We start from the raw sequence: 49,845 nt of genomic DNA on the forward strand, positions 1-49,845 counted from the left end.
CGCCAGCTGCCTTGCGCCGGTGCTCCGGAAAATTTCGCTTTCCGCAGGCTTTCACCCCCACGCCCGAGCGGGCACACGGATTGGGGGCAACGGCACGTGACCGCCGGGCAAACAAGGCCCGGGAGACCTTGGACAGACGCCGAGAGGGCAGAAAGCGCCCTGCCGGGTTCAGGCGGCGGCTTCGGGGCTGGCGATGTAGCCGCCCTGGCGCCAGAGGGTTTGGCCGCCGCTGGCTTTGTCGATGCCGGCGAGCATGTTGGCGTGGGCGGCGCGTTCGCTTTCGGTGGCGGCGATGACGGGCAGTTCGATGGCGGAGAGGTCTTCGCCGTCCAGCTCCAGGGTTTGGGCGGCGGCGCTTTCGTGGGCGTCGTCGGCCTGCATGAGCAGGGTTTCCTGGCCGCGCGTGAGGTTGATGTAGACGCTGGCGAGCAGTTCGGCGTCAAGCAGGGCGCCGTGCAGGGTGCGGCTGGAGCGGTCCACGTCGAGGCGGTCGCACAGGGCGTCGAGGCTGTTGCGCTTGCCGGGGTAGATCTGCTTGGCCAGAGCGAGGGTGTCGGTGATGTCGCCGGTGTGTTCGGACAAGGGCGGCAGGCCCAGGCGTTCGAGTTCCTTGTTGAGAAAGCCGACGTCAAAGGGCGCGTTGTGGATGATGATTTCCGCGCCTTGCACGTAGTCGAGGAACTGGCGGGCGATTTCGGCAAATTTGGGTTTGTCGCTCAAAAAGGCGGTGCTCAGGCCGTGCACGCGTTCGGCGTCGGGGTGGCTGTCGCGCTCGGGGTTGATGTACAGGTGCAGGTTGTGGCCGGTGAGTTTGCGGTCGATGAGTTCGACGCAGCCGATTTCCACGATGCGGTCGCCGCCGGCGGCGTCCAGCCCGGTGGTTTCAGTGTCCAGAACGATTTGACGGGCCATCAGTGGTTTTCGCGGGCGTGGTTGATGGAGTAGCGCGGGATTTCGACGGTGAGGTCTTCCTGCCCGACGATGGCCTGGCATGACAGGCGCGATTGCGGGGTGAGGCCCCAGGCGCGGTCGAGCAGGTCTTCTTCGGTGTCGTCGGGTTCGTTGAGGCTGTCCAGCCCTTTGCGCACGATGCAGTGGCAGGTGGTGCAGGCGGCGCTCATTTCGCAGGCGTGTTCGATTTCCACGCCGTGGTCCAGCAGTTCTTCGCAGATGGATTTGCCGGGGGTGGCGTCAAATTCGGTGCCGTTGGGCGCGAGTTCGGGGTGGGGCAGGACGGTGATTTTGGGCATCGTGGGCTTGGTGTGTTTGTGTCAGATGGAGTCAAGCGATTGGCCCGCCAGCGCTTTCTGGATGCCCGCGTTCATGCGGGCGGCGGCAAAGGCTTCGGTGCCCTGGGAGAGGGCGTGGGCGGCGGCGTCGATGGCGGCGGCGTCTTCGCTGTTGGCGGCGATGGCGCGCAGCGAGAGGATGAGGGCGTCGATGTCGGCGCGCTCCTGGGGCCCCAGCAGGTGGCCGTCGGCTTGCAGGGCGCTTTCGGTGGCGAGGATGAGGCGGTCGGCTTCCAGCCGGGCTTCGGCCAGGGCGCGGGCCTGTTTGTCGGCCTGGGCGGTGGCGAAGCTGTCTTGCAGCATGCGGGCAATTTGCTCGTCAGAAAGGCCGTAGCTGGGCTTGACGTTGATTTGCGCCTGCACGCCGCTGGTTTGCTCGCGCGCGCTGACGGTGAGCAGCCCGTCGGCATCCACGGTGAAGGTGACGCGGATGCGGGCCGCGCCCGCGCTCATGGGCGGTATGCCGCGCAGCTCGAAGCGGGCCAGGCTGCGGCAGTCTTGCACCAGGTCGCGCTCGCCTTGCACCACGTGCAGGGCCAGGGCTGTCTGGCCGTCTTTGTAGGTGGTGAAGTCTTGCGCCATGGCCGTGGGAATGGTCTGGTTGCGCGGGACGATGCGCTCGACCAGCCCGCCCATCGTTTCGATGCCCAGCGAGAGGGGGATGACGTCGAGCAGCAGCAAGTCTTGCCCGCCTTCGGCGCTGTGGTTGCCCACGAGCTGGTTGGCCTGCACGGCCGCGCCCAGGGCCACAACTTCGTCGGGGTTGAGGTTGGTGAGCGGCTCGCGGCCAAACAGGGCGGCCACGGCCTGGCGCACTTGCGGCATGCGCGTGGAGCCGCCGACCATGACGATGCCTTGCACGTCTTGCGGGGCCAGGTGCGCGTCGGCCAGCGCGCGGCGCACGGCGGCCAGGCTGAGGGCGGTGAGATCGGCGGTGGCGGCTTCAAAGTCGCTGCGGCGCACGGTGACTTCTGCCTTGGCATGGGCGGTGGCGAGCTTGATGGAGACGCTGTCTGCGCCAGAGAGTTTTTCTTTCACGGCGCGGGCGGCGTGCAGCACTTGCGCCTTGTCGGCGGGGCCGTCCAGCGTCAGGCCGGTTTGCGCGAGGATCCAATCGGCCAGGGCGCGGTCGTAGTCGTCGCCGCCCAGGGCCGAATCGCCGCCGGTGGCGATGACTTCAAACACGCCCTGCGCCAGACGCAATATGGAGATGTCGAATGTGCCGCCGCCCAGGTCATAGACGGCGTAGATGCCTTCGGCGGCGTTGTCCAGCCCGTAGGCGATGGCGGCGGCCGTGGGTTCGTTGATGAGGCGCAGCACGTGCAGGCCTGCCAGCTGGGCGGCGTCTTTGGTGGCCTGGCGCTGGGCGTCGTCAAAGTAGGCGGGCACGGTGATGACGGCGCCGTCCAGCGCGCCGCCGAGCGTGTCTTCCGCGCGCTGGCGCAAGGTGGCAAGGATTTCGGCGCTGACTTCCACGGGCGATTTGTCGCCTTGCGCCGTGGCCACGGCCACCATGCCGGGCTGCTGCTTAAGGGCGTAGGGCAGTTTGTCCTGGTGGTCAATGTCGGCCAGGCCCCGGCCCATGAGGCGCTTGGCGGAGGCCACGGTGTTGGCCGCATCCAGCACCGCGCCTTCTTGCGCGGCCCAGCCAATGCGGCGCCCGCCTTGCGCGGGGTAGTGCACCACGGAGGGCAGCAGCACGCGGCCTTGCGCGTCGGGCAGGCATTCCGGCACGCCGTGGCGCACGGCGGCCACGAGGGAGTGGGTGGTGCCCAGATCAATGCCCACGGCCAGGCGGCGCTGGTGGGGGTTGGGCGATTGGCCGGGTTCCGAAATTTGCATCAAAGCCATGGGGTGGACGTGGGAGAAGGAGGATGGAAGAAATGGGGAACGGGCCGGCAAAAGCGGGCGGGCGTTCAGGCCGAGAGGGCTTCGCGCTTGCGGGCCAAATCAAGGTTGAAGCGGTCAAAGAACATGAGCGCGCGCACGGACTGCACGGCGGCGGGCCAGTCCTGCTGCTGGTCAATCTGGCGGGCCAGATCGGCCAGGATGCCCTGGCGCATCTGCGCGGCCTGCTGTTCCACGCTTTGCAGGCTGGCCAGGCTGCCGGCATCGTCGATTTGCTCGCGCAGCTCCATTTGCAGCATCAAGAAGGCGGGCGGCATGGCCGTGTTGTCTTCGGCGCGGATGGGCGCGCCGTGCAGCTCGCACAGGTAGGCGGCGCGCCGGTGCGGGTCTTTCAGGCGGCGGTAGGCCTCATTGACGCGGGCTGACCACTGCGCCGCCACGCGCTGGGCGGCTGCGCCCTGGGCGGCAAAGCGGTCGGGGTGAACTTGCCGCTGCAACTCTTTCCAGCGATCTTCCAGCGCGGCGGCGTTTTGCTCAAAGCGCGCGGGCAGGCCAAACAGTTCAAAGTCGGTGGATTGCAGGTCCATGAAAAGCTCGACAAACAAGGCTTGACAAAGGACAACGGCCCGGATGCGGGCCGCTGCCAGAAGAAAGAGGCGTGAGAAGCGAGCGGGAAAGCAGAAGACAGAACAGGTGCGCGGCGCCCGCACAGCCCGGATGTCTCAAAAATGATAGCTGCCCGCGCTGATTCCACTAGGACAAACGGCCGATTTGCCCCTGAAATCCGGCCTTGTATCCGGCCCCGGAGCCGGAAGCCGCAAACAGGGCGCGCAGGCCGCGCCTTGCCTTCTTCACACCCGGAAGCTTTCGCCGCAGCCGCAGCGGTCGCGTTCGTTGGGGTTCTTGAAGCGAAAGCCTTCGTTCAGCCCTTCGCGCACGTAGTCCAGCTCGGTGCCGTCCATGTAGGCCAGGCTTTTCGGATCGATCATGAGCTTGATGCCGTGGGCTTCGAACAAGGTGTCGCCGGGGGCGATTTCATCCACGTATTCAAGCTTGTAGGCCATGCCTGAGCAGCCCGTGGTTTTCACGCCCAGGCGCACGCCCACGCCCTTGCCGCGCCGGGCGAGGTAGCGCGCCACGTGCTGCGCGGCGGCTTCGGTGATGGTGATGGACATGAGTGTTTCCTTTTGGTGCCGGTCAATAACGAACCGCTTAACGAACCGCTGCCGGGCGGCTTACTGCGCTGCCGCAGCCTGTTTTTGGCGATAGTCGTTCACGGCGGCCTTGATGGCGTCTTCAGCCAGGATGGAGCAGTGAATCTTCACGGGCGGCAGGGCAAGCTCTTCGGCGATCTGGCTGTTTTTGAGCGCGGCGGCTTCGTCCAGCGTTTTGCCCTTGACCCATTCGGTCACGAGCGAGGAGGAGGCGATGGCCGAGCCGCAACCGTAGGTTTTGAAGCGCGCGTCTTCAATCACGCCGGTGGCGGGATTGACCTTGATTTGCAGCTTCATCACGTCGCCGCAGGCGGGCGCGCCCACCATGCCGGTGCCCACGCTGGCGTCGCCTTTGTCGAAGCTGCCAACGTTGCGGGGGTTTTCGTAGTGGTCGATGACCTTGTCGCTGTATGCCATGTTTGTGGCTCCTGAAAAAAATGTGGGATGAAAAAAGCGGGCGTTTTCAGAACCCCGGACAGGTTCTCAGTGCGCGGCCCACTGCACGCTTTGCAGATCAATGCCTTCCTTGTGCATTTCCCACAGCGGGGAAAGCTCGCGCAGCTTGGCCACGTTTTCACGGATGGCCTCGATGGCGTAGTCCACCTCGGCCTCGGTGGTGAAGCGTCCGACGGTCAGGCGCAGCGAAGAGTGCGCCAGCTCGTCACTGCGGCCCAGAGCGCGCAGCACGTAGCTGGGCTCCAGCGTGGCGGAGGTGCAGGCCGAGCCGCTGGAGACGGCCACGCCCTTGATGCCCATCATGAGCGACTCGCCTTCCACGTAGTTGAAGCTGATGTTCAGGTTCTGCGGCACGCGGTGCTCCAGGCTGCCATTGACGAAAGATTCGTCGATGCTGGTCAGCCCGTCCAGCAGGCGTTTTTGCAGGCGCGCGGCGTGCTCGTTGTCTTTTTGCATTTCAGCCTTGGCGATGCGGTAGGCCTCGCCCATGCCCACGATCTGGTGCGTGGGCAGCGTGCCCGAGCGCAGGCCGCGCTCATGACCGCCGCCGTGCATTTGCGCTTCCAGTCGCACGCGGGGCTTGCGGCGCACATAGAGCGCGCCGATGCCTTTGGGGCCATAGGTTTTGTGCGCGGTCAGGCTCATCAGGTCGATGGGGAGCTTTTTCACGTCGATTTCCACGCGGCCCGTGGCCTGCGCGGCATCCACATGCAGCAGCACGCCGTGCTCGCGGCAGATGGCGCCAATGGCGGCGATGTCCTGAATCACGCCGATTTCGTTGTTCACGAACAGGATGCTGGCCAGGATGGTGTCGGGCCGGATGGCGGCCTTGAAGGCTTCCAGGTCGAGCAGGCCGTCGGGTTTGACGTCCATGTAGGTCACTTCAAAGCCCTGGCGCTCCAGCTCGCGCATGGTGTCCAGCGTGGCCTTGTGCTCGGTTTTCAGGGTGATGAGGTGCTTGCCCTTGCTCTGGTAGAAGTGCGCCGCGCCTTTGAGGGCGAGGTTGGTGGACTCGGTGGCGCCGGAAGTCCAGATGATTTCGCGCGGATCGGCGCCAATGAGGTCGGCCACATGGCCGCGCGCCTTTTCAATGGCGGCCTCGGCTTCCCAGCCCCAGGCGTGGCTGCGGCTGGCGGCGTTGCCAAAGTGTTCGTAGAGCCAGGGCACCATGGCGTCCACCACGCGCGGGTCGCAAGGCGTGGTGGCGCCGTAGTCAAGGTAAATGGGGTTTTTCTGTGGGGTGTTGCTCATGGTGTTTCTGGCTTGTCGTTCGGAATGGAAATCAATGTCTCGATGATCGCGGGTTTGCCTGACATTGTGGGCGTTATGGATTTGGCTTTTGCCAATGATGCTGATTGACGCACTCTATTTGGCGGCCGCTCCGCCCAGTGCAAAGACGGAATTGGGTGCTGTCACGCGGATGGGTTTGACAACCGGCATGGCGGAAATGGGCCGCTTGACGGCCTGCCGGTCATCAATGGCAATGCCGTTGGCATGCTGGTCTTCCACCAGCTTTTGCAAGGTGACGGAAGCCAGAAATTCAAGCACATGGGCGTTCAGCGCCGTCCACAAATCGTGCGTCATGCACTGCGTGCCATTGGCGCCGCAGTTGGCCTTGCCGCCGCAGTGGGTGGCGTCGATGGGTTCGTCCACGGAGGTGATGATGTCGGCCACCGTGATGTCCACCGCCTTGCGTCCCAGCGAATAGCCGCCGCCGGGGCCGCGCGTGGACTCGACCAGGTAATTGCGGCGCAGCTTGCCAAAGAGCTGCTCCAGGTAAGAGAGCGAAATGCCCTGGCGCTGGCTGATGGCGGCAAGCGTGACGGGGCCGGTGTCCTGGCGCAACGCCAGATCAATCATGGCGGTAACGGCAAAGCGTCCTTTGGTGGTCAGGCGCATGGTGTTTTCCTTGAAGAGGCGGGGGAAGAGATCGTGGGTGACTCATTCCCGAGTAATTTCCTCAAGTATATCTCATTCCTGACTGAAATGAAGGGGCAATTGCCGCGCGGGCCACGTCATCCGGTGTATTCACATAGGCGCTCCTTCCGGGCGGGCTGGAGAGCGTGGTTTGCCCCGCTCGTTTGCAGGTAAATTGGCATCAAAAAAATGAGCGAATTGATGGCAATGAAACTGGCGCTTGCGCCCGTTCCACTAGGACGTTTTGCTATTGAACAAGGAGCGAATTCGAGGCCCGCTCCGGCACTCCGTCACACCCTGCTGCGCTGCTGGCGGGCGCGCGCCAGGGCGCGGGCGGCTTCGCGCGGGTGCAGGCCATACATCTGCGCAAAGTCTGTTTCGCTTTGGGCGCTGGCTTCAAAAGCGCGCAGCAGCGCTTCGTCTTTGGCCATTTGCGCGGCGGCTTCTTCCAGCGCGGCTTGCAGCATGGCGTTGGCCTGTTCGTTTTTCTTGCTGTGCATGGCTTGCGCGTAGTCGTCGCGCGTGAGGCCGCTGGCCTGCCACGCCTGCGCGATGCGGCGGCGCAGCTTGGGGCCCAGGTCTTCGGCGCTGCGCTGCTGGCGGCGGCGGAACACTTCCAGCAGCGCCTGGTAAATGTGTTCGGGCGCGGGCGCTTCCACGGCCTGGCCTTGCAGGTCGCGGCGCGGCAGCCCTTGCGCCACGGCGCTGAGGTAGCGGGTGGAACGGGTGTGGATGGCCAGCGCCTGCCCCAGCTCTTCGGCTTTCAGTTCGGCGGCGTGCAGCGCCAGCAGGTCGTCGTAGATGCCGCGCTTGAGCGGCTGGGGCGTTTGGCCGAACAGTCCGGGGTGCCACTGGGCCAGCTGGGCCAGCAGCGGATGGGTGCGGCGCGCGGCGGTTTTGCCGCCGGTCTGCGCTGTTTGGCTTGTCTGGCTTGTTGGGCCGGTGGCAGGTGTTTCGTTGGTCATGGCTTGAAAAACAGAAAACGCCCAAGGCGGGCGTTGCGGAGTGAAGGGCGGCTCAGGCTTGCCGCGAGCGCAAAAAGATGCGCGAGAGGGTGTGGCTGGTTTGGTCGCGGTGCTCGCCGTTGGCGCTGTGCAGTTCGGCCAGGGCGCCGTGCAGCATTTTTTGCGTCAGCCCGCGCGAGAGGGCTTCGAGCACGGCGTCTATGTCTTCGCCTTTGGCTAGCCGCTTGCGGGCGCGGGCCAGTTCGGCGGCGCGCCAGGCGTCGGCTTGCGCGTTGATTTTCTGGATGAGGGGCACCACGCCGCTTGTTGGGCTGCGCTGGTCCAGCCAGTGAACGAAGCTGCGCACGCCCGCGTCAATGATGGCCTCGGCCTGCGCCACGGCGGCCTGGCGGCTGGCGTGGGCGGTTTGCACGACCTGGGCCAAATCGTCCACGGTGTAGAGGTAAACGTCATCGAGCTGCCGCACTTCCGGCTCGATGTCGCGCGGCACGGCCAGATCGACCATGAACAGCGGGCGGTGGCGGCGTTTTTTCAGCGCCCGCTCCACGGCGCCCAGGCCAATGATGGGCAGCTGGCTGGCGGTGCAGCTGACCACGGCGTCAAATTCATGCAGGCGCTCGGGCAGCTCGGCCAGGCGCAGCCCTTCGGCGCCAAAGCGCGCGGCCAGTTTTTCGCCGCGCTCCAGCGTGCGGTTGGCAATGGCCAGGCTTTTGGGGCTGTGCGCGGCAAAGTGCGTGGCGCAAAGCTCGATCATTTCGCCCGCGCCCACGAACAGCACGCGGATTTGCGCCAGGTCTTCAAAGAGCTGCCCGGCCAGGCGCACGGCGGCGGCGGCCATGCTGATGCTGTGCGCGCCGATTTCGGTGCTGCTGCGCACTTGCTTGGCGACGGCAAAGCTGCGCTGGAAAAGCTGGTTGAGCGTGACGCCCAGCGCGCCTGCGCTGTCGGCGGCGCGCACGGCGTTTTTCATCTGGCCCAGAATTTGCGCTTCGCCCAGCACCATGCTGTCCAGCCCGCTGGCTACGCGAAAGGCGTGCCGCGCGGCCTGGTCGTCTTGCAGCACGTAGGCGTGCTGGCGCAGGGCGTCGGCGGGCACGTCGCCCGCGCTGGCCAGCCAGGAGAGGGTGCGGTCGATTTGCGGCGCGTCGCTGGCGCAATAGACCTCGGTGCGGTTGCAGGTGGAGAGAATGGCGGCTTCGGGCTGGCGCGCGTGGAACTGGCGCAGCGCGTCCAGCGTGGGCGCCAGGCGGTCCACGGCAAAAGCAAACCGCCCGCGCAAATCCAGCGGGGCGGTGTGGTGGTTCAGTCCCAAAGCCCAGACAGCCATAAGGCTGCGGATTATAGAAATCGGGCCTTTTTCACGTGGCGCTGGTCCCGGCAGCCAGGGGCCGGCTTGAAGCGCATCAAAAACGGTCTGGCCGGGGGCGGCGGCTGGATGCGGGCTACGCCGCCGCAAAGCATCAAAAAGAAGAGCGAATTCAAGGCACCGCAAAAGCCGTTTGCCGCAATGAATACGGGGACCTCATGCTATCGAACAAGGAGCGCCATCAGAAAGAGGCGCCGCCTTGCGCCGCACCGGGTTGCGCATCTGCCAGCGCCTGGCCGCGCGCCGGGCAGAACAGGTCCACGGCATCGCTCACGATGCCATCCGTGCCCAGGCTGATGAGGCGGCGGGCCTCAGCCTCGTCATTGACGGTGTAGCTCAGGCAGCGCAGGCCGAGCGCCTTGGCTTCGGCCACCAGCGCGGGCGTCCAGAGCTGGTGATTGCACACCAGCGCCACGCATTGCAGCGCCTGCGCGGTGGCCTGCCAGCCGGGCGGCAGCGTGTCCAGCAGCAGGCCGCGCGGCAGGCGGGGCGCGGCGCGCTGGGCTGCCTGCAAGGCCGGCACGCTGAAAGACGTGAGCAGCGGCGGCACGGGCGCGTCAGCCCAGAGGGCGGCAGCGCGGGCGGCCACGGTCTGGCCGGTGATTTCGTCCTGCCCCGGCGTGGGCTTGATTTCCAGATCAAGCAAAACGCCATTGGCCAGACACCAGCGCGCCACGTTTTCCAGCGTGGGCAGCGGCTCGCCTGCGTACTGGCGCGAGTGCCAGCCGCCGGCATCAAGCTGCGCCAGCTGGCCCCAGGGCCGCTCGCCTGCCGCGCCGTGGCCGCTGGTCGTGCGCTCCAGCGTGGCGTCATGCATCAGGAAAGGCACGCCGTCTTGCGACAGCTTCACGTCGCACTCGGCCATGCGCCAGCCGTGCGCCGCGCCCAGCCGGAAGGCGGCCAGGGTGTTTTCCGGCGCCAGCTTGCCTGCGCCGCGATGGGCAATCCAGAAAGGGTAGGGCCACATGGAAGAACTCAAAAGGATGTCGCTTCAAAAAAGAGAGCGCCCCGCGCTGATTCCACGGGGACTTGCGGGCAATTCGGGCCTGAAGCTGGAGCGGCTCGCAAAGAGCCGCCCAAAGCGCCCTCACTCCTGCACGCGCTTGCCCGTGGCTGCATCAAACCAGTGCAGCCGGTCTTCCAGCGGCGCCAGGCGGATGGCGTCGCCCACGGCGGGCGGCGCGTCGGTTTCATTCATGCGCAGAATCGTCCACTCGCCGCCCAGATGGCCATAGATCAGGCGCTCGGCGCCCAGCATTTCCACGGTTTCCACCCTCATTTCCCAGCCATCGGGATGCAGGCGCAGGTGCTCCGGGCGGATGCCGAGAATGCGGCCCTCCGGAATGCCCTCTGCACTCTTGAGCAGATTCATGGGCGGCGATCCGATGAAGCTGGCCACGAAGGTGCTGGCCGGATGGTGATACACCTCTTCGGGCGTGCCGAACTGCTCCATGCGGCCCGCGTTCATCACGATCATGCGTTGCGCCAGCGTCATGGCTTCCACCTGGTCATGGGTGACGAACAGGCTGGTGATGCCCAGCTCGCGGTGCAGTTTTTCGATTTCCAGCCGCGTTTGCGCGCGCAGCTTGGCATCCAGGTTCGACAGCGGCTCGTCAAACAGAAACACCTTGGGCTGGCGCACGATGGCGCGGCCCATGGCCACGCGCTGGCGCTGCCCGCCCGAGAGCTGGCGCGGCGTGCGCTCCAGCAAGTGCCCCAGCTCCAAAATAGCGGCGGCCTTGTCCACGCGGGCGCGAATTTCCTCTTTGGGCACCTTGGCAATTTTCAGGCCGTAAGCCATGTTTTCAAAAACGCTCATGTGCGGATACAGCGCGTAATTTTGAAAAACCATCGCAATATCCCGCTGCGCCGGCTCCAGTTGATTGACGACGCGCCCGCCAATTGAAATCGTGCCCTCGCTGATTTCTTCCAGCCCCGCCACCATGCGCAGCAGCGTGGATTTGCCGCAGCCGGAAGGGCCGACGATGACGATGAATTCGCCATCGGCAATATCGGCATTCACGCCATGAATCACCTGATTGGCCTTGGGGCCTGCGCCATAGCGCTTGATGACGTTTTTGAATTCGATGGATGCCATTTTCTGTTTTGCTTCGGGGCAGAGGTGTGGGTATTGAGGGCCAATGGCTGATTCATTCGCGCGCCGGGAGCGCAAATCATTTTTCGGAATCCACCAGCCCCTTGACGAACCAGCGTTGCATCAGAATGACCACCAGCGCGGGCGGCAGCATGGCGAGCATGGCCGTGGCCATGACGGCATTCCATTCGGTATAGGCATCGCCGCCGGTAATCATGCTTTTGATGCCCATCACCACGGGATACATGTCGCTGCTGGTGGTGACCAGCAGGGGCCACAAATATTGATTCCAGCCGTAAATGAACTGAATGACGAACAGCGCGGCAATGCTGGTTTTTGAAAGGGGCAGCAAAATGTCCTTGAAAAAACGCATGGGGCCTGCGCCGTCAATGCGGGCGGCCTCAATTAATTCGTCGGGCACCGTGAGAAAAAACTGGCGAAACAAGAATGTGGCCGTGGCCGAGGCGATCAGCGGCACCGTCAGGCCCGCATAACTGTTGAGCAGGCCCAGATCGGAAACTACCTTGTAGGTGGGCAATATGCGCACTTCCACCGGCAGCATGAGCGTGATGAAAATCGCCCAGAAAACCAGCCCGCGCAGCGGAAAGCGGAAATAGACGATGGCAAAGGCCGACAGCAGCGAAATGATGATTTTGCCAATGGCAATCACCAGCGCGCTGACCAGGCTCACCCACATCATGGGCCAGACAGGCTCGATTTTTGTGCCGTAGCCGCTGACGCCGCCAAACAGCGCCAGGCGGTAGCTTTCCAGCATGTTGCCGCCCGGCGCGAGCGACATGGGCACGTTTTGCACGATGGCCTCTGCTGTCTGGGTGGAGGCCACGAAGGTGATATAGACCGGCAGGGCGATGATGAGCACGCCCAGCACCAGCACAAGGTGCGACAGCAGCGTGGCGGCGGGACGGTTTTCAACCATTTTCTTTTTTCAGTTCTTTTGATGGTGTCTGGCGACGGTTCATGTGGGCGGCCACCACGTTTTATTGATATTGCACGCGCTTTTCGATAAAGCGGAACTGGAAAATGGTCAGCGCCACGACCATGATCATCAATACCACCGATTGCGCCGCCGATCCGCCCAGATCGAGCGCCTTGAAGCCATCGTGATAAACCTTGTAAACCAGAATGGATGTGTCCTGGCCCGGCCCGCCTTGCGTGGCGGCATCGACAATGCCGAAAGTGTCGAAAAAGGCATAAACCACGTTCATGACCAGCAAAAAGAAAGTGGTGGGCGAAAGCAGCGGAAATTGCACCGACCAAAAACGCCGCCACGGCCCCGCGCCGTCAATGGCCGCCGCCTCGATCAGGGATTTGGGAATGGATTGCAGGCCGGCCAGAAAAAACAGGAAGTTGTAGGAAATCTGTTTCCACACCGCCGCCATCACGATCAGCGCCATGGCGTGGCCGCTGTTCATCAGGTGATTCCAGTCCAGCCCGGCGGCCCGCAGCCAATAGCTGACCATGCCGATGGACGGCGCGAACATGAAGAGCCACAAAACCCCGGCCACGGCGGGCGCCACCGCGTAAGGCCAGATGAGCAGAGTTTTGTAGATGGCCGCGCCCTTGACCACCCGGTCGGCCATCACGGCCAGCATGAGCGAGAGCGCCAGCCCCAGCGCCGCCACGAGCGCTGAAAACAGCAGGGTGATTTTGAAAGAGGCCAGGTACGAGGCGTCTTGCCAGAGGTGGCGGAAGTTTTCCAGGCCCACGAATTCGACGCTGGCGCCGAAAGCGTCTTCCTGCTGCACGCTTTGCAAAAGCGCCTGCCCGGCGGGCCAGAAAAAGAAAATGATGACGATGGCCAGCTGCGGCGCAACCAGCAGCCAGGGCAGCCAGGTGGAGCGGAAAACAACGCGCTTTTCCATGTAAATGAAGCAGGTTTTTTTTGTTGCCTGTGTAACTGGCTGGCGGCCAGCCCAAACCGCGCATTCTATGCGGGGCATGCGTGGCACGGGGCCGCCGCGCGGCCCGCGCAAAGAAGGCCCGGAAGGCACAGCGGCAGGCGGCGCAATCCTGGCGGGGCCGCTCTGGAGAGACGCGAAAAACGGGCGGCCCTGCGTTCAGGGCGGCCCCGCGTTCACTCTCGCCGGGGCGGCGCGCGGGGCGCTTCAGGCCCTCACTTGTGTGCTTTCTGGAAGCGCTCCAGCTGCTCGTTGCCGCGCTTGACGACGGCGTCCAGCGCCTGCTTCGGGCTTTGCTTGCCGCTCCACACGCCTTCCAGCTCCTCATCGACGATGGTGCGAATCTGCACGAAGTTGCCCAGGCGGATGCCGCGCGACTTGTCGGTGGTCTGGCGAATCATCTGCTGCACGGCCACATCGGTGCCGGGGTTTTCCTTGTAAAAGCCCGATTTCTCCGTCAGTTCATAGGCGGCGATGGTCACGGGCAGGTAGCCCGTGCGCTGGTGGCTCCTGGCCGCCACTTCAGGCTGCGCGAGGAAGGCGAAGAACTTGCCCACGCCCTTGTATTCGTCAGCCTTCTTGCCGCCCATCACCCACAGGCTGGCGCCGCCAATCACGGTGTTCTGCGGCGCGCCTTGCACGTCGGGGTAGTAGGGCAGGGTGCTGATGCCGCTGGCGAATTTGGCGTTGCGCTTGACGTTGGCGTATAGGCCCGAGGAGCCGGTGGTCATGGCGCATTCGCCCGAGACGAAGGTGGCGTCGGCCAGATTGCCCCGGCCCTTGTAGATCAGCAGGCCGTCCTTGGCCATGTCAGCCAGGTTTTCAATGTGGCGCAGATGCACCGGCGAGTCCACGGCCATGCGTGCGCCCGTGCCGCCAAAGCCGTTGTTTTCCGTGGCAAAGAGCACGTTGTGCCAGGCCGAAAAGCTCTCCAGCTGCGTCCAGCTCACCCAGCTGGTGGTCAGGGGGCACTTGTGACCGGCGGCCTTGAGCTTTTGCGCGGCCTCCTTCACTTCGGGCCAGGTTTTGGGCGGCTTGTCAGCGTCCAGCCCGGCGGCCTTGAAGGCGTCCTTGTTGTAGAAGAAAACGGTGGTGGAGCTGTTGAAGGGAAAGCTCAGCATCTGCCCATTGGGCGCGGTGTAGTAGCCGGCCACGGCGGGCACGTAGGCTTTGGGGTCGAAGGCCAGGCCCGCTTCTTTCATGACCTCGGCCACGGGCTTGATGGCGCCCTTGCTGGCCATCATGGTGGCCGTGCCCACTTCAAACACCTGAAGAATGTGCGGCGCGTTGCCCGAGCGGAAGGCGGCAATGGCGGCCGTCATCGACTCGCCGTACTGCCCTTTGTAGGTGGGCGTCACGCGGTATTCCTGCTGGCTTTCGTTGAACTCCTTGGCCAGGTCATTGACCCACTCGCCCAAAGCGCCTGACATGGAATGCCACCACTGGATTTCCGTCTGCGCATGGGCGGGCAGCGCGCAGGCAGCGCCCAGCGCCAGGGCGACGGCATGGAATTTGGCGCGGAAATGCAAGGACATGAACAAAGTCTCCGGTTGAAGTGAAAAAGCGCAACAGGGCAGGCCAAGCTGCCCGGAAACGGGTTCCAAAGCGGAAATATGTCACAGCCCGTTGCAGCAAGAGCACGGATTGTCACGCAATGCGCGAAGGCGCGGCACGCGCCGCGCGCCATCTCTGCGCGCGTACATGCCCCAAGCGATTTCGCCGCGCTCGCAGGCGGGCTGCTGGCGCAGCTGGCGCATGGGCTGGCGCTTCCTGGCCGTCCCATTCCGTCAGGCGGCATCATCAAAAACAGAAGCGAAATCAAGGGGGTAGGAAATGCCGTTTAGCGCAGTATCCACTAGGACACCATGCTACGAATAGAGTAGCTAAACAAGCGGCTGAAATAGCGTATCGCGCCCAGCAACCGGCTCATCGCGGCCGCGTTGTTCGCGCCTTGTTGCACGCCTACAGGCCATGAACGGGCTTCAGCCCGCCAGACGCGCCAGGCTGTCAGCCAGCTGGCGGGCGGCGCGGGCGTAGCCAGCGGGGGTGAAATGCACGCCGTCGGGGGCCATCAGGCCCTCGGCCTGCCAGCGGCGCGCCGTGCAGGGGCCGCCCATTGCGTCTTGCCAGGGCCACCAGGCGGCCTGGGCGGCCTGCGCCTGGCGGCGCTGCATGCGCTGCGCCAGGCCCAGCCACAGGGGGCGGCCGCAGTCGCCCTCTGTCTCTGCCTCTGTCTGGAGCGCGCCGGGGCGCAGCGCGTCAGGCGCGCCCAGCAGGAGCAGACCCGCGCGGGGGAGGGCGCGGCGGGCGGCGTCCAGCACCCGCGCCCAGGCGGCTTCAGCGCGGGCCGGGTCGGGGCGCGGATCAAAAGCCTCATTCGTGCCAAAGGCGAAGATGAGCAAATCAGCCCGCATGGCCAGCAAATCTTGCGGCCAGCCGCTCCGCCAGCGTTCGGTGTGGGTGATTTGCGCGCCGTTCAAACCCAGCGCCGAGACGGTGACGCCCGCGCCGCCGTTTTCAAAACCCATGGGGCCGAGTTCCCACACATCGCCCGCCTGGGCCGTGATGCGCAGCGGCGGCTCAGCCCGAAAGGCCATAGCGCGCCAGCCCTGGCCATGCGGCGCTTCAGGCGCTTCGGCATGCGCCAGGCCCTGCGCATCCTCAAACCGCAGCGGGCCGCTGGCGCGCGCGGGCCGCGCCAGCGCCGTCACGCGCTGCGGCCCTGCGTAGCCTGCTGCGGGCGTGAGCAGCAAACGCCCCCCGCCAGGCTCCGAGCGCGCCAGCACGCCGCCCAGAGGAAAGCCGCTGCCTTCCTGCCGCGCCGTCAGCACGCGCCAGCCGCTGGCGGCGCATTGCATGACGGCGGCCCGCTGCCCCGCCACGGCAACGGGCCAGACCCAGCCCGCCCCCGCGTTGCCCCACCGCTCTTGCAGCGCGGCGCGCAGCCCGCCCGTGAAAAAGTCGCCCGCCGTATGCGAATCGCCAATTTGCACAATGCGAAAAACCTCGGCGCGCCCTTGGCGCAGGCTGCGCAGCTTGTCGATCCACGGCTGGCGCGCGGGGCCAAAGTTTTCCAGCCAGTCGCGGCGATCAGGCGCGGCGGAAGCGGCAGGCTGTGCAGCCACGGGCGGCAGGCACGCAAACGCAGCCCAGCTGATGACATGGCGGCGGTTCATGACCCGGCCCGCATCTCGCCCGAAACTGGCCGCCCAAGTGGATGAAACGCTTGCAAACCCTGTGTCATGAGCGCTGCTTTTGAGACGGATGGCTTTTGGAAATCCGGTGACAGCGCTTCACCAAGTTGCTGCGGCCTGAAGATCGGGCGCTTTCGCACCAAGCCCTATACGCTCAAAATTCATGGCAAGGCCGGGCGGTTCATTCAGGCTTTGCACGGGCAATGGGCCTATGCGTATCGCTATCGCGCTTCAGGCCGTCGCACTGATGAGCTGGCGTCGTGGATGCAGCCCTGCGACTTCCAGCGCCCTCACGCAGCTACCAAACACAAGCCTTCCCCGGCCCCGCTAACGCGAGGCATGGTCTTCCACGGCGATGCCGCGCTCGCGCAACCAGCCCCGCACCTTCTCGCGCTGGGCCTTGGCGCTGGCCATCAGCAGGTTTTCAGGCGTGTTGAAAAACGCGTACTGGAACGTGTAGCCCCAGCGATCTGTGGCGCGCGGATCCACGCCCAGTTCAAGAAACCGCAGCACATCGCCATAACTGTTGATGGAAGCGGCCTTGTGCACCAGCGTTTCATCATTGTTATTGCGCACATGAATATTCGCGCCCGCATCGAGCAAAAGGCGCACATTGGCTTCGGTATTGGGGCCTAAAGCAGCAAACAGCGGCGTTTCTCCCAATTTGTTTTTCCCTTCGGTGGAAGCGCCGCGTTTGAGCATGGTTTTGAGCCAGTAACTGTCTTCCAGTATGGCTGCCATATGCATGGGCGTATCACGCGCCTGCCCCAGATGGCTGGGGGAAGCGCCCAGCTCCAGCAAATTGTCAAAGGCCGTCCGGTTGCCTTCTTTCATGGCCACGCCCAGCAAAGACATTTCGCGTGCATTGAGGCTATCGGGATCGGCGCCACCGGCAATCAGCTCACGCGCGCGGGCCATATCGCCACCGGCCGCCGCCGCATAAAGAGCCGCAGCCTTGGGAGAGCCGAAATTTTCAGAGTTCATTTGAGTTCCTTGCTGGCCACAGGCGGCTGTCGCCAGGATGATTGAAAAAAACAATGCCAGTAATGCTGGCAAACGCCTGGAAAAATGGATGAAAGGGGTTTGCGGCATAGGGGTGCCCCGTCACGTCAGCATTGAAGCGGCCATGGAGAGTCAACGCTCCGATAAAGACAAAAACGCCCGGCGTTTCCGGCGGGCGTTGATGATGACACAGGTGATCAAAAAACCGGCTTTTCTCTTTGAACGGATTGCTTACCACCAGTTTGCGGGGTTGAGCTTGCTGTCTGCAAGCCATTTTGCGCCTTCAGCCACTTTGCCAGCCGCCCAATTTGCGCCGTCTGCCACTTTGCCGGCAGCCCATCGCGCTCCATCCACGGCTTTTCCGGCCGCCCATTTGGCTCCATCAACGGCTTTCCCAGCAGCCCATTTGGCTCCATCTACGGCTTTGCCAGCGGCCCATAGAGTCGCATCGCGGGCCAATTGAATGCCATCACCCAATTTTCCAGTGGCCCATTGAATGCCGTCGCCCAGCTTGTCCAGCCCACGGCCTGCCAAGTCGCCCGCTTTATCCATCAGCGTGTTGACGCCTTGGCCAGCCGTTTCAACAAAAGAGGCCACTTTGTTGAAGCCTGATTCCAGGCCCACTTGCTTGCCCGTATTGCGTATGAACTTGCCAACGAGGGTGGAGCCTTCCATGACGACATCACCGGCAAAGTCGGCTCCTTGCCTGACTGCGCTGCCGGTGATGTCCAGGGCGGCATCGGCGGCCTGCCCCGTCAAACGCACGCTGCCTTCAATCAGCTGGCCTTTCGCCAGATCGTTTTTGACAACTGCCGACATCTCGCCGCGCGTTTCGTGCAATGCACCAATAGCTTCAGAACCCAAGTCAAACACATTCTTGCCCGCAGAGGCCAAGAGATTGACTGTTGCCTCGGGAAGGTTTTCCAAGGCATTCAGGACAGGCAGCGGATTTGATTTTTCATATGCAGCGTTTTCACGCAGGGCTTCCACGTAGGACGTGTTGTCCTGGCCGCCGCCGTGCAGATTGACTGGCCCCATAAGGCCCGATTTATCCGTCGTTTGGGAGGGTTTCACATGCAATTCATGCCCCACCGCATCAGGCAAGGAGCCGCCCAGAATGCTGGTAATTCCAAATTGCTGCCAGCCTTTTGTAGCTTCGCTTTTTTGCTGCGCCGTTGTCAGCAAATCGCCATCGACGACATAGCGGCGAATTTGCCCGTTGTCTGCCATCGCCGCGCGAACTTCATTGGGGTTGCCTTGCAGGGCGCGAATGGTGTTGTCGCTCAAACCCGCCGCATTGAAAGTAACGCCGGGCGCGCCCGTTGCCAGCATGGCGGCGGAAGCCAGGCCGCCTCCCAGCGAATGCCCCGTGAAAACCACATTGCCTTTGCCGAATATTTTTTCGGCATTCTGGGCCAAGGCAACCGCTTGCTGATATTGCTCGGTTTTCAGGCCGGCGCCCTGCCCGGCATTGGTGGTGAGATCGCCGCCTGCGCCCGGACTCCAGTTGTCAGTGCCGCGATAGGCCACCACATATTGGCCTTGTGCATTTTGATAAATGGCCGCGTCAAATCCGGTCGTGGGGTCATGCAGGTCAGCGGTAGAGATGGGGATGCGATTGCCTTGCGCATCCACCAGGTGATCGCCTTCGGGCCTCAAACGCCGCCATCCGGCTTGCTCCAGTTCGCGTTCAGACTGGGTGCCTGTTGCGCCTGGAGCGTCGGATTTGTAGGCATCGTTGGACATCATGGCCAACTGCAAATCCCGTTCGCGCTGCGGAGCCGTGCCCCTGACGCTGCTGGCAAAGGTTCCGTCGCCTACGGGATAGCCACGGCTGTGATCGACCTGGCGGGCGGATGAAGCGGCGGCGTCCATCGGGCGCGCGCTGACTGCGTGAAAGTTTGGACTGCTCGGACTGATTCGCATGGTTTTTGCTCCCATTCGTGATTGGTAGTTGAAACGGCAGACATGGTGCACGGTTGCCTAGCTAGGGTGGTTACCGGGGGGGTAGGCGCCTTTCCAGGCAGGATCGTCTGTCGGGGTGGATTAAAAACAGGAGCGAACTAAAGGGGCTTGAAATGACATTCTGCGCAGTTTCCACTAGGACCTCATGCTATTGATACAGGAGCGAAATTGAGTACCCTCCTCGATATGGTCTTTTCGCCTCCTTTCAGGCGGACCGTGAACCGGCTTCCGGGGCTGGGTTGCGGGTCCGCCCCAGACTTGAAGCGTGCAGAAAAAAGCCGCCGGAGCTTCGCGCTGCGGCGGCTTTGCGCTTGGCATGAGGTGCGGCGCTTGGCCGAAGGGCCGCGCGCCGGGGCAGGTTTAGAACCGCCAGTTCACGCTCAGGCGCCAGTCGCGGCCCGGCTCCAGGATGGAGCTGTGCTGGGTGCGGTAGAGGCGGTTGGCCACGTTGTGCACGCTCAGGTTCACGTTGAAGCGGTCGTGGCCCAGCGGCTGCCAGTTGGCGTAGAGGCTGTGCAGCGCCACTGATTTGAGCGTTTGGCTGCCGGTTTGCACGCCCGCGCGGTTGACGACGGGCACGGTGAGGCTTTCGGTGAACTGGCCGCGCCAGCCGATTTCAAGGCGCGGCTGGGCGAAGCGGTAGCTCAGCTGCGTATGCCACTGGCGGCCTGTGGGCGTGTAGTTGAGCATGGAGTACATGCCGCCCAGGCTGCCTTCCAGACGGGGCTTGCTGTGCGTCATGGCCGCGCGCGCCTGCCAGGGGCCGTCGCGCCAGCCCGCTTCCAGCTCGTAGCCCCGGTTGATGAGCTTGCCCACGTTGTCTTGCTCGTTGCGGGCGTTGTTGCCCAGGTAGTCGTGCGTGACCTGGCGGAACACCGCGCCCGAGGCGGTGAAGGGGCCGCTTTGCCACTGCGCGCCGATTTCGGCATTGACGGCACGCTCGGCCTTGACGCCGTCGGCCACGCCGCGCGAGAGGTTGAGGAGCATGGCCTCTTGCAGGCGCGGACTGCGGCTGGCTTGCGCCACGCCGGCATGCAGGCTCCATTGCGGGCTGATGTCCCAAATGGCGTTGATGCTGGGGTTGAGCTGGCCTTTGCTGACGCTCTTGCCCCGGGCCGTGGTCAGGCTGAAGTGGTCATAGCGCAGGCCGGTGGTGATGGTGAACGGCTCGAAGGCCCAGATGCCTTCGCCATACAGGCCCCAGTCGGTTTTTTTCTCGCCAGTGTGGCTGACCAGGTTGTTGACTTCCTCGCGGCGCACGTTCACGCCGTATTTGATGCGGTGGTCTTGCCAGGCCGTGACAAAGCCCGCGTTGGCGCCCGTGCTCTTGACGTTGGAGTGGTTGTAGGGCGAAGTGGCGCGGCAGCCGCCCAAAGGCCCCAGCGCGCGCTTGGAGTCATCCATCTTGGTGTGATAGATGTTGGCGTCGGCCTTTTGCGCAAAGCCCAGGTTGCGGCCCTTGTATTCGAGGTTGGTGGTGTCGTATTTCAGGTCGCCGTCATACAGCGGGCAGCCCGCCAGGCCGGCCACGTTCAGGCGCAAGGTGCGGTTGCCGCTTTGGCCTTCATGGCGCTGGCTGATGGAAAGGCGGTGATCAGGCGCGAGATTCCAGCCCAGCTTGAGCAGGTACGAGCGCTGGTCCACGGCGGAGTGCTCAACCTTTTTGCCGTCGCCGTCTTTGTAGTCTTTCTGGTTCACGCCGTTGAGCATGAGCAGGCCGTCAAAGCGCTCGCCAAAGCGGCCATAGCCGGCCAGGGATGCGCCTGCGCCCTTGTTGCTTTGCGCGCTGGCGCTCACGCGCGCGCCGAAGTTCTGGCCGGGGGCGAGCAAATCGGGCGCATCCACGGTGGTCATGCGGATGGCGCCGGCTGTCACGCCGATGCCCGCGCTGGCCGCGCCCGCGCCTTTTTCCACTTCAATGCTCTTGAGCAGCGCAGGGTCGAACATGAAGCGGCCCTGGTGGTGAAAGACTTGCGAGCTTTGCCCGGCGTTGTCCACGGTGAAAGTGAGGTGGTTTTCGCCCAGGCCGCGAATGCTGAACATCTGCGAAGCGCCGTTGCCGCCGCTGACGTGCACGCCGGGCTGCTGCGAGAGCACGTCTTTCATGTCCACCACGGTGTTTTTATCGACCGTCTGGCGGCCCTTGACGCCGCCAGCGGCGCTGCTGGCCGTGACCTGCACGGTATCGAGCGTGTAGCCGGAGGCGCTTTCTTCGCCGTCTGCCGTCTGCGCACCCTTCGTGGATGCTTTCGCCACCCTGACGGGTTCCCCTTTTGCTGCGCCCTGCGCCAGCGCCATGCCAGCGGGCAGCATCAGCAGCGCCACGGAAATGGCGCTCAGCCGCGCCGGAATGCCAATGGACATGAAATTCACCTTTCAAAAAAACATGTTCAAGAAACATTCGCATTCTATGTAAAAAGATATTTGTTTGCGTTAAGTTAAACATTGCGGCGTTTCTTTTCTGCCGCCGCCTTGCATACCGCTTGCCCACGCCGTTTGCCCATGTCGACCGCTTTCCGTTCACGTCCGTCCGGCCTCCGCACGGCCCGCCGCCAGCGCCAGCGGCTGGCCGCGAAGGCGCTGTGGGCCTGCGGTGCGGCGCTGGCGGCGGGTCATGCGGCGCTGGCTGTCTGGCGCATGGCTGAACTGGCGCAGGGGCCTCAGCCTTCATCGGCGCGGGTATGGGCCACGCTGGGCCTGACGCTGGCTTCCTGCTTCTGGCCGCTGGCGTGCCGGTGGCAAGCGGCCCGGCGTAGCGTCTGTCTCTGGGCGCAGCAGGGCGCGCAGGCAGGTGATTTGCTGTGCATGGGCATGCTCTGCGCGCTGCTGCCCGAGCTGGCGTTTCCGCTATCGCCTTTGCGGCTGCAACTTGGGCTGCCCCTGCCCATCGTGGCGACAGCGGCAGTCTTTTCGGTTTTGCTGCTTCTGTATCTGGCCTGGCTGGCTCCGCCGCGACAGGCTTTGCGTCACATCGCGCCCGCTGCCTTGCTCCTGCCGCTGGGGCTGACGGTGATGGCCAGCGATGTGAACGTGGGGCTGGACGATTCGCCCGTGCAGCGCCATCTGGCGCTCGTGTATCAGAAACGCGCTTGGCGCGTGCCAAGCGGCACTGGGCTCCCAGACCCATCCAGCGCCCGCGCCCGCGTTCGCCGCGTGGCCTATGAAGTGCTGGCCGCTCCCCTGCTTTCACCGGGCGGCGCGCAAGGCGCGCTCTGTCAATGGCTGCCGGTGGACATCGGCCTCTACATTCAGGCGCGGCCAGACCAGCCCATCTGCCTGGCTTGGCATGCCGGGGCGCTGGGCGCACGCTGGCTCATGACTGCGCCCGCCAGCGCCTGCCAGCCGGGCATTACGGAGCAAGCAGAAGAAAACCCGCCGCCAGCCTATGGCCCTAACCGTGGCATGGGCGCGCCTTCCGGCGCGGCGCGCGGGCTACCATCAGCCGCTGCCCATGACTGAATCCATCTCTTCCGCACTTTCCCCTGCCCCGGCGCAGGCGCGGCGTTTGCCTGGCGATCAGTTCGTCTGGTACGTCGTCTTGCTGGAGGCGCTGACCTTTTGCGTGCTGTTTGGCGCTTTCGCTTTCGCGCGCGTGGCGCATCTGGAGCTGTTCAACGCTTCGCAACAGCGGCTGAATGTCAGCGCGGGAGCCATCAACACGGCGCTGCTGCTGACGGCCAGCTGGTGCGTGGCGCGCGCCGTGCTGACCGTGCGCGAGGGCGGCAAAACCGCCGGGCTGCTATGGCTGGCGGCTGGCTGGGCCTTGGGCGCAGGCTTTGTCGTTTTCAAGCTGCATGAATACGCTGACAAGGCGGCCGAAGGCATCGGGCTGTCCACCAATCTGTTTTTCGACTTCTATTTCATCCTCACCGGCTTTCACCTGCTGCACGTGCTGGCAGGGCTGCTGGCACTGCTGCTGGTGGGGGCGGGTCTGGCGCGGCAGCCGAAAAACGCACCCAGCGGCTACGCGCTGGAAACGGCGGCGGCCTTCTGGCACTTGGTCGATCTGCTGTGGCTGGTGCTGTTTCCGCTGGTTTACGTGATGCACTGAAAGAGCCTTGCCATGAAACTGCGCCTGATTGATCTCGTGTGGCTGCTGCTTCTGGCGGCCACGGCCACAACCTGGTGGCTGGACGCCAGCGGCAAACTGGACACGCCAGCTCACACGCCCGTGGTGTGGCTCATCTTTGGCTTGGCCTGGCTCAAGGGGCTGGGGGTGATTCTGGAATTCATGGAACTGCGCCACGCCCCCGCCCTGTGGCGCAACGCGCTGCTGGCCCTGTTCACGCTGATGGTGGCGCTGATTCTGCTGGCCTGGGCCGTGGCCTGAGAATCTGTTCACAATCTTTTAAGCAGCGCGCCTGGCTGGGCGGATAGCCAAAGTGGCGAGTGAAAGCCTGGCTGAAATTGCCGGGCTGGCCGTAGCCCACACGCCAGGCGGTTTCAGTCACGCGGCAGCCGGCTTGCAGGTGGCGCAGGGCCAGCGCCATGCGCGCGCAGGTGTGAAAGTCTTGCGGACTGCCGCCCCAGGCTTGGCGGAAGCTGCGGCGCAGGCGGCTTTCGCTCATGTGCAGCTCGTCGGCCAGGCGGCGGATGGAAACGCTTTCATGCGCGTGCGCCAGCAGCCAGCGGCGGGCCTGCTCCATGCGGGCGGCCTCCTGCGGACGCAGCAAGCGAGGGCTTTCGGCTGGGGGCGCGGCGGACAGGGGCGTGGGGCCGCTGGCGGGCAGCAGGCGCAGTTGCTCGTGCAACAGGGCCAGCGCGCCAGCGTGCAGGGCCAGCAGCCTGCCCGGCGTGTCTGGCGCCGGATGGGCGGCCTGCCAGGCCAGAGCGCGGGCATGGGCCAGGGCGGCGGCGCTGGCGGGGCGGCAGGCCAGCAGGCGCACGCCGCTGGCATGGCGCAAAAGCTGGCGGGCAGCGGCCTCGCCCAAGTAGGCGGTGAGCAGCTCTTCATCCAGTTGCAGGCGCAGTTGCTCGACGTGTTGCTCGGCGCTGCCGCTGTAGCGGCGCTCGCCTTGGGCGTCGATGAAGCTGGAGATGGTGACGCTGCCGCAGTCAAAGCGAAGCTGCTGGCCGCGCCGCTCTTCAAAAGACGAGTGGCCTTGCAGCCCGAAGGTCAGGCTCAGCAGCGGGCGCGGCAGGCAGCGGCGGCTTTTGTCCTATTAAGTGGATTAAAAGCGCAATGCGACTGCGTTGGCGTATTGTCTGTATGCCCTGCGGCTCGCGCTTTGTAGCATTTTTATTTTAATCCGCTATAAATTTGCCTATCGGCTTTATCCGTTCTCCGGTACGCATTCCTGCCGATGGAATTTCGGCCATGAAAGGTGCATGCTCATCACTTGGACGCAGCGGTGGTCTTTTGATAACCGGTATCGTCTGGTCAAATAATGCCTGATTTCAAAATATTCTGATTCATAACACCCTTTTTCGCGGCAGGGCTGCCCCATTCTTTGCGCTGCCGAAATGTCTATCGCCGCATATTCGCGCGGCAACCACGCCAAAAAAACCGCCATACAAACCAGCGTTGCCAGTTGGCAGCAGACAACCCGCTTCCGTGCCCGAAATTCGTGCCGGAAAAAGGTGCGCAGCAGCGACAGGGAAACGGCGGCAAACAAGCCCGACAACGCCGCCGCTGCCGTAAGGACAAAAAGCTCGTCCTGCACGGCAAACGCCAAAGCCATCAGCAGGCAGGCAGATGCGGATTTTTTCATTGCAGTATCCTTTTAGGTGGGCGGTGGCGGGTGCAGGCTGCCTGAAACCGCCCTAGCCCAAAATCTTCTCCACAATCTCGCGCACGTCTTTGGAAAGGTCGGGCATATTGGCGAGTGCCTGCAATTGCTGCCGCATTAGGGCTTGGCGCTGCGGCTCAATGCGCTGCATCATCTTCCACCAGGTCGCGCTCGGGCCGGTAGCGGGTGGCAATCAGGGTCAGGCCCGGGGCCAGGCTCACACTGTCGCTGTGGCAGTCGCCCAGCGCGGGCGGCAGGCGGGTGCGGCTCCAGGGGCCGCGCCGCTCGGCGTGTGCGTCTGCTGGGGTGAGGCGGCATGTGGGCAGGGGCATGTCGGTTTTGCATGTGAATCTGGCTGGTTTGCATATTTTCATGAATGCGAACATTTCCCAGAATGCGGGCATTGCCTTGTCTTGGGTTGTTCTATGCGTTTCGCCTGTTTTGCCTTGTCACTCCTTGCCGTTTCTGCGCGCCTGGCGGCGCAGGCGCTGCCGGACTCATCCGGTTCGCCCGGCTCACCTGACGCACATGATGCTGGCAAGACGCTGCCCGCTGTGACCGTGACGGTGAACAAGCAAAGCCAGCCTCTGGACGCAGTGGCCGCTGGCGTAACGGCTTTTGCGGGCGAGGAGCTGGCCAGCGAAGGCGTGCGCGATTTGCAGGGCGTGGCGCAGATGACGCCCGGTCTGACTTTTCAGCCTGTGGGGCAAAGCAGCCCCAGAGCCTGTTCACGGTCTGTCCGTGGGCGCAAAAGCACGGACTCAGGCGGTCTGCGGCGTTGCAAATCCTCGCCGGGCCACAAGGCCCGCCTGCGGTTTGCGCCTTGCAGCCCATCCCGATCCGCACTTTTGCACCTCACGACTAGACCGTAAACAGGCTCTAGCGCCACCGGTGATGCGCGACATGACGGCCAACATCGTCGGCTTTTCGTCTGCCGTGGCGCTGCTGGTGGATGGCGTGCCCACGCTGCGCGGGCAGGGTTTTGGCGACAGCCTGCTGAGCGCGCAAAGCGTGGAGGTGCTGCGCGGCCCGCAGTCCACTCTTTACGGGCGCAACGCGCAGGCGGGGGTGATCAGCGTCGTCACGCGCCAGCCGGGCGATGCGCCCTATGCCCTGCTGTCAGCTGAAGGCGGCAGCCGCCGGCGCGCCGTGCTGCGCGCCGATGCCAGCCGCGCCCTGAAGCCGGGCCGCGCGTATCTGGGCGTTGCGGGCGAGTTCATGCGGCAAGACGGCTTCATTCGCAACCTGCACACGGGCCGCCGCGAAGACGGCCGCCAGCAGTACAACGGCCGCCTCACACTGCGCCTGCAAGGGCGCAGCAGGCGCGGAAAGTGCCCGGCAGGCTGAAAGCTGGCTGCCTATTTTTGCTCCTATATTCATAGTATGAAACCCCGGTGGAATGAGCGCAAAAGCCGTTTCAGCCCTTTCAGATTTGCTCCTTTTTCTTATGCATCCCGGCGGGCGCACGGCGCGCAGCGGCTTGTTGCGCCCAGTAGCCGCCCGCCCCGGGACTGCGCACGGGCGCCCCGCCCATCTACGCATGCAAAAACGGGGCCTGCGCCCCGTTTCATTCACGCGCGCCACTTACCGCGTCCGCCCACACGCCCGCCCGCGCAACCGCCTGCGCGCCGCACACAGCACCAGTGCCCCCAGAGCGCCCAGCGCCAGCGGATGGCTGGCAGGCACCGGCGTGACCTGGCCCGCCGGTGCAGGCGGCGTGACGATTTGCCGCAGCACAATGCTGTAAAGCCCCTGCGCCGAAACAGGCTCGTTCAGGTTGATGCGGTAGGTCTGCCCTGCCGTCACATCAAACTCCAGCGCGTATTGGTCCTGCCCCAGGCTGACCTGCGCTCCCGTGCCATCAACGGTCAGCGCAGGCACGAAATGCCCCTTGCCGTCCACCACCACGCGCACTCTGCCGCTGGCAGGCGCTGTGAACAGATAAACCGGCTCGGCCGCACCCGCGCGGGCATAGCCATACAGCCTCACGTCCAGCGGCAAATTGACGCTCGTGCGCGCCCACGGCGGCGTGGCGCTCAGCTGCGCCATCAGGCGCCGCCAGGCCTGCTGCGCCTGCGCGTTTTCCAGCACGGCGTAAGACCCTCCTCCAGCCAGCAGCGCCTCAATCACCGGGTCCAGCGGCTCCGCCAGCTTTTGCGGCCGCTGGCTCTCGCCGCGCAAATCGCCCGCTGCGGCGCCGGCCGCCTTCACGTTCAGCGGCACCAAATGGCCCAGGTTGATGATGATGTTGCTGGCCGTGGCCTGATTGATGGCCGATATCACGCCATTGAATCCGCCCTCGTCATCCAGATCGCTCAGCAAGTAAATGCGCGGCGTGTTTTCGTCATAACTGAACGGCTGCGGCGGCACGGGGCGTTTTTCAATGAGCATCTGCACGCTGTAAATAATGGCGCCCACAATGTTGGTTCCGCCCCAGGAGTCAATGGCATTGAACACATTCTTCGGCGCCAGCTCCTGCGCCAGCGTGAAGTCAGCCAGCCGCATGATTCGCCGGTCAAAATCCACCGCCGCCACCATGTGGGGCCGCAGGCCCAGCAAGGCGGCGTTTTCATTGACCTGCGCCATATCCTGCACCATGCCATTGGCCGCCAGAATGCGCAAATTGCCCGGGTCCGTCCATTGATTGCTGCCAGAGCTGTCCACGGCAATCACGCTATAGCGCAGGCCCGGGCTAAGCGTGAATATTTCCGCATTGCCGTAATAAGGCCCTGTTTCCACCTTGCCTGCCGCAGCCTGCGCCCCCGTGGCCGTGCCTTTCACCACAATGGCCACTTTGTATTCATCCTTTTGGCCTTCGTGCTTTTCCAGCTCCCTGCGCAGCACGGCCACCTTTTCTTGCGGCATTTCCCATTGATAAACATTGGGCGACTCGGATAATGGATTTAACACGCCCGCGTCCAGCTTCATCAGCAGCCGGTCCAGCTTTTGCGCGTAAAACAGCACCTCGAATTTGTCCAGCCCCGGCATCGTGCCCGTTTTCAGCTGCTTCCATATCAGTGTTACAGGCTTGTCCAGCTCCTTGAACGCATGCGGGCTATAGGTTCTGCTGATGCTCGCCGCCATGCCATGCTCGGCAAAAAGGGCGCCCACCTGGAGCGCCCTTTCAAGTTCTTGCGCATTGACGGGGCCTTCCTTGTCCAGATCGCCAACGGGCTTGCCCACGTAGCTTTTGTAGAAATGCTTGTGAAAGTCTGAAATGCCGCTCAAAGGGGCCGTGCCACGCGCGCCGCCGGGGTAAATGGCGCTGGCCGAAACGCTGGCAAAAGGCACTGTGATGGCGTCCTGGCAGTATTGCTCGCATAGCGCACGCTGGTTGGGTTCGTTATTTCCATCCGTTATGTCCCACAGCAGCCGGCCCACNTGGCGTCGCCATCGCCGCCTGCCAGCCCAGCGCCAGCATGGCCAGCAAGGTCCACCGGAGCCAGCGCCCCAGCAGCGCATGAAAGATGCAAAACGGCAGCTTGCGCCGCCCGTCGATTGACAAATGTTCCAGTTGCATTGCATCGCTCCTTTCCATAAGTGGTAACGCGTTTAAATAGTGGAATCCATCGTAAGCCGAGCATGGCAGTCTTTGCAATATCAATCAGACGCGCCGTTCCAAAAACTCACTGCTGCCCTCTGCAACGCCTGTTGCATCAGTAATGCCCACACGGTTTGACGGGTCAAATTCCACCGCTGGCAAGGCCTTCAGCCGCTCAAGAAACAGCATTCAGGCTCGCTGCCATGCCATGTCCGGCAAAAAGGGCGCCCACCTGGAGCGCCCTTTCAAGTTCTTGCGCATTGACGGGGCCTTCCTTGTCCAGATCGCCAACGGGCTTGCCCACGTAGCTTTTGTAGAAATGCTTGTGAAAGTCTGGGAACCTGTTCAGAGTCTGGCCGTGGGTGCGAAAAGCGCGGCCTCGGTCGCTCTGCGGCGTTGCCAATCCTCGCCGTGCCACAAGGCCCGCCTGCGCCTTGCAGCCCATCCTGATCCGCACTTTTGCCCCTCACGGCCAGACGGTGAGCAGGTTCTGATGACGGAACGCGCGCCCCGCCTGCCAGGCGGCGGACTACGGCCTGCAAGCCAGCTTCTTCGCTTTGGGGCGCTTGGCGCTCATGCCGCTGGCCGGCTGGCTGCTTGACGGCGCGGGCAGCGCTGCGCTGGTGGCCGCGCTGGCTGTCGCTTCCGCTGGCATGGCTGCGCTGGCAGGGCGCTGGATGGATGCGCTCGCGCGAGGGCTGGTGCATCAAAAAAAGGAGCGAATAAAAGCCCTATGAAAACGGCCTCAGCGCACATTTATCTAGGACCTCATGCTATGGATAAAGGAGCTAAAAAAGATCCGCCCAGAACAACTCCTGTACCGCTTTCGGGCCGCCCGCTTTCGCGGGGCCGGGGGCGAATTGCCAGACGGCTTTCCCAGCTTTTTTTCTTTTCACACCCTTCCATTCCTTTGCCATGACACAGCCATTGCCCGATCCGCGCTCCAGCCTCTCGCACTTCACTGCGCAGGAAGTGCAGCATTACGACAGCCGCATTCCCTCTCTTGTGCCTGGCTATGCCGTGCTGCACCACGGTGGCGCGGCCCTGCTGGGGCAGTGGCTGCCTGATGGCGCGCGCGTGCTGGCCGTGGGCGCGGGCACCGGCGCGGACTTGCTGGCGCTGCACCAGATGGCGCGGCAGGTGGGCAAATCGTGGCGCTACACCGCCGTGGAGCCGATGCCCGAGATGCTGGCGCTGGCGCGGCAGAAGTGCCTGGCGGCGGGCGTGCCGCAGATCGACTGGCACGGCGGCTTTCTGGACAGCGCCCCGCAAGAGCCGCACGACGCCGCTGTCTGCCACCTGGTCATGCACTTTATTGAAAGCCTGGAGGGCAAGCGCCAGTTGCTCGAAGGCATTGCCCGGCGCCTGAAGCCCGGCGCGCCGCTGCTGCTCAGCGATTTGATTGCCGCCCAGCCTGATGAGCGCGAGGCGCTGATTGAGTGCGTGACGGCCCTGGGCCTGCCCGCCGAGAAGGCGCAAGTCATGCGTTCCCGCCTGCAACAAGACTTTTTTCCGCTCACGCCTGAAGCGTTTGCCGCGCTGGCCGAGAGCTGCGGCTTCACGCCGCCCAGCCTGTTTTTCCGCGTGCCTGATTTCGCTGGCTGGGCGCTGCGGCGGGCGTGAAGGGGGNGCCTGCAACAAGACTTTTTTCCGCTCACGCCTGAAGCGTTTGCCGCGCTGGCCGAGAGCTGCGGCTTCACGCCGCCCAGCCTGTTTTTCCGCGTGCCTGATTTCGCTGGCTGGGCGCTGCGGCGGGCGTGAAGGGGGGCTGCACAGGCTCTTGACGGCGGGCTGCCAGCGGGGCTTAGGCCTGCGGCTTTGCCTGCCGCTGCGCCCATTCGGCGGGCGTGAGGGTTTTCATGGAAAGGGCGTGCAGGGCTTCGCTTTTCAGGCTTTCGCCCAGGGCGGCGTAAACCTGCTGGTGGCGCTGGATGGGGCGCTTGCCCTCAAAGGCGGGCGAGACGATGAGGGCGAACCAGTGCCGGCCATCGCCTTGCACTTGCAGGTGCTCGCAGGGCAAAGCGGCGGCGATCAGGGTTTGGATTTCTTCTGCGTCCATGTGGGCGTTCCTTTGTGAAAGTGGGAGCGGGAGGTGTGCAAGAGGGCGCTTCAGCTGCGCAGCTTGTAGCCGCTTTTGAGCAGGGCCAGCGCCAGCAGGGAGCAGGCGGCGCTGGCGGCGGCCGTCACGCCCAGGGCCAGCCAGGGCGAGACGTCGCTTATGCCGAAAAAGCCGTAGCGAAAGCCGTCAATCACGTAGAAAAACGGGTTCAGGCGGCTGGCGCTTTGCCAGAAAGCGGGCAGCGAGTGAACGGAATAGAACACGCCCGAGAGCATGGTCAGCGGCATGACGAGAAAGTTCTGGAAGGCGGCCATCTGGTCGAACTTTTCGGCCCACAGCCCGGCAATCAGCCCCAGCGCGCCCATCAGCGCCGCGCCGCACAGCGCAAAAGCCAGCGCCCACAGCGGCTGCGCAAGCGAAAAGCGCGCGAACAGCCAGGCCGCCGCGCCCACGCCCAGGCCCACGGCCAGCGCGCGCACGATGGACGAGCCGACGTAAGCGGCAAACCAGGCGCGGTGCGACAGCGGCGCAAGCTGCACAAAGACCAGGCTGCCCGTGATCTTGCTCTGGATGAGGCTGGAGGAGCTGTTGGCGAAGGCGTTTTGCAGCACGCTCATCATCACCAGCCCCGGCGCGAGAAAGGCGGTGTAGCTCACGCCTTCATACACCTGCACGTGCGCGTCGAGCACGTGGCTGAAGATGAGCAGATACAGCAGCGCCGAGAAAACGGGCGCGCCAATGGTTTGCAGGCCCACTTTCCAAAAGCGCAGCACTTCTTTGTAGAACAGGGTTTGCCAGCCGGTCATCAGGGGGAGCCTTTGGTTTTTTCAGCGCGCGGCCATCACGTTCAGGAACACGTCTTCCAGATCGGCGTGGCGCACTTCCACGTTTTCGGCCAGCAGGCCGGCCTGGCGCACGGCGGCCAGCGCCTGCTCCACGTCGTCGGCGCTTTGCACGTTCAGCTGCACCACGCGCCCTGTCACGCGCGCCTGCGGCAGCAAGGCGGCGGGCAGGCGCTCCAGAACGCCGGCCTGCCCCGCATCACCCGCCGCGCCCGCCACGGTGAAGCTGAGCTGGCTGGCGCGGGTGCTGGCCAGCAGTGCGGCGGTGTCGTCCAGCGCCACCAGGCGGCCCTTGCGCAGCATGGCAATGCGGCCCGCCAGCGCCTGGGCTTCTTCCAGATAGTGCGTGGTCAGCATGATGGTGTGGCCCTCGCGGTTCAGGCGCGCGATGAACTGCCACAGGCTCTGGCGCAAGTCCACATCCACGCCCGCCGTCGGCTCGTCCAGCACGATGACGGGCGGGCGGTGCACCAGCGCCTGCGCCACCATCAGCCGCCGCTTCATGCCGCCGGAAAGATGGCGCGGCTGGGCGTCGGCCTTGTCGGCCAGGCCCAGATGGGCCAGCAGCTCGTCAATCCACGCCTCATTGCGCCGGATGCCGAAATAGCCCGATTGCAGGCGCAGCGCCTCGCGCACGCTGAAAAAGGGGTCGCTTGCCAGCTCTTGCGGCACCACGCCCAGCAGGCGGCGCGCGCGCAGCGGCTCGCGCTGCGCGTCCACCCCCAGCACCAGCGCCCGCCCGCTGCTGGCGCGCGCCAGCCCGGCCAGAATGCTGATGAGCGTGGTTTTGCCCGCACCGTTAGGCCCCAGCAGGCCCAGAATGCCGCCTTCGGCCACGTCAAACGACACCTCATCCAGCGCCATAAAGGCAGGCGCGCCGCCGCGCAGGGGCGCGTAACGCTTGCTGACGGATTGAAAGGAGAGGGCGGCGGGCATGGGGCGCGGGATTGTAGGAGCTGCCGCCCGCCCGCGCAGGAGCAGGAAATCAGGGCTGCTTCCGTCCGCCCGTGGGCGCAAAAAGCCCATCCCGATCAGGGCCTGAACAGGCGTTGAGAGCGGGTTTCAGGCCTTCGCTCCGTAGAATCACGCATTCTGCGCGGACGGTCCGCGCGCCCCACGTGACTCCACGTCAAAAACTCCAAAAAGAAAGCGCCTGCGGCCTCTCCGGCGGGCGCGCGTTGCCGCCATGAATCGAAGCCAGACCATCGTCTTCATTGATCTGGTCGGGAGCGCCAGCGCATTTGAAACACTGGGCAATGAGCAGGTCGCCGGCGCCATGGCCAGGCTCACCCGCTGGATCAGCCGCGTGTGCGAGAGCTGCGGCGGAGAAATCATCAAACGGCTGGGCGATGGCGTGCTGGCCGCCTTTGACAGCCCGGCTGCCGCCATTCGCGCCAGCATGGCCGTGCAAAGCAGGCATGCCCGTCATCTGAACCGCTGGCCGCCGCCCATGCGCAGGGGCCTGCGCGTGGGCATGGCCGCTGGCGAAGTGGTGCGCCTGAGCGATGACGTTTACGGCGAGGCGCTGAACCTGGCCGCGCGCCTGTGCGAAATGGCCGGCGGCGGCCGCATTCTGGCTGCGCGCGAAGTCATGGAAGGCATTGGCCCGCAAGCGCGGCCGCCGCGCAGCCGCCCGCTGGGCAGCCTGGCCATACGCGGCCTCAGGCAGCCGCGCGCGGTGTTCCAGATTGAGTGGGACGACAGCGCCAGCACCGACTTTCTCACCATCTCCGGCGCCATCGACGCTGGCAGCGCAAGCGGCATGCCGCCGCTTCCCAAATACGCCATCACGCTTGTGAGGGAAGGCGCGTCGGCTACTTTCCGCTCCGGCGAAATGCCCGTTCTGCTGGGGCGCGCGCCGCAGTGCCACTTCGTCATCGCCGACCCGCGCGCCTCGCGCCAGCATGCCCGGCTGGAATACAGCAACGGCAATATCTCCCTGGCCGACACCAGCACCTACGGCACCTGGGTGTGCTTTGACGACGGCCAGCACACCGAGCTGGCCTTGCGCCGCAGCAGCTGCGTTCTGCACGCCAGGGGCCACATCTCGCTGGGCATGCCGTGCTTTGAAGCGGGCGCGCTTGTCATTGGCTACCAGCTCCGCCAGGAAGCGGCCTGAAATCCCGCAGGGGCCGGAGGCGGGAGCGTGTTTGACCGGCATTTTCCGCTCCTTTATTCGTAGCATGATGTCCTAGTGGAATGTGCGTAAGGGCCGTTTTTGGCACCTTGAATCAGCTCCTGTTTTTGATGTTTCTGGCGCTTTTTCCTTGCGCGATCCGCCGGGTGGAGCAGGCCGCGCGCGTTGCCTCGCCCGGGTTTGCCGCGAAGCGCAGCCCTCCAGCCTGAAAATCCTGGCCCGCGCAACGCTATTTCAGGACGTTTCATGAGCTTTTCCCTTCCTCCCATTGTTTTTGTCGGCGGCGGCAACATGGCCAGCGCCATTGCGGGCGGGCTGCTGCGCCAGGGCGCGCCTGCGGCGGACATCACCGTGATTGAGCCGCAGGCGGCCCAGGCGCAAGCTCTGCGCGAGCGGCTGGGCGTGGCTGCGCTGCCAGACGCCGAAGCGGCGCGGGCCGCGCTGGCGCAGGCCGCGCTGGTGGTCTGGGCCGTCAAGCCCCAGGTGCTGGCGCAGGCGGCCGCGCCGGTGGCTCCGCATGCGCGGCAGGCGCTGCATCTTTCAGTGGCGGCGGGCATCGGCACGGACAGCCTGGCCCGCTGGCTGGGCACGCCGCGCGTGATTCGCGCCATGCCCAACACGCCCGCGCTGGCGGGGCGGGGCATGACGGGGCTGTATGCCCGGCCCGAAACCAGCGAGGCCGACCGCGCGCTGGCCTGCCGCGTGATCGACGCCACGGGCGAGCATTTGTGGGTGAGCGAGGAGCCGCTGCTGGACGCCGTGACGGCGCTGTCAGGCTCCGGCCCCGCCTACGTTTTCTACTTTCTGGAGGCCATGCAGCAAGCGGGCGGGCAGATGGGGCTGCCCGCCGCCGACGCGCTGCGTCTGGCCATTGCCACGTTCAGCGGCGCCAGCGCGCTGGCCGCCCAGTCTGGTGAGCCGCCCGCCGCGCTGCGCGAGCGCGTGACGAGCAAGGGCGGCACCACTTTCGCCGCCCTTTCAGCCTTGCAGGCGGCGGGCGTGGATGCGGCTTTCATCGCTGCCATGCACGCGGCGCGCCAGCGCGCGCAGGAGCTGGGGCGCGAGTTTGGCGGCTGAAAGACGGTTTTTTGAAGGGCGCGCCGCCGCCCTTCGCTTTTTTGTGTTTTCGCCATGACTGCCTACGTTTTTCCTCCGCCTGCGCGGCCCGCCGTGGCCGTGCGCGGCGCTTCGTCGCTTTACGCCGTCTCGCGCATCTTCTGCGTGGGGCGCAACTACGCGGGGCATGCGCGCGAAATGGGGTCTGACCCCGCGCGCGAGCCGCCGTTTTACTTTTGCAAATCGCCCGCTGCGCTTGCGCCCAGCGGCGCGGCCGTGCCTTACCCGCCGGGCACGGACGAGCTGCACCACGAGGTGGAGCTGGTCGTGGCCATCGGGCGAAGCGCCTTGCGCATTGCGCCTGAACAGGCGCTGGACTGCGTGTGGGGCTACGCCTGCGGGCTGGACATGACGCGGCGCGATTTGCAGGCTGCCGCCAAGGCGAAAGGCCGCCCCTGGAGCCTGGCGAAAGACTTTGAAAACGCCGCCGTCATCTCGCCGCTGGCGCCAGCCAGCGCCATCGGCCATCCGCAAGCGGGGCGCATTCATCTGAGCGTGAACGGCCAGCTGCGCCAGCAGGGCGATCTGGCCGACATGATCTGGAGCGTGCCCGAGGTGATTGCCAATCTCTCGCAGTACTACCGCTTGCAGCCGGGCGACCTGATCTACACCGGCACGCCCGAAGGCGTGGGCGCGGTGCGCGCGGGCGACGCGCTGGCCGGCGGCATCGAGGGCGTGGGCGAGGTGGCGCTGACCATCGCCTGACTGCGGGAGTCCGGCATAGAACAGGTTCCCGGCGCACATGCCCCTGCTGACGTGTCGCCTTTGGCCGCCGGGCCGGGGCGGCAGCCATGAGAATCGGCGGTTTTCATTTGCAAGGGTTTCGCAACATGCACACCGAAGACCTCTCGCGCTGGACGCACTCGCACGACTTCAACCCACACGGCCAGGAGCAGAAAAAGGCCGAGCGCGGCACGCGCCTGGTGCTGGCGCTGACGGTGGCGGCCATGCTGCTGGAAATTGGCGCGGGCTGGTGGACTGGCTCGATGGCGCTGCTGGCCGATGGCTGGCACATGAGCTCGCACGTGCTGGCCATTGGCCTGTCGGCCTTTGCCTACGCGGCCGCGCGACGGCTGGCCAAGGACACGCGCTTTGCCTTCAGCACCTGGAAGATTGAAGTGCTGGCGGGCTTTGCCAGCGCCATCTTGCTGGCGGGCGTGGCAGCGCTGATGGTGGCCGGCTCGCTGGAGCGGCTGCTGGCGCCGCAGCCCATCCGCTACGCGGAGGCCATCGCCGTGGCGCTGCTGGGGCTGGCGGTGAACGTGGCCAGCGCCTTCATTCTGGGCGGCGCGCACGATCACGGGCATGCGCACGGACATTCACACGGGCATGCGCACAGCCACGCGCACGGGCATTCACACGATCACGGCCACGGCCATTCGCACGATCACGGCCATGAAGACCTGAACCTGAAGGCCGCCTACATCCACGTGATAGCCGATGCGGCCACGTCGGTGCTCGCCATCGCCGCGCTGGCCTGCGGCTGGGCCTGGGGCTGGGACTGGATGGACCCCGTGATGGGCATCGTGGGCGCGGCGCTGGTGGGCGTGTGGGCCAAGGGTCTGATCGTGGAAACGGGCAAGGTGCTGCTCGACCGCGAGATGGACGCGCCTGTGGTGGCCGAAATCCGCGAGGCCATTGAAAACCCGCCCGACGCGGGCTGCACCCGCGTGAGCGACTTGCACGTGTGGCGCGTGTCCAAAGACGTTTACGCCTGCGCGCTGACGGTGGTCACGCACGACCGCGCTCTCACCGCCGACGCCTTGCGCCAGCGCATCGCCATTCACGAAGAAGTGGCGCACAGCACCATCGAGATTCAGCACTGCCCGGGCGGCGCGCGCTGCTGAACCGCTTTTCTTGCCGCCCGAATCGACGGGGCCGGCGCCGATGGTGAATTGCGCGCGCCCTGTCCGCTTGCAGGCGCTTCCCAATTGAAAAGCTTGCTCACATAATCGGGGCCTTTTTCCATTTCGCCACGCCGCAAGCCGCCTTTCGCTTCTCCGGCGCGCGCCCAGTTCTGCCAAGGGCTACGCATGACACACGCACTGCGCCTTTATTTCCCTCCTGCCGTCGTGCAGCGCGGCAAGCGCATGGATTCCGCTTTTGCCGGGGCCTGGACGGGCGCTTTGCCCAGGGCGGTTTTGCAGTTCAGCTTTCCGGCTTTTGCGCCGCTGCCCATTTCCCCTTACGCCCCGCTTGCCTTGCCTGATGCGGCGCAGCGCTTCATGCAGAGCGTCTTGCGCGCCCTGCACACGCAGCGCCTGCTTTGGCAGGCGTGGCATCTCTACTTCCGCCAGATCAGCCAGATTCAGGAGAACATCATGGCAACCGCCAAAACACCATCCAAAAAACCGGCCGCCAAGGCCGAGGCCGCCGATGCGCCAGCGCTCGCTTCCAAAGCCGTAGCAGCGCCCAAGGCTCCCGTCGCAAAAAAGAGTGTCGCCAGCGCCGCCGCCAAGGCGGAAAAGCCCGCTGCCAAAGCCGCTGCGGCCAAGAAAGAAGCTGCGCCCAAGGCCCCGGCGGCGGAATCCGGCGTGAAAACGGCTGCAAAACCCGCTGTGAAAACAGCTGCCAAAACAACGGCCAAGCCCGCAACGGCCAAGCCCGCCGCCAGCGCGGCCGCTGAAGCGGAAAAGCCCGCAAAGAAAGCCGCTCCTGCCAAGCCCGCAGCGGCGGCCCAGCCTGCGCCTGAAGCCCAGGCCGCCGCTCCGGCCGCCAAGCCGGCAGCCAAGAAGCCTGCGTCCCGCTCCAAGGCAGGCAGCGCCAAGAAAGCCGCCCGGCCGGCTCCCAAGACCACGCTGGCGCCTCATGCGCCTTGGCCGCACCACTTTCCCACAGGGGCCAAGCCCTGAGAACCGGTTCAGTGACCGTGCGTGCGGAAAGCGCGGATTTGGGCGCAGCCCCAGCGCTCTGCGGCGTTGCAAGTCCTCGCCGGGTTGCAAGGCGCGGGAGGCGGGCAAGAAGGCGTTTTTCGCTCCTTAATCAATAGCAAGACCTCCCCGCCAAATAAGCGCAAGGCCCCTTTTCAGCTTTCTGAATTCGCTCCTTTTTTGATGTGCCCAGCCGCCCGCCGCCTTTGCGTGGCGGGCGTTTCGTTTCTGGCTCCGGCCCGCTTTGCTTCCGCCCGCTTCAATCCGTCTGGCTCCGCTCTTTTCCTGCCCACCGTTCGCTTTCATGACCACCCCTGCGCGCCTTGAGCTGCAAGGCATTACCAAGCAATACCCCGGCGTTCTGGCCAATGACCGCGTCTCGCTCACCGTGCAGCCGGGCGAAATTCATGCCGTGCTGGGTGAAAACGGCGCGGGCAAAAGCACGCTGATGAAGATCATCTATGGCGCCGTCCAGCCCGATGCGGGCGAAATGCGCTTTGACGGCCAGCGCGTGCGCATTCACAGCCCGCAGCAGGCGCGCCAGCTGGGCGTGGCCATGGTGTTTCAGCACTTCAGCCTGTTTGACTCGCTCACCGTGGCCGAAAACGTGTGGCTGGGGCTGGACAAAGCCATGCCGCTGGCGCAAGTGCAGCGCCGCATTGGCGAAGTGGCCGCCGCCTACGGCCTGCCGCTTGACGCGCGCCGCCCCGTGCACTCGCTCAGCGTGGGCGAAATGCAGCGCGTAGAAATCATCCGCGCCCTGCTGGCCAGCCCGCGCCTGCTCATCCTGGACGAACCCACTTCCGTGCTCACCCCGCAGGCCGTTGAAAAGCTCTTTGCCACGCTGCGCCAGCTGGCCGCGCAAGGGTGCAGCATCCTCTACATCAGCCACAAGCTGCACGAAATCCGCGCACTGTGCAGCGCCTGCACCGTCATGCGCGGCGGCAAAGTGGCGGGCGTGTGCGACCCCCGGCAGGAAAGCAACGCCTCACTGAGCCGCATGATGATTGGCGCCGAGCCGCCCGCGCTGGAGCAGCGCCCGCACGCCATTGGCCAGCCCGTGCTGCAAGTGCGCGGCCTGTCGCTGCCCGCCGCAGCGGCCTTTGGCGTTGATCTGCAAGACATCTCGCTGGACGTGCATGCGGGCGAAGTCGTCGGCATCGCCGGCATTTCCGGCAACGGGCAAAGCGAGCTGCTGGCCGCTCTTTCCGGCGAAGACACGCGCGCGCCGCAGGCGGCCATCCGCATTGCGGACCAGCCCGCCGGGCATCTGGCGCCTGGCAAGCGCCGCGCGCTGGGCCTGCACTTCGTGCCCGAAGAGCGGCTGGGGCGCGGCGCCGTGCCCGAGCTGGGCCTGGCGCACAACCTGCTGCTCACCCGCCGCGAAGCCGCCGGCCCGCTGGGCTGGCTGCGCATGGGCCAGCTGACGGCGCAGGCGCAAGCCATCATGAACCGCTTTGGCGTCAAGGCCACCAGCCCGCACACGCCCGCGCGCGCCCTCTCGGGCGGCAACCTGCAAAAGTTCATCATGGGCCGCGAAATGGACGCCCGCCCCCGGCTCTTCATCGCCGCCCAGCCCACCTGGGGCGTGGACGTGGGCGCGGCCGCGCAAATTCACGACGCCCTGCTGACGCTGGCCGCCAGCGGCTGCGCCGTGCTCGTGTTCAGCGAAGAGCTGGACGAGCTGCTTGCCCTGTGCAACCGCCTGCACGTCATTGCCCTTGGCCGCCTCTCGCCCTCGCTGCCCCGCAGCCAGGCCAGCGTGGAACGCGTGGGCGCATGGATGAGCGGCCTGTGGGAAGCCGAAGCCAGCCCCGCAGCGGCCTGACTGCGCCCCTGGCCCCTCCAGCCACCCTCGCCTGCATCAGAAACAGGAGCAAATCCATGGGCATGAAAACGGCTTCTGCGCAGTATCCACTAGGACATCATGCTATGAATGAAGGAGCGAAAAAAGCGCCTGCGCATCCGCCTTGTCTCCGCGACCGCAGCCAGGCCAGGAGCAGCCCTGCCGCGCGCTACAGCGGCATGGGCGCGCTTTCCAGCGCCACGCGCTGGGTGTCTGACAGTTGCAGCAGCTCGTGCGTGCGGTCGGCCAGGTACCAGCTGGCGCGCAGCAGGGCTTCTTGCGTGGCGCAGGCCATGTTGGGGGTGATGCGCAGGCGCGGCACGTTGCGCAAAGGGGAATCGGCGGCGATTTGATCGGGTTCGCTCAGGTCCAGCACGCAGGCGCCCAGGTGGTTGCTGCGCAGGGCCTGGGCCAGCGCGGGCAAATCGAACAGGGCGGGCGCGCTGATGCTGGTCCAGAACTGGCCGGTGCGGCAGACGGCCAGGGCGCTTTCGCTGACCATGCCGCGATGGCGCGAGGCAAAGGCCATTTGCACGGCCACCGCGTCGGCGGTGGCCAGCAGCTCGGTGAATGTGACGGGCTGCACGCCCAGGCGCTGCCACAAATCGGCCGTGCGGTGCAAGGCGGGGTCAAAGCCGATCACGCGCGCGCCCAGGGCGGTGAGCAAGGTGGCCAGCAGGTGCGCGGTGGGCGTCATGCCCAGCAGGCCGATGACGCTGTCATTGATTTCGCGGCCCCGCAGGGGCACGCCGTCCAGGGGCATGACGGGCTGGGGCGCGCCATTGCGCATCATCATCATCAGGTTGCCCAGCTGGAATTCGGCGTTGGCGCGCACGTTGGCGTTGATGGCGCGCAGCACGCGCACGCGGCGGCGGCGGCAGGCTTCGTCGTCTATGTTTTCGGTGTCGCCGTGCAGGCAGGCCACCACGGCCAGGCAGGGCGCGAAGTCCAGCAGCGCGCTATCCACCCGCACTTCGGGCGTGACGAAAAGGGCGCGCGTTTTGTACAGCCGCCGGTGCAGCTCGGCGCGGTCGTGCGCGAGCATGGGCTGGTAGCTGACCTGGTGCCTGTCAGATAGCCACAGCTGCGCATCGGGCGCCAATTCATCCAGCAGCAAAATCTCCATGTTTTGGCTCCTTGCCTTTTTCCGTCTGGTTACGTCCCTGTGTTGAAGACTGTAACTTTATCATTCACGATTTTTCCACGCACGCGCTTTTACTCATGCCTTTTTCTACTGTGCAAACCGCCGTTTTCCCTGTTGCCGGCCTGGGCACGCGCTTTCTGCCGGCCACCAAGGCCAGCCCCAAGGAAATGCTGCCCATCGTGGACAAGCCCCTGATCCAGTACGCCGTGGAAGAGGCCTGGGCGGCGGGCGTGCGGCACATGGTGTTTGTCACGGGCCGCAGCAAGCGCGCCATTGAAGACCACTTCGACACCGCCTACGAGCTGGAAAGCGAGCTGGAAGCGGCGGGCAAGGCCGAGCTGCTGGCGCTGGTGCGCGCCGTGCAGCCCGAAGGCATGCTGTGCAGCTACGTGCGCCAGCCGCGCTCGCTGGGCCTGGGGCACGCCGTGCTGTGCGCGGCGCACATCGTGGGCAACCATCCTTTCGCCGTGCTGCTGGCCGATGACCTGATGGTGGGGCCGCCCGGCGGCGCGCCCGTGCTGGCGCAAATGACGCAAGCCTTCACCCGGCTGGGCCGCTGCCTGCTGGCGGTGCAGGAGGTGCCGCCCGAGCAGGTGCGCCGCTACGGCATCGTGGCCGGGCAGCCGGCGGGCGAGCGTCTGCTGGCCATTGACCGCATCGTGGAAAAACCCAGCCCCGAAGAGGCGCCCTCGCGCATGGGCGTGGCGGGCCGCTACATCCTCACCCCGCGCATCTTTGACGAAATCCGCAAGCAGCCGCGCGGCGTGGGCGGCGAAATCCAGCTCACCGACGCCATTGCCCGCCTCATGCAAAGCGAGCGCGTGTATGCCTACCAATACGAAGGCGCGCGCTACGACTGCGGCAGCAAGGAAGGCTTTTTGCAGGCCACCGTGGAGCTGGCCCTGCAACACCCGAAGATGGGCGAGGGCTTTCGCCGTTATCTGAAGGGCCTCACGCTCTGACGGGCCTTGCCTTGCGCCAAGGGCGGGCCAGACAATCGGAAAGGAGCTTTTCTTGCTCCTTGCGATCTGCTCTTCTTTTTGCTTCCTGGCAGCCCTGCCCGATTTCTTTCCAACCTTGCTGCCCGCTTTGGCGGGCATTTTTTGTTTCTGGAGCCAAGTCATGAAAGTCGGCATCCTCACTGGCGGCGGCGACTGCCCTGGGCTGAACGCCGTCATCCGCGCCACCGCCAAATCCCTGCTGCGCCACGGGCGGGCCGAAGTCATCGGCATCGCCGACGGCTTTGCGGGCCTGATGGAAGGGCACACCCGGGCGCTGGACTGGGCCGCCGTCAGCGGCATCCTCTTTTCGGGCGGCACCATTTTGGGCACCAGCAACCGGGCCGATCCGCTGGCCTCGCCCGCCAGCGCAGCGCACGCCTGCGCCACGGCGCGCGCGCTGGGGCTGGATGCCATCGTCGCCATCGGCGGCAACGGCACCATGACCATTGCCAACGGGCTGGCTGCGCACGGGCTGAAATTCGTGGGCGTGCCCAAAACCATCGACAACGACATTGAAGGCTGCGCCCGGAGCTTTGGCTTTGACACCGCCGTGGCCACCGCCACCCGCGCGCTGGAGCAGGTGCAAACCACCGGCCAGAGCCACGGCCGCGTGATGATTGTGGAAACGATGGGCCGCTACGCAGGCTGGATTGCGCTGGAAGCGGGCATCGCCGGCGCGGCCGATGCCATCTTGCTGCCCGAAATCGACTTCAACCCCGCCGCCCTCGTGCGCCTGTGCCAGCGGCGCGAGCGCTGCCGCGCGCACACCGTCATCTGCATCGCCGAAGGCGCCAAGCCGGCGGGCGGCGCGCTCACCATCGAGCGCGTCATCCAGGGCAGCCCCGACCCCGTGCGCCTGGGCGGCGTGGCCCACACCCTGCGCGCCCTGCTGGAGCCGCACCTCAAAAGCGAAGTGCGCGCCACCGTTTTGGGCCACGTGCAGCGCGGCGGCCCGCCCACGCCGTATGACCGCATCCTGGCCACCCAATTTGGCCACCAGGCCGCCAGCCTGGTGTTGCAAGGGCGCTTCAACCGCATGGTCACGCTCGCCAGCGACACGCCCGGCAGCGCGCTGGGCGACATCGCCCTGTCGGAAGTGGCCGACCGCACCCGCTGCGTGCCGCTGAATCACCCGCTGGTCATCACCGCCCGCGAAATCGGCGTGAGCTTTGGCGACGAGGCAGATTGAAGCGGCGGGCGGAAAAACTGCGAACGGCCAGCGCAAGGCCACGCTCCTGATAGCGGCCAAGCCCGTCAAACCGTGCGGCAAAGGCGCAAAGGCGCAAAGGCGTTTTCTGGCCCCTGAATTGGCTCCTGCTCCGTGGTGAAACCGGAAGCGCAGCCTGCCCCTACGAACCGGCTTTGAACAGGCTCTGAACATGCTTTTGCCGCCGCCGCCCGCGCCCGTTTACGCCGATGAACACCTGCTGGCCTTTGACAAGCCCGCCGGCTTGCTGGCCGTGCCGGGCCGGGGGCCGGACAAGGCCGATTGCCTCAGCGCCCGCGTGCAGGCCGTCTGGCCCGAGGCGCTCATCGTCCACCGGCTAGACGAAGCCACCAGCGGCCTCATCCTCATGGCCCGCAGCCCGCGCGTGCAGCGCCTGCTGGGCGAAGCCTTTGCGCAGCGCCGCGTACGCAAGCGCTACGAAGCCGTGGTTGGCGCCAGCGCCGCCGCCGTGGCTGCCGCTTTTGCCGCCGCTTCCACCGCCAGCCAGCCTGAGGCAGACGAGCAGTCGGATGAATGGGCGGATGAATGGGCGGACGAATGGGCGGATGAATGGCCGCAAGAGCAGGAGGCGGAAAAAGACGAAACCGCCGCCTTGTCTGCCGCCCTGTCTGCCACTTTGTTAGCCGTTTCCGCCCCGCCCGGATGGGCCGCCATCGGCCTGCCCCTGCTGCCCGACTGGCCGCGCCGCCCGCGCAGCAAGGTCGATCACGCCCACGGCAAACCCAGCCTCACCCTCTGGCGCCCCGCAGGCGGCGGCCCGCTGCCCGGCACGGCGCGCGTGGCGCTGCGGCCCATCACGGGCCGCTCCCACCAGCTGCGCGTGCACCTGGCCGCCATCGGCCTGCCGATTGCGGGCGACGCGCTCTACGCCCCGCCCGCCGCGCAGGCGCTGGCTCCGCGCCTGCTGCTGCACGCCAGCGCCCTGCAACTGAAGCACCCAGCCACCGGCAAGCCGCTGCGCCTGGCCAGCCGGACGCAGCATTTCGACGCCCTGTTTCCCCAGGCATGACGGTCCGCCAGCATCAAAAGCCATGAGTGCCGCTCCAGCGCCTCTGCGCAAAAACATCAGAAAAAGGAGCGAATAAAAAGGGCCAAAATGCCGCCCTGCGCAATGTCCACTAGGACATCATGCTATGGATAAAGGAGCGAAATAAGACCGGGTATTCAACATCCAGGCCTGCCCTCTGCCGCGCGCGGGTTTCCCCGCTTCACAGCGCCACAAAGCGCGGCGCGCCGCGCTCCAGGGCCAGATCGTGCTGGGCCAGCAGCGGCACGCGGGCCATGTTGGCAATGCTGCGCGAGCCGCCCAGGCTGGGGTGGAGCCTGAAGCCATACATCTCCTCCGCCTGCAAGGGGCCAAGCCGGTACGTCAGACGGGCGAACAGGGGGCGCTGCGCGTCATCTTCCTGCTCGAAGGTTTCGGGGCGCAGCCCGCCCCAGAAGCGGCGCATCTGCGCATCGGCCTCCGCGCCGGGGGCCTGTGCGGGGGCGCGGTCGGCGCTGGCGTAGTGAAAGACGATGCCCTCCAGCGGGCTGATGAGCGCCACCTGCCCCTTGCCGCTGGCCCACACCAGCAGCTCGCCAAAGGCCGTGCGGGCAATGACGGCCAGATCACGCCGCTGGCGCAGCAGCGTGCCTTGCAGCCAGCGCGCCAGCAGCGACTCGAACTCCTGCGGATTGGTCATCCACATCAGGCCATCGCCAAAACCGCAAACGCCCACCTCGCGCCAGTAAGTGAAAAGCTGCCGGGGCAGCAGGCCCGCGCAGGCGTCAAAAGCCGCCTCCGGCATTGGCTGGGCGTGCACGGGCGAGCCAAACAAGGCCAGAAAGCGCCCGAAGTCTTCATCCAGTGATTGCGGCGTCATGTGTCAGCTCCTTTGCAAAAAGGAAAAAATCAGGCGGCCAGCAGCACCTGCACGAGGCCGCCCGCGCCCACCAGCCACGCGAAAACCAGCAGCCCCAGCAGCAAAGGCCTGATTCCCGCTTGCCGTATGGCGGAAAAATGCGTGGAAAGCCCCAGCGCCGCCATCGCCATGGCCAGCAGCCAGGTATCGGCCTGCACCAGCGCCGCCACCCAGGCGGCAGGCAGCAGGTTCAGCGAATTGAACAGCATCACGCCAATGAAAACGAAGGCAAACCAGGGAATGACGATGCGGCCTTCCCCCTCCTTTTCGCCCTGGCCCGTTCGCCCTTGCGGCGCAGGCGCGCCGCGCCGCCCCAGCCACAGCGACAGCAGCAGCAAAAAAGGCGCCAGCATCATCACGCGGATCATCTTGGTCGTCACCGCAATATCGGCCACCGCCGCATTGATGGCCTTGCCCGCCGCCACCACCTGCGCCACCTCGTGCACGCTGGAGCCGATGTACACGCCAAACTGCCCGTCCGACAGCGGCCACCAGTGCCAGGCGTGCATCTGCGGATACAGAAAAATGCCCGCCGTGCCGTAAATCACCACCGTCGCCACCGCCACCGCCACGCGGTCAGCGCCTGCGCGCAGCACCGGCGCCGTGGCAATCACCGCCGCCGCGCCGCAAATGCTGCTGCCCGCGCCCATCAGCAGCACCGTCTGCCGCTCCATCTTCAGCCAGCGCAGGCCCAGCCAGCAAGTCAGCAAAAAAGTGGAAGCGAGCATCAGCGCATCCGCCGCGAAACTGGCCAGCCCCACATCCAGCACCTGCCCCAGCGTCAGCCGGAAGCCATACAGCATGATCCCCAGCCGCAGCAACGGCCCCTTGCAAAACAGCATGCCCGCATGACAGCGCACCGCCACGCGCGGATAAACCGTGTTGCCCGCCAGCATGCCGATGACGATGGCCAGCGTCAGCAGGCTGAACCCCGCCTGCGCCGCCCACGCGCTGCGCCCCGCCAGCCAGGCCGCCGCAACCACCGCGCTCACCGCCAGCAGCCCCGCCGCCTTGGCCAGCGGCCCCGTTCCTTCAGATCGCATCGCCCGTTTCTCCTGCCGCCATTATCTGGCGGGGGCGGCGGCGGCCTTCTTGCGCCAGGGCAAAACAAGGCGCGGCGGCGCGGCGGGCGGGCGAATAGGCGCTATCCGTTCATCCACACCCCTGCCAGCAGCAGGGCGCAAACCAGCAGAAAAGCCAGCCATTGGGGCTGCGCCTGGAAATAATCCGCCCAGCCAGCGCGCGAGAAAAAAAGCGTTCCCAGCCAAAAAAGCGCGTAAAACGCATGCAGCAGGGCGATGAACAAAATCAGCCAAAAATGAAAGCCCATGATTTTCGCCCCCATCAGCAGGCAGAAAACCGCGCCCAGCAGCAAATCGGCGCTGACCATGTGAAAAACGCCATGCCCCGTCAGCCAGTAATCAAAAGCCTTGCCCGCATCCGCCCGCGCCGGGCCGGGGCGAAGCCGCCGAAACTCCGCGCCGCCCGCGAAAAAATGAATGCCGCATAAAACAAGCTGAACCACGCCTGCTGAAAGAACCCAGTAATTCATGAAACCATCGCCATTTGCTATTGAAACCTGCGCAGAGCCTGGCTGGAAGAAACCGCAGGCCGCCCGAGTCCACGCTTTTCACCCCCATTCTCCGAATTTGAGCAAGCTCTCTGCGCAGCCCATTCTTCCGGAAACAACCCGTCCGGAATCAAAAGCGGCATTCTAAATACAGCAGGCTGGTGACCTGACGCTATTTCTTGATGCCCCGCAAAGTCATGACCCTGAACTTTTTGGGAGGGAACGGCTTATTCCATCTGCTTGATATTTCTGTTCCACAGGGCCATGGCGGTATCGACGCCTTTTTTGCGGTCGCCTGAATCGAAGGCGGCGAACATTTCTTCAATCTGGGCGTCGATGGCGGGAATGAGGGCGGCATCGCGCTTGAGCTGGCCCTTGGCTTCGGACCAGTAGCGCAGCATATCGGTCCGGTTTTGTTCATAGTGGATGGCGGGAAATGGATAACGGTCTGGTGCGAACATGGCGCACAAGGCCACTTCGGCGGAGAAATCAGCGAGCAGTTTCTTGAGGGACATGATGAAAAGGTGAAAATATGAGGGGCAAACTAAAAATGCCGCCATTGATATGGATCGAAGCAATGGCGGCATTCCGGGGCAGCAAGTCGGTTAGCGCAATTTCTCGATTTGAGCGCCATACAGAGCCATTGCGAGGAGAACGCCTTTATCCTTGTCGCCGGATCCAAAGGCGCAAAACATCTCATCCATCAGGGCTTCAATGAGCGCGATGCGATCCGTGTCGCGCTTGAGCTTCAATTTGATTGCAGCCCAGTAACGCTGGACATTGGATTTTTTTTCCTCATAGAGTCCGTAGCACATTGATTTCGGATTCATTGAAGATACGCAGAGGAGCAGGCTGCCAGAAAGACAATCCAGCAGTTCTCTCAAATTCATGGTATTGGTCATTTTGGAGAAAGAGGGAACTTGTTTCTCACTTTACTGATTCAAAGGCGGCAGACATCTCAGCCATCAGTGCTTCAATGGGGGCTATTTGATTCAAATCTCTTTTCATCTTCTCCTTGGCATCAGACCAGTGCCGCAGGATATTCTTTTTGTTTGGCTCGTAAGTTATGTGTGGTGATGCACAGCGGTCCGGCGCTAATGTGATGCTGACAAGTTCATCAGCCAGATAGTCAAGGGATTCTCTTAATGTCATGGCATGGCCTTTGGAATAAATTCCGTCCTGAATCGGTCTGAAAGACTTATTCCCACTGGCATATAGCAAACCAAAGACGGCATTTGAGAGGGGGCGCGGCTGGCTAGCGTAGTTTCTTGATATGGCCGCAGCCCCACAAGGCCATTGCAATGAGAACGCCCTTGTCTTGGTTTCCGGATTCAAAGGCGCAAAACATCTCATCCATCAGGGCATCAATAGGCGCGATGTGGTCCACGTCGCGCCTGAGCTTTGGTTTGGCCTCAGCCCAGTATTCCAATATTCGGGCCTTCCTTGACTTATATGCCATGCGGAAGGCGTGCGGATCCTTTCTTAGCGTAATACCGACCAGTGCGTCGGCAAGATAGCTAAGTGATTCATTCAAAGTCATGGCATAAGCTCTTTGGGAGGAAGGAGGGATCTTGTTGATATTCTACCTGGGAATGGAATACGAGCCGCTCAGCGCATCAGAGCGAATAATCATGTCATGGCCTTCGTGGATGGAACGCCATTATCCAGCTTGCCGGATATTCTCATTCACAAAGACTGCGTGCTGTGCATACAAATATTCATCTGCTCCATCAAGCGGGCGCCCATTTGGCTGTCAAGGGCCGGCTATTCCATTTGCTTGATATTTCTGTTCCACAGGGCCATGGCGGTATCGGCGCCTTTTTTGCGGTCGCCTGAATCGAAGGCGGCGAACATTTCCTCAATCTGGGCGTCGATGGCGGGAATGAGGGCGGCATCGCGCTTGAGCTGGCCTTTGGCTTCGGACCAGTAGCGCAGCAGGTTTGCCTTGTTTTGTTCGTAGCTCATTGGCATCAGGTAGCGGTCATGCGCGAACATGGCGCAAAAGGCGACTTCAGTGGAGAAATCGGCGAGGGTTTCTTTGAGAGACATAATGCAGAAACGTCAGAGGGATTCAGGGGAATACTGCCATTGGCATCCGCCCAAATGCGCCAGCTACTTGAAAATAGCAATGGCGGCATTTACCGGAATTTTTCAAACTGGCTGCCCCATAGAGACATAGTAATGTTTATTCCTTTGTCTCTTCTGCCAGATTCAAAAGCAGCGAACGCCTCGCTGAGCATGGCTTCAATGGGTGCGATACGATCCGTGTCGCGTTTGAGCTTCAATTTGATTTCGGCCCAGTATCGCTGAATATTGGATTTCTGTTCCTCATAGGATCCGTAGTGCATTGATTTCGGATTCACAGAAGCTACACAGAGAAGCAGGCTGCCAAAAAAGCAATCCAGTAATTCTCTCAAATTCATGGTGTCGGTCATTTTGGAGAAAGAGGAAACTTGTTGATATATCGCCCGGGAATGGCATACGAGCCTCCCAGCGCGTCGGGGCGGATGACCATGTAATGGCCTTCGCGGATCGAATGCCATTGCCTGATTTGCCGGGTATTGGGGTTCTTGAAGGCCAGAGTGCTGTCGAGGTAAAAGTTTTCTCCCAAACGTGCATCAGGAATGCCATACCGGTCTGAATCAGGCGAAGTGATATACCGGTTGATGGCGGCTATTTGAGATGACTGGCTCTCATTGATGCCCAGGCTATTTAAAGCATCTCGTAGGATTTGGCGAGATGATCTATCTACGTGCCTGCCAATAGCCATATTCAAACTGATCTCATGTGGGCGCCGCAATTTGCCCTGACTTTCCAGCTCCAAAGCTTCCTGATATGCGTCATTCACCGCTTGATACTGCAAATTGATCATATGCCTCTCAAATTCCTGCACCGTCATATTCTGATTGCCAATGCGAATATCGCGGTAGTTTTCGCCCCAGGTTGCGCGCAAGCGCCGGTCTTGCAGGAAGGCGTTGTAGTCGCTTTGCAGGCGTTGCGCGGTAGCCTGATAGTCGCGCACGAGGTTGCCGCCGTTCACCCAGGCCATCTGGTATTCGTTGGAGACGTTGGTCATGCCCGCCTCGCGCATGCGCTGGCGCATGTCATCAATCTGGCGCTTGGCGTTGGCTCGATCGTTGATTTGCCTCATCCGGGCCAAATCGTTGTACAGGGCCGGAAGCTCGCCCAGAAAGCCAATCGGGTCTGCTGCCAGATTCAGCGCGGCATCCCAGCCCTGATTGACGACGGGCGAAACCGCGCGCATTCCGCGCGGTGCGCGCGGAGCGCCGCCGCCGGTGGGGATGAAGTCGCCGCTGTCGGGCAGGGAGTCTTCGCGGGCCTGCTCGGCGATCAGCTCGCGCACGACCTGGCGGTGAATGTCGCGCAGGTGTTCGGGGATGAATGAGTCGGGCTGGGAGTGGTCCCTGTTGTCGCGCTGGATGGGGCCGCCGCCGCTGTCTTCGCTGATGACGCGGCCAGCGAACGGAGGCGGCGGGCTGCCTGCTGGCGGGGCGGGGGGCGCGGGTTCAATGCTGGCTCTTTTACACATCTCCGAGCCCACGAGGCGGACTCCTTTCTCGTATGCCCTCCTTTTGCTGGAAAAAAAAAACCACATCTCCTGCCACCT

General features: G+C 64.4%; 55 protein-coding genes. 16 read left to right on the forward strand and 39 right to left on the reverse strand.

Annotated features, from left to right (window positions below; all coding sequences use genetic code 11):
- Nucleotides 1-168: 168 nt before the first annotated feature.
- The 19 genes from dnaQ to C1720_RS08160 form a co-directional block, all read right to left on the reverse strand.
- Nucleotides 169-912, reverse strand: coding sequence for a DNA polymerase III subunit epsilon (gene dnaQ, locus C1720_RS08070; RefSeq protein WP_102283847.1), 744 nt, complete (start codon nt 910-912; stop codon nt 169-171).
- Entirely contained in the window at nt 912-1,250 is a 339-nt protein-coding gene (fdx, locus tag C1720_RS08075; protein WP_050714821.1) for an ISC system 2Fe-2S type ferredoxin, read from the reverse strand. Before fdx ends, dnaQ begins: the two co-directional genes overlap by 1 nt.
- Nucleotides 1,251-1,271: 21 nt before the next feature.
- Entirely contained in the window at nt 1,272-3,140 is a 1,869-nt protein-coding gene (gene hscA, locus C1720_RS08080) for a Fe-S protein assembly chaperone HscA (protein ID WP_102283848.1), read from the reverse strand.
- Between the two features lie 65 nt (nt 3,141-3,205).
- Nucleotides 3,206-3,724, reverse strand: coding sequence for a Fe-S protein assembly co-chaperone HscB (hscB, locus tag C1720_RS08085; protein ID WP_102283849.1), 519 nt, complete (start codon nt 3,722-3,724; stop codon nt 3,206-3,208).
- A 264-nt stretch (nt 3,725-3,988) separates the two neighbouring features.
- Nucleotides 3,989-4,312 (reverse strand): iron-sulfur cluster assembly protein IscA, encoded by a 324-nt coding sequence (gene iscA, locus C1720_RS08090; protein WP_102283850.1) that lies wholly within the window; start codon nt 4,310-4,312, stop codon nt 3,989-3,991.
- A gap of 60 nt (nt 4,313-4,372) precedes the next feature.
- Nucleotides 4,373-4,768, reverse strand: a complete 396-nt coding sequence (gene iscU, locus C1720_RS08095; protein ID WP_050714817.1) for a Fe-S cluster assembly scaffold IscU — start codon at nt 4,766-4,768, stop codon at nt 4,373-4,375.
- A gap of 66 nt (nt 4,769-4,834) precedes the next feature.
- Nucleotides 4,835-6,058: an IscS subfamily cysteine desulfurase gene (locus tag C1720_RS08100; protein ID WP_102283851.1), complete on the reverse strand. Its 1,224-nt coding sequence runs from the start codon at nt 6,056-6,058 to the stop codon at nt 4,835-4,837.
- 114 nt (nt 6,059-6,172) lie between these two features.
- Nucleotides 6,173-6,706 carry a Fe-S cluster assembly transcription factor gene (locus tag C1720_RS08105; RefSeq protein WP_050714815.1) on the reverse strand — a complete coding sequence of 178 codons (534 nt, stop codon included), beginning with the start codon at nt 6,704-6,706 and terminating at the stop codon, nt 6,173-6,175.
- A gap of 308 nt (nt 6,707-7,014) precedes the next feature.
- A complete protein-coding gene (locus C1720_RS08110; RefSeq protein WP_102283852.1) occupies nt 7,015-7,689 on the reverse strand; it encodes a ProQ/FINO family protein in 675 nt (224 codons plus the stop codon).
- Nucleotides 7,690-7,741: 52 nt separating this feature from the next.
- Nucleotides 7,742-9,016 (reverse strand): glutamyl-tRNA reductase, encoded by a 1,275-nt coding sequence (gene hemA, locus C1720_RS08115; RefSeq protein ID WP_102283853.1) that lies wholly within the window; start codon nt 9,014-9,016, stop codon nt 7,742-7,744.
- A gap of 220 nt (nt 9,017-9,236) precedes the next feature.
- Nucleotides 9,237-10,022 (reverse strand): glycerophosphodiester phosphodiesterase, encoded by a 786-nt coding sequence (gene ugpQ, locus C1720_RS08120; RefSeq protein ID WP_102283854.1) that lies wholly within the window; start codon nt 10,020-10,022, stop codon nt 9,237-9,239.
- 120 nt (nt 10,023-10,142) lie between these two features.
- Entirely contained in the window at nt 10,143-11,153 is a 1,011-nt protein-coding gene (locus C1720_RS08125) for a sn-glycerol-3-phosphate import ATP-binding protein UgpC (protein ID WP_102284585.1), read from the reverse strand.
- 76 nt (nt 11,154-11,229) lie between these two features.
- Nucleotides 11,230-12,087, reverse strand: coding sequence for a sn-glycerol-3-phosphate ABC transporter permease UgpE (gene ugpE, locus C1720_RS08130; RefSeq protein WP_102283855.1), 858 nt, complete (start codon nt 12,085-12,087; stop codon nt 11,230-11,232).
- 61 nt (nt 12,088-12,148) lie between these two features.
- Nucleotides 12,149-13,033 (reverse strand): sn-glycerol-3-phosphate ABC transporter permease UgpA, encoded by an 885-nt coding sequence (ugpA, locus tag C1720_RS08135; protein WP_050716379.1) that lies wholly within the window; start codon nt 13,031-13,033, stop codon nt 12,149-12,151.
- Between the two features lie 251 nt (nt 13,034-13,284).
- Nucleotides 13,285-14,604, reverse strand: coding sequence for a sn-glycerol-3-phosphate ABC transporter substrate-binding protein UgpB (gene ugpB, locus C1720_RS08140; protein WP_102283856.1), 1,320 nt, complete (start codon nt 14,602-14,604; stop codon nt 13,285-13,287).
- Between the two features lie 447 nt (nt 14,605-15,051).
- Nucleotides 15,052-16,245, reverse strand: coding sequence for a GDSL-type esterase/lipase family protein (locus C1720_RS08145; RefSeq protein WP_102283857.1), 1,194 nt, complete (start codon nt 16,243-16,245; stop codon nt 15,052-15,054).
- Nucleotides 16,246-16,590: 345 nt separating this feature from the next.
- Nucleotides 16,591-17,355 (reverse strand): ankyrin repeat domain-containing protein, encoded by a 765-nt coding sequence (locus C1720_RS08150; RefSeq protein WP_102283858.1) that lies wholly within the window; start codon nt 17,353-17,355, stop codon nt 16,591-16,593.
- A 141-nt stretch (nt 17,356-17,496) separates the two neighbouring features.
- Nucleotides 17,497-19,191, reverse strand: a complete 1,695-nt coding sequence (locus C1720_RS08155) for a Tle-like phospholipase domain-containing protein (RefSeq protein ID WP_158241678.1) — start codon at nt 19,189-19,191, stop codon at nt 17,497-17,499.
- Between the two features lie 399 nt (nt 19,192-19,590).
- Nucleotides 19,591-21,594 (reverse strand): TonB-dependent receptor plug domain-containing protein, encoded by a 2,004-nt coding sequence (locus C1720_RS08160; protein ID WP_102283860.1) that lies wholly within the window; start codon nt 21,592-21,594, stop codon nt 19,591-19,593.
- A gap of 138 nt (nt 21,595-21,732) precedes the next feature.
- Here C1720_RS08160 and C1720_RS08165 point away from each other — a divergent pair, with 138 nt between their 5' ends.
- The 3 genes from C1720_RS08165 to C1720_RS08175 are packed head-to-tail and all read left to right on the forward strand — an operon-like array spanning nt 21,733 to nt 23,560.
- Complete coding sequence (locus C1720_RS08165; protein WP_102283861.1) at nt 21,733-22,689, forward strand: hypothetical protein; 957 nt, start codon at nt 21,733-21,735, stop codon at nt 22,687-22,689.
- Nucleotides 22,682-23,281 (forward strand): cytochrome c oxidase subunit 3, encoded by a 600-nt coding sequence (locus C1720_RS08170; RefSeq protein ID WP_102284586.1) that lies wholly within the window; start codon nt 22,682-22,684, stop codon nt 23,279-23,281. The genes C1720_RS08165 and C1720_RS08170 overlap by 8 nt, the downstream gene beginning before the upstream one ends.
- A 12-nt stretch (nt 23,282-23,293) precedes the next feature.
- Entirely contained in the window at nt 23,294-23,560 is a 267-nt protein-coding gene (locus C1720_RS08175; protein WP_050714802.1) for a cytochrome C oxidase subunit IV family protein, read from the forward strand.
- Here the strand turns inward: C1720_RS08175 and C1720_RS08180 are convergent.
- The 4 genes from C1720_RS08180 to C1720_RS12995 all read right to left on the reverse strand — a co-directional run bounded on the left by C1720_RS08180 (nt 23,514) and on the right by C1720_RS12995 (nt 25,291).
- The gene (locus C1720_RS08180) at nt 23,514-24,371 is read right to left on the reverse strand and encodes a helix-turn-helix transcriptional regulator (protein ID WP_500797088.1); all 858 of its coding nucleotides are present in this window, start codon (nt 24,369-24,371) and stop codon (nt 23,514-23,516) included. The genes C1720_RS08175 and C1720_RS08180 overlap by 47 nt on opposite strands.
- A 132-nt stretch (nt 24,372-24,503) precedes the next feature.
- Complete coding sequence (locus C1720_RS12990) at nt 24,504-24,941, reverse strand: hypothetical protein (RefSeq protein ID WP_146006917.1); 438 nt, start codon at nt 24,939-24,941, stop codon at nt 24,504-24,506.
- Nucleotides 24,942-24,993: 52 nt separating this feature from the next.
- Nucleotides 24,994-25,113: an aminopeptidase N C-terminal domain-containing protein gene (locus C1720_RS14600; RefSeq protein ID WP_369406069.1), complete on the reverse strand. Its 120-nt coding sequence runs from the start codon at nt 25,111-25,113 to the stop codon at nt 24,994-24,996.
- Nucleotides 25,097-25,291: a hypothetical protein gene (locus C1720_RS12995; RefSeq protein ID WP_146006916.1), complete on the reverse strand. Its 195-nt coding sequence runs from the start codon at nt 25,289-25,291 to the stop codon at nt 25,097-25,099. The genes C1720_RS14600 and C1720_RS12995 overlap by 17 nt, the downstream gene beginning before the upstream one ends.
- 114 nt (nt 25,292-25,405) lie before the next feature.
- Between C1720_RS12995 and C1720_RS13000 the strand changes: the two genes are divergently transcribed.
- Together C1720_RS13000 and C1720_RS08195 are read left to right on the forward strand one after the other, a co-directional pair.
- Nucleotides 25,406-25,831 (forward strand): hypothetical protein, encoded by a 426-nt coding sequence (locus tag C1720_RS13000; protein ID WP_146006915.1) that lies wholly within the window; start codon nt 25,406-25,408, stop codon nt 25,829-25,831.
- 22 nt (nt 25,832-25,853) lie between these two features.
- The gene (locus C1720_RS08195; RefSeq protein ID WP_102283806.1) at nt 25,854-26,306 is read left to right on the forward strand and encodes a TonB-dependent receptor plug domain-containing protein; all 453 of its coding nucleotides are present in this window, start codon (nt 25,854-25,856) and stop codon (nt 26,304-26,306) included.
- A 237-nt stretch (nt 26,307-26,543) separates the two neighbouring features.
- On the opposite strand, the gene C1720_RS08200 is transcribed toward C1720_RS08195, so the two are convergent.
- Together C1720_RS08200 and C1720_RS14430 are read right to left on the reverse strand one after the other, a co-directional pair.
- Nucleotides 26,544-28,250 carry a vWA domain-containing protein gene (locus C1720_RS08200; RefSeq protein ID WP_102283805.1) on the reverse strand — a complete coding sequence of 569 codons (1,707 nt, stop codon included), beginning with the start codon at nt 28,248-28,250 and terminating at the stop codon, nt 26,544-26,546.
- 313 nt (nt 28,251-28,563) lie between these two features.
- Nucleotides 28,564-28,689, reverse strand: coding sequence for a hypothetical protein (locus tag C1720_RS14430; protein ID WP_255397816.1), 126 nt, complete (start codon nt 28,687-28,689; stop codon nt 28,564-28,566).
- Between the two features lie 377 nt (nt 28,690-29,066).
- On the opposite strand from C1720_RS14430, the gene C1720_RS13745 reads away from it, so the two are divergent.
- Nucleotides 29,067-29,237 carry a hypothetical protein gene (locus C1720_RS13745; protein ID WP_199170976.1) on the forward strand — a complete coding sequence of 57 codons (171 nt, stop codon included), beginning with the start codon at nt 29,067-29,069 and terminating at the stop codon, nt 29,235-29,237.
- A gap of 178 nt (nt 29,238-29,415) precedes the next feature.
- The gene (locus C1720_RS08215) at nt 29,416-30,123 is read left to right on the forward strand and encodes a class I SAM-dependent methyltransferase (RefSeq protein WP_102283864.1); all 708 of its coding nucleotides are present in this window, start codon (nt 29,416-29,418) and stop codon (nt 30,121-30,123) included.
- A gap of 181 nt (nt 30,124-30,304) precedes the next feature.
- Here C1720_RS08215 and C1720_RS08220 read toward each other — a convergent pair whose 3' ends face one another.
- From C1720_RS08220 to C1720_RS08230, 3 genes are read right to left on the reverse strand one after another with little or no spacing between them, the layout of a single operon-like run.
- Nucleotides 30,305-30,559: a BolA family protein gene (locus tag C1720_RS08220; RefSeq protein ID WP_050714798.1), complete on the reverse strand. Its 255-nt coding sequence runs from the start codon at nt 30,557-30,559 to the stop codon at nt 30,305-30,307.
- Between the two features lie 50 nt (nt 30,560-30,609).
- Nucleotides 30,610-31,365: an ABC transporter permease gene (locus tag C1720_RS08225; protein WP_050714797.1), complete on the reverse strand. Its 756-nt coding sequence runs from the start codon at nt 31,363-31,365 to the stop codon at nt 30,610-30,612.
- A gap of 21 nt (nt 31,366-31,386) precedes the next feature.
- Entirely contained in the window at nt 31,387-32,337 is a 951-nt protein-coding gene (locus C1720_RS08230) for an ABC transporter ATP-binding protein (protein WP_102283865.1), read from the reverse strand.
- A gap of 250 nt (nt 32,338-32,587) precedes the next feature.
- Between C1720_RS08230 and C1720_RS08235 the strand changes: the two genes are divergently transcribed.
- The 6 genes from C1720_RS08235 (at nt 32,588) to C1720_RS08260 (ending at nt 39,352) form a co-directional block, all read left to right on the forward strand.
- A complete protein-coding gene (locus tag C1720_RS08235) occupies nt 32,588-33,520 on the forward strand; it encodes an adenylate/guanylate cyclase domain-containing protein (RefSeq protein ID WP_050714795.1) in 933 nt (310 codons plus the stop codon).
- 264 nt (nt 33,521-33,784) lie between these two features.
- Nucleotides 33,785-34,615, forward strand: a complete 831-nt coding sequence (proC, locus tag C1720_RS08240; protein WP_102283866.1) for a pyrroline-5-carboxylate reductase — start codon at nt 33,785-33,787, stop codon at nt 34,613-34,615.
- Nucleotides 34,616-34,669: 54 nt separating this feature from the next.
- Entirely contained in the window at nt 34,670-35,359 is a 690-nt protein-coding gene (locus C1720_RS08245) for a fumarylacetoacetate hydrolase family protein (RefSeq protein WP_102283867.1), read from the forward strand.
- A gap of 125 nt (nt 35,360-35,484) precedes the next feature.
- Nucleotides 35,485-36,501 carry a CDF family Co(II)/Ni(II) efflux transporter DmeF gene (gene dmeF / locus C1720_RS08250; protein ID WP_102284587.1) on the forward strand — a complete coding sequence of 339 codons (1,017 nt, stop codon included), beginning with the start codon at nt 35,485-35,487 and terminating at the stop codon, nt 36,499-36,501.
- A 186-nt stretch (nt 36,502-36,687) separates the two neighbouring features.
- Nucleotides 36,688-37,506: a hypothetical protein gene (locus tag C1720_RS14000; protein ID WP_199170979.1), complete on the forward strand. Its 819-nt coding sequence runs from the start codon at nt 36,688-36,690 to the stop codon at nt 37,504-37,506.
- 322 nt (nt 37,507-37,828) lie between these two features.
- Nucleotides 37,829-39,352: an ABC transporter ATP-binding protein gene (locus C1720_RS08260; RefSeq protein ID WP_102283868.1), complete on the forward strand. Its 1,524-nt coding sequence runs from the start codon at nt 37,829-37,831 to the stop codon at nt 39,350-39,352.
- A 187-nt stretch (nt 39,353-39,539) separates the two neighbouring features.
- Here C1720_RS08260 and C1720_RS08265 read toward each other — a convergent pair whose 3' ends face one another.
- Entirely contained in the window at nt 39,540-40,496 is a 957-nt protein-coding gene (locus C1720_RS08265; protein WP_082202882.1) for an NAD(P)-dependent oxidoreductase, read from the reverse strand.
- Nucleotides 40,497-40,591: 95 nt separating this feature from the next.
- Here C1720_RS08265 and galU point away from each other — a divergent pair, with 95 nt between their 5' ends.
- The 3 genes from galU to C1720_RS08280 all read left to right on the forward strand — a co-directional run bounded on the left by galU (nt 40,592) and on the right by C1720_RS08280 (nt 43,752).
- Complete coding sequence (gene galU, locus C1720_RS08270; protein ID WP_050714789.1) at nt 40,592-41,476, forward strand: UTP--glucose-1-phosphate uridylyltransferase GalU; 885 nt, start codon at nt 40,592-40,594, stop codon at nt 41,474-41,476.
- A 160-nt stretch (nt 41,477-41,636) separates the two neighbouring features.
- Nucleotides 41,637-42,704, forward strand: a complete 1,068-nt coding sequence (locus C1720_RS08275; RefSeq protein ID WP_102284589.1) for a 6-phosphofructokinase — start codon at nt 41,637-41,639, stop codon at nt 42,702-42,704.
- A 190-nt stretch (nt 42,705-42,894) separates the two neighbouring features.
- Nucleotides 42,895-43,752, forward strand: coding sequence for an RluA family pseudouridine synthase (locus C1720_RS08280; RefSeq protein ID WP_102283869.1), 858 nt, complete (start codon nt 42,895-42,897; stop codon nt 43,750-43,752).
- Between the two features lie 199 nt (nt 43,753-43,951).
- Here the strand turns inward: C1720_RS08280 and C1720_RS08285 are convergent, their stop codons facing one another.
- From C1720_RS08285 to C1720_RS08325, 10 genes are all read right to left on the reverse strand, one after another.
- On the reverse strand, nt 43,952-44,608 hold the full coding sequence (locus tag C1720_RS08285; RefSeq protein WP_102283870.1) for a GAD-like domain-containing protein: 657 nt from the start codon (nt 44,606-44,608) through the stop codon (nt 43,952-43,954).
- Between the two features lie 29 nt (nt 44,609-44,637).
- A complete protein-coding gene (locus C1720_RS08290) occupies nt 44,638-45,690 on the reverse strand; it encodes a YeiH family protein (RefSeq protein WP_102283871.1) in 1,053 nt (350 codons plus the stop codon).
- Nucleotides 45,691-45,791: 101 nt separating this feature from the next.
- Nucleotides 45,792-46,199, reverse strand: coding sequence for a hypothetical protein (locus C1720_RS08295; RefSeq protein WP_050714785.1), 408 nt, complete (start codon nt 46,197-46,199; stop codon nt 45,792-45,794).
- 245 nt (nt 46,200-46,444) lie between these two features.
- The gene (locus C1720_RS08300) at nt 46,445-46,732 is read right to left on the reverse strand and encodes a hypothetical protein (RefSeq protein WP_102283872.1); all 288 of its coding nucleotides are present in this window, start codon (nt 46,730-46,732) and stop codon (nt 46,445-46,447) included.
- 90 nt (nt 46,733-46,822) lie between these two features.
- The gene (locus tag C1720_RS08305) at nt 46,823-47,119 is read right to left on the reverse strand and encodes a hypothetical protein (RefSeq protein ID WP_146006931.1); all 297 of its coding nucleotides are present in this window, start codon (nt 47,117-47,119) and stop codon (nt 46,823-46,825) included.
- Between the two features lie 25 nt (nt 47,120-47,144).
- Nucleotides 47,145-47,369, reverse strand: a complete 225-nt coding sequence (locus C1720_RS13005) for a hypothetical protein (protein ID WP_146006932.1) — start codon at nt 47,367-47,369, stop codon at nt 47,145-47,147.
- Nucleotides 47,370-47,472: 103 nt separating this feature from the next.
- Nucleotides 47,473-47,757 carry a hypothetical protein gene (locus C1720_RS08310; protein WP_102283874.1) on the reverse strand — a complete coding sequence of 95 codons (285 nt, stop codon included), beginning with the start codon at nt 47,755-47,757 and terminating at the stop codon, nt 47,473-47,475.
- Nucleotides 47,758-47,981: 224 nt separating this feature from the next.
- Complete coding sequence (locus C1720_RS08315; RefSeq protein ID WP_102283875.1) at nt 47,982-48,266, reverse strand: hypothetical protein; 285 nt, start codon at nt 48,264-48,266, stop codon at nt 47,982-47,984.
- An 89-nt stretch (nt 48,267-48,355) separates the two neighbouring features.
- Nucleotides 48,356-48,652: a hypothetical protein gene (locus tag C1720_RS08320; RefSeq protein WP_102283876.1), complete on the reverse strand. Its 297-nt coding sequence runs from the start codon at nt 48,650-48,652 to the stop codon at nt 48,356-48,358.
- Nucleotides 48,649-49,845, reverse strand: a 1,197-nt coding sequence (locus C1720_RS08325; RefSeq protein WP_233199871.1) for a hypothetical protein, incomplete at its 5' end; no start/stop codon positions are given. The genes C1720_RS08320 and C1720_RS08325, both read right to left, overlap by 4 nt.

The sequence above is a fragment of the Ottowia massiliensis genome (assembly GCF_900240305.1).
Lineage (GTDB): Bacteria > Pseudomonadota > Gammaproteobacteria > Burkholderiales > Burkholderiaceae_C > Ottowia > Ottowia massiliensis.

Coding starts and splice junctions, on each gene's coding strand:
- galU (WP_050714789.1), top strand. CDS start 40,592: ATGCCTTTTTCTACTGTGCAAACCGCCGTTTTCCCTGTTGCCGGCCTG.
- dmeF (WP_102284587.1), top strand. CDS start 35,485: ATGCACACCGAAGACCTCTCGCGCTGGACGCACTCGCACGACTTCAAC.
- proC (WP_102283866.1), top strand. CDS start 33,785: ATGAGCTTTTCCCTTCCTCCCATTGTTTTTGTCGGCGGCGGCAACATG.
- C1720_RS08235 (WP_050714795.1), top strand. CDS start 32,588: ATGAATCGAAGCCAGACCATCGTCTTCATTGATCTGGTCGGGAGCGCC.
- ugpE (WP_102283855.1), bottom strand. CDS start 12,087: ATGGTTGAAAACCGTCCCGCCGCCACGCTGCTGTCGCACCTTGTGCTG.
- C1720_RS08280 (WP_102283869.1), top strand. CDS start 42,895: ATGCTTTTGCCGCCGCCGCCCGCGCCCGTTTACGCCGATGAACACCTG.
- iscA (WP_102283850.1), bottom strand. CDS start 4,312: ATGTCCATCACCATCACCGAAGCCGCCGCGCAGCACGTGGCGCGCTAC.
- C1720_RS08145 (WP_102283857.1), bottom strand. CDS start 16,245: ATGAACCGCCGCCATGTCATCAGCTGGGCTGCGTTTGCGTGCCTGCCG.
- C1720_RS08150 (WP_102283858.1), bottom strand. CDS start 17,355: ATGCCGCAAACCCCTTTCATCCATTTTTCCAGGCGTTTGCCAGCATTA.
- C1720_RS08175 (WP_050714802.1), top strand. CDS start 23,294: ATGAAACTGCGCCTGATTGATCTCGTGTGGCTGCTGCTTCTGGCGGCC.
- C1720_RS08195 (WP_102283806.1), top strand. CDS start 25,854: ATGCGCGACATGACGGCCAACATCGTCGGCTTTTCGTCTGCCGTGGCG.
- C1720_RS14600 (WP_369406069.1), bottom strand. CDS start 25,113: ATGATGCAGCGCATTGAGCCGCAGCGCCAAGCCCTAATGCGGCAGCAA.
- dnaQ (WP_102283847.1), bottom strand. CDS start 912: ATGGCCCGTCAAATCGTTCTGGACACTGAAACCACCGGGCTGGACGCC.
- C1720_RS08155 (WP_158241678.1), bottom strand. CDS start 19,191: ATGCGAATCAGTCCGAGCAGTCCAAACTTTCACGCAGTCAGCGCGCGC.
- C1720_RS08260 (WP_102283868.1), top strand. CDS start 37,829: ATGACCACCCCTGCGCGCCTTGAGCTGCAAGGCATTACCAAGCAATAC.
- C1720_RS08160 (WP_102283860.1), bottom strand. CDS start 21,594: ATGTCCATTGGCATTCCGGCGCGGCTGAGCGCCATTTCCGTGGCGCTG.
- C1720_RS08315 (WP_102283875.1), bottom strand. CDS start 48,266: ATGTCTCTCAAAGAAACCCTCGCCGATTTCTCCACTGAAGTCGCCTTT.
- ugpQ (WP_102283854.1), bottom strand. CDS start 10,022: ATGTGGCCCTACCCTTTCTGGATTGCCCATCGCGGCGCAGGCAAGCTG.
- C1720_RS08305 (WP_146006931.1), bottom strand. CDS start 47,119: ATGACCAATACCATGAATTTGAGAGAACTGCTGGATTGTCTTTCTGGC.
- C1720_RS14430 (WP_255397816.1), bottom strand. CDS start 28,689: ATGCTGTTTCTTGAGCGGCTGAAGGCCTTGCCAGCGGTGGAATTTGAC.
- ugpB (WP_102283856.1), bottom strand. CDS start 14,604: ATGTCCTTGCATTTCCGCGCCAAATTCCATGCCGTCGCCCTGGCGCTG.
- C1720_RS08290 (WP_102283871.1), bottom strand. CDS start 45,690: ATGCGATCTGAAGGAACGGGGCCGCTGGCCAAGGCGGCGGGGCTGCTG.
- hscB (WP_102283849.1), bottom strand. CDS start 3,724: ATGGACCTGCAATCCACCGACTTTGAACTGTTTGGCCTGCCCGCGCGC.
- C1720_RS08220 (WP_050714798.1), bottom strand. CDS start 30,559: ATGGACGCAGAAGAAATCCAAACCCTGATCGCCGCCGCTTTGCCCTGC.
- C1720_RS08105 (WP_050714815.1), bottom strand. CDS start 6,706: ATGCGCCTGACCACCAAAGGACGCTTTGCCGTTACCGCCATGATTGAT.
- C1720_RS08310 (WP_102283874.1), bottom strand. CDS start 47,757: ATGACTTTGAATGAATCACTTAGCTATCTTGCCGACGCACTGGTCGGT.
- C1720_RS08230 (WP_102283865.1), bottom strand. CDS start 32,337: ATGCCCGCCGCCCTCTCCTTTCAATCCGTCAGCAAGCGTTACGCGCCC.
- C1720_RS12995 (WP_146006916.1), bottom strand. CDS start 25,291: ATGCCCCTGCCCACATGCCGCCTCACCCCAGCAGACGCACACGCCGAG.
- hscA (WP_102283848.1), bottom strand. CDS start 3,140: ATGGCTTTGATGCAAATTTCGGAACCCGGCCAATCGCCCAACCCCCAC.
- C1720_RS08100 (WP_102283851.1), bottom strand. CDS start 6,058: ATGAGCAACACCCCACAGAAAAACCCCATTTACCTTGACTACGGCGCC.
- C1720_RS08275 (WP_102284589.1), top strand. CDS start 41,637: ATGAAAGTCGGCATCCTCACTGGCGGCGGCGACTGCCCTGGGCTGAAC.
- iscU (WP_050714817.1), bottom strand. CDS start 4,768: ATGGCATACAGCGACAAGGTCATCGACCACTACGAAAACCCCCGCAAC.
- C1720_RS08300 (WP_102283872.1), bottom strand. CDS start 46,732: ATGTCCCTCAAGAAACTGCTCGCTGATTTCTCCGCCGAAGTGGCCTTG.
- C1720_RS08165 (WP_102283861.1), top strand. CDS start 21,733: ATGTCGACCGCTTTCCGTTCACGTCCGTCCGGCCTCCGCACGGCCCGC.
- C1720_RS08245 (WP_102283867.1), top strand. CDS start 34,670: ATGACTGCCTACGTTTTTCCTCCGCCTGCGCGGCCCGCCGTGGCCGTG.
- C1720_RS14000 (WP_199170979.1), top strand. CDS start 36,688: ATGACACACGCACTGCGCCTTTATTTCCCTCCTGCCGTCGTGCAGCGC.
- C1720_RS08285 (WP_102283870.1), bottom strand. CDS start 44,608: ATGACGCCGCAATCACTGGATGAAGACTTCGGGCGCTTTCTGGCCTTG.
- C1720_RS08110 (WP_102283852.1), bottom strand. CDS start 7,689: ATGACCAACGAAACACCTGCCACCGGCCCAACAAGCCAGACAAGCCAA.
- C1720_RS08295 (WP_050714785.1), bottom strand. CDS start 46,199: ATGAATTACTGGGTTCTTTCAGCAGGCGTGGTTCAGCTTGTTTTATGC.
- C1720_RS08170 (WP_102284586.1), top strand. CDS start 22,682: ATGACTGAATCCATCTCTTCCGCACTTTCCCCTGCCCCGGCGCAGGCG.
- C1720_RS13005 (WP_146006932.1), bottom strand. CDS start 47,369: ATGACATTAAGAGAATCCCTTGACTATCTGGCTGATGAACTTGTCAGC.
- C1720_RS08320 (WP_102283876.1), bottom strand. CDS start 48,652: ATGACCGACACCATGAATTTGAGAGAATTACTGGATTGCTTTTTTGGC.
- C1720_RS08215 (WP_102283864.1), top strand. CDS start 29,416: ATGACACAGCCATTGCCCGATCCGCGCTCCAGCCTCTCGCACTTCACT.
- fdx (WP_050714821.1), bottom strand. CDS start 1,250: ATGCCCAAAATCACCGTCCTGCCCCACCCCGAACTCGCGCCCAACGGC.
- C1720_RS12990 (WP_146006917.1), bottom strand. CDS start 24,941: ATGAAAAAATCCGCATCTGCCTGCCTGCTGATGGCTTTGGCGTTTGCC.
- C1720_RS08265 (WP_082202882.1), bottom strand. CDS start 40,496: ATGGAGATTTTGCTGCTGGATGAATTGGCGCCCGATGCGCAGCTGTGG.
- ugpA (WP_050716379.1), bottom strand. CDS start 13,033: ATGGAAAAGCGCGTTGTTTTCCGCTCCACCTGGCTGCCCTGGCTGCTG.
- C1720_RS08125 (WP_102284585.1), bottom strand. CDS start 11,153: ATGGCATCCATCGAATTCAAAAACGTCATCAAGCGCTATGGCGCAGGC.
- hemA (WP_102283853.1), bottom strand. CDS start 9,016: ATGGCTGTCTGGGCTTTGGGACTGAACCACCACACCGCCCCGCTGGAT.
- C1720_RS08225 (WP_050714797.1), bottom strand. CDS start 31,365: ATGACCGGCTGGCAAACCCTGTTCTACAAAGAAGTGCTGCGCTTTTGG.